Here is a 57,671-nt window from a genome sequence, read left to right on the forward strand (position 1 = left end):
TGATACAACAGCACCGGCGTTCACCGGCAGCTATGCAACCGTTCCACTTGGATGTAACCCAACTTCAGCTGCTATCCTGGTAGCTCTTGATGGAGCGACAGCTACAGATGCCTGTGGCACACCAACGATCACCCAATCCGATGGAACAATCGTAATTGATGGTTGTTTGCGTTCCCAAACAAGAACTTTCACTGCAACAGATGCCTGTGGCAATAGTGCTACTACAACACGTACAGTGACTTGGACAGTTGATACAACAGCACCAACTCTTACTTGTCCAGCGGGTCAAACACTTGCATGTGGCACTATACCTGTTTTTGGTATTCCAACAATAAGTGATAGTTGCGATCCAAACCCAACTTTGAATGATTTGGGTATTACTACAACAAATAACGCGGACGGCTCAGTGACCTATACAAAAACCTGGACTGCTACTGACGCTTGTGGTAATACATCAATTTCATGCAGCCAAATTATTATAGTTACTGCATGTGAGGGATGTACCTTAGGATATTGGAAAAACCATACTGACAGATGGTGTTCCTCTTATTCTCCTTCAATGTTGTTTGGTGATGTGTTTGTAAATGCACCGTCTAATCTTGCTAATTTAACTTTATTGCAAGCTCTAAATTTAGGAGGCGGCGGTATTTATAATTTAGCTCGTCAAGGTGTAGCCGCTTTGTTGAATGTTTGTAGTGATGAAGTTGATTTTCCAGCACCTTATGGTAGCAATACTCAATCAGTAATTAATGCTGTTAATGCAGCGTATTTAGCTGGAGGAACTGAACCTGGAAAATTAGCAACTCAATTGGATATTCTTAATAATACGGGATGTCCATTGGGAGGAACTAGTGCCACTCATAAAGAAGTTGGTTTGAGCAATACGGCTGGTTTTACTGCTTATCCGGTTCCTTTTAAAGATAAGCTGACCATTAGATACGATTTTGATTACGTGTCTGATGTGGTTATTGATGTATATGATGCACAAGGGATTTCAGTACTTTCAAAAACAGATACCAATAGTTATTTGAACAAAGAAGTTTCGTTACACCTTCATTCATATAAAGGTCAGGAACAAGTTTATATTGTGAAAGTAACTACTGATCGAGGAAGCAGTGTGAAAAAAGTAATGACTTCTAAGTAGTTTTTTAGTAATCGTCTAGTCCAAAAATGGAACGGACTAGAATATAAAATAAAACCTCGAAAATGAAAATTTTCGAGGTTTTATTATTATTTGTTTATTTATGCAGGAATAAAATTAAAAATTAATACAATTTTAATTTAAAATACTGTTGTTTAGTTTTTTAAATGATTTATTTGTTGATTATGAGTGCTTTTTTTTAAATAGTTATTTTCTTAGTTTTACGATTTTTAATCGGATAAATTTGGTTTTTTATCTGATTTATTGTTTCTTCTTATTTAATGTTTTGACTCATTTATTAAACTTTGATTTAACAAAATTAGAATCAAATTCCAAGCTATTTTTTATAAAACGGCTTACAGGTTGATAAAAAGATTTTAACTATTGCTCCCCACAATACAATATCCTTTTGATGATGGTGTGCTTCATAAGATTGTTTATGAAGGTGTATTGCTATAGCAAGTTTTGACTCTCAAAATCGAAGCTTTCTGTTTTTCTTATTTTAACTTTTTAATTTAAAAATTAGGTTTTTAAGTTTTTTTAAAGCCCCTTTTTGGTTAATGAAGGTTTGTTTATTCCCTCAAAAAAAATATTCTTTTGATGATGGATTTCTTCATATTTTTTTATGAAGTTGTATTTTTTTATAATTTTTTTCATCCCCAGTCTGCTAGTTTCCTGCTTTTAACAAGTATGGTATTAAAACTTTATTATCATGAAAAAAAATTCACTTCTGACGTTTTTCGAAGTTTTATCAGGCAAAATTAGTTCTTGCTATTTATCGAAAAACATAATTTCTGCATTAAGTTTTTTTATATCTAATTTCTCTTATTTTAGTCCTAAGTCACAAAATAAGAACCTTGCAAGCGGGTATTCCCAAAACAACGTTTCACAATCAGGATATAAGGGAATGTTTCTTTATTTAAGAAACATAGTTATTTTTTTATCAGTAAGTTTCTTTGGTTTTACAACTGTAACTGCACAAACTTTTCCAGGTTTAAGTTCTTGTACATCAAAAGATTTGGAACTAATTAGTGTCACATTGCCAGCTCCTGTTACTGATCCATGCAATTGTACAGGTACCAGAAAACTGATTTTAGGCATTAGAAATAAAACGGGCTCAACTAGAACCTCTTTTGCCTTCTGGGGTACTTTGATTAGACGAAATGCTAATGGTGATCCCGTTGATGCTAGTGGTAATGTGATTGCTCCAGAACAACCGATAGGGGTGAAAATTTTTGCTTGTGCCTCTAATATCAAAAAATCAAGCGATAATTTTTTGCCAGCTACATACGGAACCACAGATATAGCGATTGCTTGCAATCAATCATTGGAAATTGTTGATCTATATTTAGCATGGACTTCGGCTTCTCCTGGAGAAACCTGCGATGTTCTGTTTAACAACCCGTCAACTATTAATCCTAAATGCGGAACATTACCTTTTATTCCAATTGGTGTTGGTGTAGATGCAACCTTCGCAATTACTAGTGCAACCTGTACTGCAGGAGGTTCAATTACTGTATCTCCGTCCGGAGGTAAGGCTCCCTATGTGATCTCTATAGATGGCTCTGGTTTTACGAGTGCAACAACATATTCAAATTTAGTAGCAGGTAGCCACAGTTTTATCATCAAAGATGCGAATCAATGCTCTACAACTAAAACCAGAACAGTGGGGTCATCTTCAGCCCCAACAGTAAGTGCAGGAAGTCCTTTTATTAAGACCTGTATTTCGAATCCGAATGGAATAGCAATCGGTGAAACAAATGATCCAACAGCAACCTATTCATGGAGTCCAACAAGCGGCTTGAGTTCTTCAACAGTGAGTAATCCAACAGCAAATCCGACGTCAACAACAACCTATACTGTTACAAAAACCATTATGGCTAATGGCTGTTCAGCACAGGCAAGCGTAATAGTAACTGTAGACAAAGACGCTCCAACGGCAAGTGCAGGAGGTGATGTAACAATAAACTGTACTACTCCAACTACAACCTTACATGCGACAGGAGGAGTTTCTTACTCATGGTCACCGGCAGCGGGATTGAGTGCGACAGATATTGCTAATCCAACAGCTACACCAACAAGTACAACAACCTATACTGTAACGGTAACAGGAGCAAATGGGTGTACAGCCACAGATAGTGTAGTTGTAACTGTAGACAAAGACGTTCCAACGGCAGGGGCAGGAGGTGATGTAACAATAAACTGTACTACTCCAACTACAACCTTACATGCGACAGGAGGAGTTTCTTATTCATGGTCACCGTCAGCAGGATTGAGTGCAACAAATATTGCTAATCCAACAGCTACACCAACAAGTACAACAACCTATACTGTAACGGTAACAGGAATAAATGGATGTACAGCTACAGATAGTGTAGTTGTAACTGTAGACAAAGATGTTCCAACGGCAGGTGCAGGAGGTGATGTAACAATAAACTGTACTACTCCAACTACAACCTTACATGCGACAGGAGGAGTTTCTTATTCATGGTCACCGGCAGCGGGATTGAGTGCAACAAATATTGCTGATCCAACAGCTAAACCAACAAGTACAACAACCTATACTGTAACGGTAACAGGAGCGAATGGATGTACAGCTACAGATAGTGTACTTGTAACGGTAGACAAAGCAGCTCCAACAGCAGGAGCAGGAGGCGATGTAACAATAAACTGTAACACTCCAAATACAACCTTACATGCGACGGGAGGCATTTCTTATTCATGGACGCCGGTAGCGGGATTGAGTGCAACAAATATTGCTAATCCGACAGCTACACCAACAAGTACAACAACCTATACTGTAACGGTAACAGGAGCGAATGGATGTACAGCTACAGATGATGTAGTTGTAACGGTAGACAAAGCAGCTCCGACGGCAGCCGCAGGAGGCGATGTAACAATAAACTGTATCACCCCAAGTACAACATTAAATGCGACATTAAATGCGACAGGAGGGGTTTCTTATTCATGGTCACCGGTAGCGGGATTGAGTGCAACAAATATTGCTAATCCAACAGCCACGCCAACAGCTACAACAACCTACACTGTAACGGTAACAGGAGTAAATGGATGTACAGCCACAGATAGTGTAGTTGTAACAGTTGATAAAGCATCACAACCAGCTCCAACTGTTTGCGTAGTGCAACCGTCTCTTTGTGGACCAACAACAGGATCGGTTACCATTCTTAGTCCACTAGGTACTGATTATGAATATAGTATTGATAATGGTGTAAATTGGAAGGCAGGTACTTTATTTTCTCCTTTAGCTCCGGGCTCAGTAACGGGTATAAAAGTTAAAAAACTAAGTTCTGGCTGTATCTCAGATGCTGCAAATTGCGATAACTCAAATTGTGCAGCACCATCTCCAGCTAAAATTACCAATCCAGATACTAAAACTACAGAAACAATTGTTCCCGTAGAAACAACTCTAACCGCTAAAACCACCAACGTAGGTTTTGACGCGTATCCTGTTCCTTTCAAAGACCAACTCACCATCAAATATAAATTTGATTATGTGTCTGATGTGAAAATTGAGGTGTTTAATGCACAGGGTATTTCGGTACTTTCTAAAATGGATACCAATAGTTATTTGAACAAAGAAATTGCGCTAGACCTCAAATTAAATAGAGGAAAAGAGCAGGTGTATATTGTAAAAGTGACTACTGATCGTGGAAGCAGTGTGAAAAAAGTAATGTCTTCCAGATAATTTTAAAAACTAATTTTAACTGAAAAGCATCCTTAATCGGATGCTTTTTTTTGTTTACTGATTCTAACCTACAAAAATTAAAAAGTGATTTTATTTAATTTTAAATAGCCAATATGCAATTTATCTTCTTTTAAATCAGTTTCAGATTTTGTGATTTTCAATGTATATTGTTCTTTAAATTGCTTGTCTACTATATCAGATACATTATAAAAATCATCCACATCGATTCCGTATTTCTCATCAATATGGGAAGTGGCTCCTTTGAAACCACAATGTTTATAAAAAGTGGTTTTTTTGGCATTTTTGGATGCTAATCCTAAACTTTTGGCAACAGAAAGCATTTTATAATGGTATTCTTCAAATTCATTTTCTTTGTAACCACCCAGATTAATAAAAAATAATTTTTCGGAAGCGGTATTTTCGACTAGATCTTTGGGAATGATTTCAATCGAATAATTATTGACTACAGCAACTTCTCTCCAGGCATCAATATGAAGTTTTCCTTTGGCTTCAGGCCAAAAAAATTTCATCTGTGGAATCAAATTTTTCAAGGAATTTCCAATTCCGAAAAAAATATCGTGTTGTTCTGTAAACCTTCCTATCGGCTTACAGCCCAGCATTAGCATGTAAAGTTTTAGTTGTTTTTCCATTTTAAAAGCTATATTTTTTTTCGAAAATAAAGTTTGGCACAATTCATGAATATAGAAAATAAAATTAACCATTTAAATTTTAAAAACATGAAAAAGATATTTACCCTTTTAGCCATTGTAGGATTATTTAGTTTACAAAGTTGTACCGTAAACGATGGACCTATTGTAGATAACACGACTAGTGAAGTATTTGAAGTTAATGCTTCGTTTACTTCAACGAATGATTACAGTAAATTAATCACGTTTAATTATCCGATTTATTCTTCGGATGTAGTATTAGTATACCGATTATCCGGTACTTCACAAGGTAATGACGTATGGAAATTATTGCCTGAAACTCATTATTTTAGTGACGGAACATTAGATTTTGGCTATGATCAAGATTATACTACAAGAGATGTAAATGTATTTATGATTGGTAATAATTTGCAAACGGTTTCTACAGACTTTAGATTGAATCAGGTCTTAAGAATTGTGATTGTACCAGCAGGTTATGCCACTTCAATCAATAAAAATAGTTTTGAAGCGGTTATGTCGACTTTAAAATTAAATGAAAGTCAAATTCAAAAAATTCAAATGTAATTTTAGAGTTATAAGTAAAAAAGGAAATCGTAAGATTTCCTTTTTTTATGCTTTTATTTTTACGATTGCAGATTAACTATTTTCTTCAGCAACTTCTTCTTTTCCCAGTTTTATAGATACAATAATTCCGGTCAATAGCGAAATGGCTATAAAAGCTAATGATACCCATTCTGGGATTTCGATAAAATCGTGAAGTAACATTTTGAGTCCCACAAAAGTTAAAATAGCAATAAGGCTATATTCTAAATGGGCAAATTTTTCTAACATATTGGCCAAAAAGAAATACATGGAACGCAAGCCTAATATGGCAAAAATATTCGAGCTAAAAACTAAGAAAGGATCGTTTGTAATAGCCAAAATTGCAGGAACGCTATCAAGTGCAAAGATAACATCCATAACTTCAATAATTACCAATGCAACAAAAAGTGGTGTTGCGGCAGTAATATGTCGTCTTTTTACAAAGAAATGTTCTTCATCGATATGACTAGTGATCGGCATAATTTTTCGTAACGTTTTGTATACAAAAGATTTTTTGGGTTCAAATTTCTCATCTTCACGGGTAAACAGCATTCGCATTGCAGTATAAATCAGGAATATACCAAAAATATAGGTTGTCCACGAAAATTTATTGATAAGTAAAACTCCAAAATAAATCATTAGACCTCTAAAAACAATAGCACCAAGAATTCCCCAAAACAAAACGCGATGCTGGTATTTTCGCGGTATTTTAAAAGAAGAAAAAATAATAGCAATTACAAATATATTGTCTACGCTTAAAGATAATTCTATTAAATATCCGGTAATGAATTTTATTGATGCTGCGGCTGGTTTCAATCCATCCGGATTCGAAATATAATTATTGCCATATAACCAATAGATAACTCCGGAAAATAAAAAAGATAAAGTTACCCATATAGCAGTCCATTTACCAGCTTCTTTGGAACTAATAATATGTGGTGTTTTATTAAAAACACCTAAATCGAGTGCAAGAAATAGTAAGATGGCAGCTAAAAATAAAATCCAGACAATCATATATAAAGTTGTTAATTATACGTTTGGTAAAGATACTTTTTGATTTTTTAAATTTGAACCTTATTTAAAATAAAGTTGTGGTTGGGAATATATATTCCTGTCTAATCCTAAAAAAAAAAGTGCCTTCACAAATGAAGGCACTTTTTTTTATAAACAAATCAAGTTTAGAAAATAGATTCTTATACTAAAACAGAATCTTCAATTAAAACAGATTTTACAGTTTTTACAATTCTAGCAGCAATTTTGTATGGATCACCGTTAGATGCTGGTCTTCTGTCTTCCAACCATCCTTTCCATCCTTTTTGAACAGTAATTAATGGGATTCTGATTGAAGCTCCTCTATCAGAAACTCCATAAGAGAAATCATGGATAGAAGCAGTTTCGTGCTTACCTGTTAAACGTTGGTCATTATAAGCTCCGTAAACAGCAATGTGTTCTGCAGTTACAGGTCTGAATGCCTCACATATTTTTTCGTAAACTTCTTGAGAACCACATGTTCTTAATATTTCATTAGAGAAATTAGCATGCATTCCAGATCCATTCCAATCGGTATCTCCTAATGGTTTTGGGTGGTAATCAATATAGTAACCGTATTTCTCAGTTAAACGATCTAGTAAATATCTGGCAATCCATATTTCGTCACCTGCTTTTTTAGCGCCTTGAGCGAATAATTGAAATTCCCATTGACCACAAGCAACTTCTTGATTGATACCTTCAAAGTTAATTCCGGCAGCGATACATAAATCAGCGTGCTCTTCTACTAAACCTCTTCCGTGTGTGTTTTTACCACCTACTGAACAGTAGTACATCCCTTGTGGTGCAGGGTATCCTCCAATTGGAAATCCTAAAGGCAATAAAGTTTTAGTATCCATAATAAAATATTCTTGTTCGAAACCAAACCAGAAATCACCATCATCATCAATAGTAGCTCTACCGTTAGAAGAGTGAGCAGTACCATCAGCATTCATAACTTCTGTCATTACCAAGTATCCATTGATACGTGTAGGATCTGGATAAATAGCAACAGGTACTAATAAACAATCAGATGAACCACCTTCTGCTTGTTTTGTAGATGAACCATCAAAAGACCAGTTTCCTATTTCTTCTAATGTTCCTTTAAAATTTTCGTGTTCTTCAACTTTAGTTTTACTTCTTAAGTTTTGAGTTGGTTCGTATCCATCTAACCAAATGTATTCTAACTTTATTTTAGCCATAATAATATAAATTTATTTTCTTTTTGATAATTTTCTTTTGCAAATATAAATTAATTTGTCGATGTCGTAAAATCAGGGGGTAATTTTTATCTAACGAGGTATAATTTTTAGCATTACTTCATTTTTTTAGGGGTATATTTAAAAAAACGCAATTTTAATTAGCTATAAAAATTAAATTCACAATGCTAGTTTTTTAGTCATTAATAAATAGTTAAGATTTTTATTACTTCAAAAGTGAAATGGCTAATTTTTTTAATTTTAATTCTATGTTAAAAAAGAAAGTTAAGATATGTTAATGAGAGGATTAAAATATTACAGGAATGAATTATATTTGTATGTATTTTAAATCACGATTAATATTTAAATTTATAAATTATGTCAACACTACGTTTTCAAGCTTTGAGAGAAGCTTCAACCAGAAAGCCAGTTCAATTTGAAGAGACTGATAGAAAATCAACTATTTTTGGTGCAAATGTGTTTAATGAAAGGGCAATGAAGCAATATTTGACTTCGGATGCTTTCAAAGGAGTGCAAGGTGCCGTTCAACACGGAACTAAAATAGACAGGAAATTAGCTGATTATATAGCAATGGGAATGAAAGAGTGGGCTTTGTCAAAAGGGGTTACTCATTATACTCATTGGTTTCAACCTCTTACAGGAACAACTGCTGAAAAACATGATGCTTTTTTTGAAACATCTTATGACGGTAGCGATCCGGTAGAAAAATTTGGTGGAGCACAATTAGTACAACAAGAACCAGACGCTTCCAGTTTCCCAAATGGTGGAATCAGAAACACATTTGAAGCAAGAGGATATACAGCTTGGGATCCAACTTCTCCAGCATTTATTTATGGAACTACTTTATGTATTCCTACGGTTTTCATTTCTTACACAGGAGAAGCATTAGATAATAAAATTCCATTATTGAGAGCTTTATCTGCAATGGATGAGGCGGCTACAGAAGTATGTAAGTATTTTGATAAAAATGTAAAGAAAGTTACTGCAACTCTGGGATGGGAACAAGAATATTTCTTGATTGATAAATCGTTAGCAGATTCTCGTCCTGATCTTTTGATGACAGGAAGAACTTTGCTTGGACATACCTCTGCAAAAGGGCAACAATTAGACGATCATTATTTTGGTTCAATTCCAACACGTGCGTTAACATACATGAGGGATTTAGAGCAAGAATGTATGTTGTTAGGAATTCCGGTTAAAACACGTCATAATGAAGTGGCTCCAAATCAATTTGAATTGGCACCTATTTTTGAAGAGACTAACTTAGCAGTTGACCACAACTGTTTATTAATGGATGTAATGCAAAAAGTGGCTGAACGTCATGATTTGAAAGTATTATTCCATGAAAAACCGTTCAAAGGAGTTAATGGTTCCGGAAAACACAACAACTGGTCATTAGCAACTGATACTGGAGTAAACTTGTTGAGTCCAAGTAAAACGCCTATGAGCAATTTACAGTTCTTGACTTTCTTTATTAATACTATAAAAGCGGTAAATGATTATGAATCATTATTAAGAGGTGCAATTGCAACGGCAAGTAATGACCATAGATTAGGTGCAAATGAAGCACCACCGGCAATTATTTCTGTATTTATTGGAGAGCAATTAACCAAAGTTTTAGCTGAATTAGAAGGGGTAACTACCGGGAAATTATCTCCAGAAGAGAAAACAGATTTAAAATTAAATGTAGTAGGTAAAATTCCAGATGTGCTTTTGGATAATACGGATAGAAATAGAACCTCACCATTTGCGTTCACAGGAAATAAATTTGAGTTTAGAGCAGTAGGATCTTCAGCAAACTGTGCTAATGCAATGACGACTTTGAATACTATTGTTGCTAAACAATTGAAAGATTTTAAAATTGAAGTTGATGCTTTGATTGAATCTAAAGACATGAAGAAAGACGATGCCATCTTCAATGTTTTGAGAGAGTATATTAAAGTTTCCAAAAAAATTCTTTTTGAAGGAGATGGTTACAGTGATGAATGGGAAATCGAAGCAGGGAAAAGAGGTTTGAGTAACTTTAAAACTACTCCTGAAGCATTGAAAGCGAGAGCTTCTAAACAAGCTTTAGATTTGTTTTCTGAAATGGGTATCATGAACCACATTGAAGTGGAAGCGCGTTACGAAATTGAATTGGAAGAATACACTAAGAAAATTCAAATTGAAGGAAGAGTTTTAGGTGATATTTCTACAAATCACGTTATTCCAACTGCAATCCGTTACCAAAATACGTTGATTGAAAATGTTAAAGGGTTGAAAGATATTTTTGGAGCTGAGTTTGAAACAATTGCCAAAGAGCAAATTATATTAATCAAAGATATTTCAAGACATATTGAAGGAATCAATTCTAAAGTAGTTGAAATGACTAACGAAAGAAAGAAAGCAAATGTAATGACTGATGCTCAAGAAATGGCTGAGGCCTATTGTAATAACGTAAAGCCTTATTTTGAAGTTATCCGTGAACATTGTGATAAACTGGAGTTGTTGGTAGACAATGAACTTTGGACATTGACTAAATATAGAGAATTGTTGTTTACAAAATAATGACAAACACTAATTCATAAAAATGCCTATCCGTTTTGGATAGGCATTTTTTAAAAAAAAGTTGAATTTTACTAAACTGTTTGTTCTGCAGTTGTTGGGTCAATGGTAGCGAATACTTGACTTATGGAATTTGCTGGAAATCCACCTGCCTTTGCATGTTCCCGAATCATATCCTCGTTGGGAGCGATATAGGTACAATAGATTTTGTCGGCGGTGACTTGGCTGTTGACCCATTGGATTTGTGGTCCCATTTTACCCAGTACTCCACAAGAAGTTTGTGAAATGGTTCTTAACTGATCGGCAGTGAGTTTACCTGCACCGGGAATTTCTCTTTCAATTACATATTTAGGCATAATGTTGTGTTTTTTAGTTTCCTACTCTTATGGCTTTTCGGTAAGGGCCCCGTTTTTTTATGTGGTCGCTGGTTTCCACTTTTTTGAGTTTAATTTTAGGTTAAAGTTTCTTAAACTTTTAAATGGGTTTAGCTATAAATTTTAATTAAAATCAATCCAAATTTAGTAGCATGCTCATTGTGATAAACAGGATTTGTTTACAGATTATTTTTTGTATTTGTTTTATAAAGTACTAGTAAACAAAATAGTATGACAAATTTAATGAAATAAATCCACATTCGATTTATAGATTATAGATTTAACGAAACACTTGAAAACCCAATAGGCAAAACCCAAAAAAATAATTATCTTTGCCGCAAAACACATCTGCCCAAAAGCAGGTTACACAACTAGACTACATGAGTTCAGATACTTCAAAAAGATATGCGCTTCGCGGTGTTTCGGCATCCAAAGAGGATGTGCATAACGCCATAAAAAACATCGATAAAGGATTGTTTCCTCAAGCATTTTGTAAAATTGTCCCTGATTATTTAACCCAAGACGAAGACTATTGCCTGATTATGCATGCGGACGGAGCGGGAACTAAATCTTCTCTGGCATATATGTATTGGAAGGAAACAGGAGATATTTCTGTTTGGAAAGGTATTGCCCAAGATGCATTGATTATGAATATCGATGATTTATTGTGTGTAGGAGCAACGGATAATATTTTACTTTCATCCACCATTGGAAGAAATAAAAATCTTATTCCTGCCGAAGTAATTTCAGCAATCATCAATGGAACCGAAGAATTAATCAAAGAACTGGATTCTTTTGGCGTGACCATTCATTCCACAGGAGGTGAAACGGCTGACGTAGGGGATATCGTTCGAACTATTATCGTAGATTCTACCGTAACGGCTCGTATGAAACGTTCTAAAGTAATTGACAATGCTAATATTAAAGCGGGTGATGTAATTGTAGGTATGGCTTCTTTTGGTCAGGCTACTTACGAAAAAAGCTATAATGGCGGAATGGGAAGCAACGGATTAACATCGGCGCGTCATGATGTTTTCGGGAAATATTTGGCAACCAAATATCCGGAGAGTTTTGATGCTGCAGTTCCTGAAGAATTAATCTATTCCGGACAAGTAAAATTGACCGATGCTGTTGAAAATTCGCCAATCGATGCAGGTCAATTAGTGCTTTCGCCAACCAGAACCTATGCGCCTATTATCAAGAAAATTTTAGACAAATATACTGCTGATGAAATTCACGGAATGGTGCATTGCAGTGGAGGAGCGCAAACCAAAATTTTACATTTTGTACAAAATCTACACATTATAAAAGACAATTTATTTCCAGTTCCTCCATTATTTCAGTTGATACAAGAACAATCCAAAACCGATTGGAAAGAAATGTACCAAGTATTCAATTGTGGACACCGCATGGAAGTATATGTTCCCGAAGCTATTGCCCAAGACATTATCGCGATTTCAAAATCGTTTAATGTTGATGCACAAATCGTAGGTAGAGTAGAAGCAGCCGAGACTAAAAAACTGACTATTACCAGCGAGTACGGAACTTTTGAATATTAAAAAATAAAGCAACACGACATGTACGAATTACTTTTTTGGAGATATCAGGATGGCATTTATCTAAACCATCACTTGGTTTACGAAGCCATTATTGAGGAACAAGAAGTAATAGGTCTCGAAGAGCTTCCTGTAACAGTCATCCTCAATAGGATCAATAAACTGTTCTCTCAATGGGAAAAAGTAGATGACAACAGTTGGAAAAATAACAAAGGGAAAGGTGCTTTTCAAATAAAAACTACTCCTCAAAGCATTCAAATCGATTGCTACGGCACCGAAGGGAAAATTATGAATCAATTGGTAGATGCCTTGGCAGAGTTCAATTGTCCACTGTACGATCCCCAAGTTCCAGAGCGTTACGATGAAATGAGTGAGTAGCATTTTTAGAAGCTATCCCGAAGGCTCGGGACAGCTAACTGTTTCAAGTCCGCGCATAAAATACTATTTTTCTAAGTCATAAAAGGAGCTTCCGTTGGTTGCTCTTTTATAACAAGAAAAATTAGTGTTTTATACTGTGGGCTTTTCTCTTTTATCTGGGCTAAGACATCAGCGATTATCTATGAAAAGGGGGATATTATTCCATTTATGAATTCAAAAGGGTCTCTCTTAAATGAATTTATATTCCTTATATGTTTAAAAAATCGTACTAGATGTATACCAATTGGTATTGTCTTTTTTTTATAAATTAGCAAAAAAAAGAATCATGTCTATTTCTCAATTCCCTCAAAATACAATCCTCGAAGACGAATCAATTTTACTGCGTCCTTTACAGGAAACGGATGTTGAAAATTTATTGGAAATATCCCTCAACGAACCCGAAACCTGGGAATATTCCTTAGTGCGGGCAAACGGTAAAGAAAATCTGGAAAACTACATCAAAATAGCCTTAAAAGCGAAAGAAAATAAAACCGAATTCCCCTTTATAGTTTTCGATAAAAAGTCTGGAAAATATGCTGGAAGTACTCGTTTTTACGATATTAATTTGGAGTTCAAAACCTTGCAATTGGGCTACACTTGGTACGGAAAAGATTTCCGGGGCACCGGACTAAACAAACGCTGTAAATTTTTGCTGTTGCAATTTGCTTTCGAAACCCTTGAAATGGAACGCGTAGAATTTCGCGCAGACAATAACAACCAGCGAAGTATTGCTGCCATGAAAAGTATAGGATGTACAGTAGAAGGCGTTATGCGAAATCACATGCCCACTTTAGGGAGTGACGTACGCAGAGACAGTATTATTTTGAGTATTCTCAGCAATGAATGGTTCGATAGCGTGAAAGAAAACTTGAAGAATAAATTATAATAAAATCTAAATTTCAGGTTTTAAATACTGGGACTTTTATTATGATCATCGCAATAGTATCTGGAATAGTATTTGGAATGTTTTTTACTGGGGTTTTTAATTTCATCCATAACGATTAGTACAGATATACTAATAATTGAAGAAAAGAAACACCAAACCGAAACGATATAATCTACATACAAAATGGTTGTGATGATATAGGAAATTATGATGGTAATGCTTAAAATCCACATTTTTTTGATTTCTGAGAATAGTGGTGGAGCAACAGTTGCAATGATATAAAGTAGGTCTCCATAAGAGCTAAAGACTATTGGATAACCTTGTAGGTAGGAGATATGGCGTCCAATAATTTTGGCTTCAACTGGATAATTGATCAAACAATACCCAAGATATAAAGCTACTGATAAGCCTATCACTACCAGTACCCACTGAAAAAGAACGTTCTCCTCTTCTTTTTTGAGTTTCAACGAGGCAAAAGGAATCCATAAAGGCCATACCACTTGAGCAAAAAACAAAAAGGTATAGGTTGAGACTTGTTGCAATGGGGCGAAATAAGGTTTGGTCAATGCTAACCATAAAAAGCCCTCAGAAATCTGTTGCACACAAAAAATAATCGGGATACAGGCAAAATAAATTTGGGAAGGTTTTTTCACTTTTTTTAGTACCGCAACACTTATCGCTGCAAGAACAATACCCGCTGTAAAACTGGTAGTAGCTGAAAAATACATAGGATTTAGTTTATAAATGAATTATGACTTTTGATGTGCCGTTACGCACGGAATATTGGTAGAAAACAATAACCAATATGTATTTCGCGTACCTATGATTATAGTACGTTGACAAATTTTGAACCCAATTAATACTACCAATATTCAGTATCTAACGGCACAAAAAAAACAGACTTTCAACCCTTGATTTGTATTGTTAATTTTAAGTTCATTTTATTAATTACCACACCCACCATGGCGCTTGCAGGACTTCGGCATAAACAACCAAATCGAAAATTGCATGCGTTATAATAACAGGCACGATGCTTTTTGAATAATGCTTTAAAAACCCCAGTACGATATAAGCCGCAAAAGACCATTTAAAAAAAGCTACAATATTTTGTTGATGTATTGCAACAGGCGAAAGGAATAGACAAGCTTTGTAAGATGCATGCACAAATGCGGCAAATACAACGGCAAAATCCGTATTTAACTTGCTTATTTGACCTTGTATGAAACCACGAAAAACTAATTCTTCGATGGCAGCAACACTTACTGCCACTAACACGAATGGTCTGATTTCTACAGGTAGAATAGGCATTCCTAAATGGTCTCTGTAATAAATTGCTGCTATAATACCAAGTTCAAGACCAATAACAATTTGTATAAGCATTTTTAGAGAGAAAAGATTCTTAAATAAAAGCCTAAATGTTACTGAAGGAGAATTGATATCACGGCTTATGATAAAAGCGACCATTACCAAAGGAATAAAAGCTACTGCTTTAAATGGAAAAGGGTAGGTGATTAAATAGGCAAACACCATAATTTCAGCACTGCTAATTACTGCATCTAGGACTCCTTTTTTGGTTCGTCTAGGTATCGCTTTTATTTGTTCAGGATGGTTCATTTTTTCTCCTTTTTAAATGATTTTTTTAATAATTTCCTTGGAAAAACTAAACTGAATAAAAATACTGCGGGTACTAGCAAAAGCAACCAGCCTGACCCCATACACGCACCTTTTTGAGTAATTAGAACTTCATGATTTTTTTCATTGGAAGGAAATTGAACATAACTGTAATTTTCTGAAAAGTTTATGACGTGGCCTTTACCAAAAAAATTTACGAAAGTAAAACGTTGCTCTCCTTTAAATTGATACGTAACCCAAAACAATAGCGCAAATAGTAATGCCACGAGTACAATGGATATCCAGCTAATCGGTTTTGGTTTATTACTTACACTGTCTTGAAAGGTTTCCATAACGTAGTGGTTTTGGTTAGAAACATAGAAAACGAATCCTATACGCTTATTGTCTTTATGTCATTACTGTAAACGGATTAAAATGAAACAGGGGTATTGAAAATGGAAATGCTTAAAATGATTCCTAAAATGCAATGAGGAGTTACACCCATCATTTTTTAAACAATTGATTTAACCTGTAAGTTAGTTTTGAATTGATATTCCTGTCTAACTTGTAAAAAATAATAAGATTTTGGGGATAGTAGGATTCTAAAATAGGAATTCCTTCATAAGAGCTAAATTAAAAATAAATTTTGATTCTAGCAACTGAAAATCAGTATATTATAAAAATAAAATTTATAAAGTGCGTTTTTTAATAAACCTCATTTAAAATTACTTAAACGAGCTTGATTTAAATGCTATTTAATTTCCTGTAAATAAAGGAATTTTGCACGTTCTAAATCTATGGTTTTGCCCAAAGGGATTTCCAAGAAATAATCCAATTGCCATTTTTGGGTTTTCTGTGCCTGTTTGTTCGTTGTGATGTCCCAAGGAGGATACACTCGAATGGCGCGTTTCCCTTCTTTCAAATTAGTTGTAAGGATTCCTTGTTGATTAAGCACTGATTTAGGAAATACGAATTGACCAAAATAATCCCCGCTTTGAGTATTGATAATAAATAAATCGATGTTATCTGAAACGTGAAAAGGTTGTATAGGTCCTTTTGCCAGTCTTTTCCATAACGTAACAAATTGACCCACTTTTGTCGGAGTGGTTTTGGCCACGCGAAATAGTATTTTTAGTGCATTCAGTTCAAATTGATACGCGCCATAATCCTCACTTTCTTTTTCCGGCACCGAGTTGGTAGGTTGAAAACCACAGGGATCAAACACAAGGATTTTGGTTTTTAGAAGGATATTAGGTATTGGGAGCATTAATTTATTTTATGAGTGTAGTACTTTGTCAACTGCTTTGTTTATTTTTTTACGATTTTTCGGAATTCTTTTTTATATGGATTAATACTCTATCGTGAATTTTATGAATTATTAAATCGCTCCATTTTTGCCAATAAAAGGCAGGTTTTATATTGTGATAATACCAAGTTGTTCCTTCAAGTAAAGTCTTTCCGTTCTTTAATTCGGTTAATTTAAATTGACCTTTTTTAGATACAAAATAATCGTGTAAATGTGGTGCGTCGATATTCCAAAAACTCAATTCTTTCATTGGTGCAGGTTGTTCAAGAACATCAAATTTCAATAATATTCCTTCGTCCCAAACGGTTACTGGTTCAACGAAACTTCCAGTCGTAAAATTGCAATGTCTTACAGAACCAATCCCGCTTCCAACAATTTTAGCGTTCATTGGATAGGCAATTCCAGTTTTAAATATAAATTCGGTTGGTTCGTCTAACTGTGGAAATTCAATTACGTTTTTCCAAACTTCCATAGGTTTAGCATGTATTATAATCGATGTTGTTACCGAAGTCAATTCTGGTTTGATTTTATTTTCTACAAATGAAGTTAACGGAATAATTCCAATTAGAATTAATAAAATTGATGGAGTAGAAGCTGATAGTTTTTGCAATAAACTATATCCTGTCAAACTTCCAATCCAAGTTAATAAAATACCTAATGGTGCTACCATTGCAATACAAATTAATCCTTCAATTGCAAATACAATCAAAGCAAGCGTACAAATTGCAAGTGCTGTATATCCAATCCAAATCGCTTCACTTCTTGTTATTTTGTTTTTGTAACCATAAAGTAATGTCGAACAAAATCCAATTAAAAACGGTGTTAGTATAAAAAGTGCAATTCCATATTCACCAATTCCATAAATTCCCCAAAGCGATAAAATTCCAGAAATTAGGACTGTAATTATTATTGAAACCCATTTGCGTTTGGGTTCATTTAAATGAACTAGTTTATTAAAAATTTTCATATGCTCTTAACTTAATGACATTGCGTTCGCGCTGGCTGGGAAATATTCTCGACTGTTATAATTCTCGAATCTTTGCAATCATCTATGGTTGAATTATAATCCATAATAAATTCATTCCTTGCTACTAACGTTTTAGGGCTTGGCGTACTAGCGGTATTATAACACTACCTTTGATACGAAGCTCTTCACCCGCCATTACGTCAAACCCTTGTTACCGGCAGTGTTTATTGTATGTCGTCAGTTTCTTTCGTAGTAAAGAATTAAAATGCCACTGTCGCAAGTAATTGAGTTTTTAAGTTTCAACGGTTGCCAATTTTCTAACTGTTCAAATGCCGAAACACCTTTCCCGATTGCGATTGGGTTTACAAAAAAATGAAACTCATCAATAAGTCCGTCTTTAATCAACGATGAAACAAAGGAACTACCGCCATATACAATAATGTCTTTGCCATCTTGGTTTTTCAATCTGTTGATTTCATCTTTTAGGTTGCCTTTTGCAAGTTCGGTTTTGTCCCAAATGGATTTGTCAAGCGTTTTTGTAAACACAACCTTTTTTGTATTTACAATTCGTGTTGCGAAATCATACATTGGGTCGTCTGGTTTTGTAAAAGTGTCTTGCCAAAACGGAATATAGTCAACCGCCAATTTTCTGCCAATAAGTATTGTGTCTGATGTGTCAAGCAAGTCAACAACATATTGCTTAATTCCGTCCAAGTCCCAAGTCACCCATTGCTGTTCGTCATTTGGTCCTGCGGAGTTAAACCCGTCAAGCGTAACTTGCATTTGTAGTTTCAGTTTTCTCATTTGCTCTTTTACTAGCGTTTGTTAATAGTTATAGTTGTGATAGATGATTGCCCGTCTGTGATGATTTTTTCTAAAAGTCTGCGAAGGACTTTTCGCCCGCCAAATGTTGATAGAAGCACTTCCGTTGCAATTTATGTCAAAGTTTAATAAAAGTCCGTCAGTGGACAGTTCTCCGATGACTTTACAAACTGTCGTTATTTTGCTGCCGTCTAAGATTGCCTGCAACTTGTGTATATCAGCCACAAAGTGGCTACAATACACCCAAATTAGGTTGGCTTTGTGCCATAAAATGGCTTTTTGTTGTTTTGTAAATTTATAAAAAAAACATTGCAAATTATCGAAAGCACTTTTTATTTGCTGAATGCTTTTTTGAATTTACATAGAACTGTTTTAGTTGTTTTTACCGCTGTTTTGCGTGAGGGATAGCAGTGAAAATCCTTTTATGAAGCACAGCGGAATAAAAGATTGCAACGGATAGCCCGACCCGTTTTTTCAGCGGGTCACGCCCAAATTGTTACTTTTGGAATGTTGATTTGAGTTTTTGTACGACTAATTTTTAAATAAAAAAGGTAGTGGACTTTGCGAAAAACTTTGCGAACTTTGCGGTCAAACAAAAAACCATGAAAATAAATCCAAAAAACGGAATTGACAAGCTCATTTTCGGAATGAAGCAAAGTGACGTAACCGCTATTTACGGTAAACCAGACAGGAATTACAAGGACGAAGATGATAATGTGATTTTTGCTTACAATAAACTTAAAATGCGTTTGACTTTCTATGTGGAGGAAGATTTCAAATTAGGTTATATTGTGGCTTCGAGCCCGGAACTGGATTTGTTTGGAAATAAAGTGATCAATAGAAAAATTAGTGACGTCAAAAAAGATTTGGCTGCCAAAGGAATCACTAAATTCACTCAGGAAGAATTCGACACGTTCGAAAACTATTTCAATGAGGAAAACTGGATTATTTTTCAAACGGAATTTGATGAGGTGGTAAAATTTGAGATTGGTGCGATTATCAATCAAAAAGATGAATTTGACTGGAAATTTGGAAAGAAATAATAGTATAAGATTTATAACCTATAGATGTTCTGCGATTAAAAACTTAAATGAACTTAAATGACTTATATGTTTTAAAATCTAATCCTATAAGGAATTTAAGTTCATGTAAGACTTGAGTGAAATTTAAAATAGTAGCCCATAAAAAACCCGACAGGTTATTAAACTTGTCGGGTTTGTTTATTATATGCTTTTGAGAATTACTGTTTTGGAGCCGGTTGTTTTTCAAATACTTCCAATTCGAAAACAAGATTTGCATTTGGCGGAATCACACCTCCAGCACCTCTTTCACCATAGGCTAAATTTGATGGGATGAATACCACCGCTTTGTCTCCAAAAGACAATAGGTTCAATCCTTCTAAAAATCCAGGAATCATTCCGTCTTTTTTACCTGCTTCAAAAGGGAAGGCTTGGTATCCGTTTTGAGCGGCTCTGTTCGCATCGTATTTTCCGTAAGCTTTGCTTACGTCTTCATAACTGCTGTCAAATAAGGTTCCGTCCTCAAAATAACCGGCATAATGAAAATAGAAAGTCGTTCCGTCTGCAGGTTTTACACCGCTTCCTTTTTGGATTATTTTATAGGCTAAACCTGAAGCTGTAGTAGTTGCAGTAGTTTTATTCGCTTTTAAATCAGCTACTTTAGCAATGATAACGCTACCGTATTTTTCAAAATACGCTTTTTTCTCTTCAGCTTGAATTGCGGCTTGCTTTTTTTGGTTTTCAGTATCAATTAAAGCTTGTTTCTTAGCGTCATCTGCTTTATTGCCATAATAGTCTGCGAATACTTTTGGTGCATTAAACTGTTTTGCTAAAGCTCCTTTTCTTACAATGGTAATTTTCTTAATGATATCATCTTGAGCAATCAAGTTGACAACGTTCATCCCTTGCGTTACATGACCAAAAATAGTGTGTTTCCCGTTTAACCAAGGCGTGTCTTTGTGCGTGATAAAGAATTGGCTTCCATTAGTAGTTGGACCTGAATTGGCCATAGCCAAAATTCCGCCTTTGTCAAATTTCAAATCGGTAAACTCATCTTTGAACGCAAAACCTGGGCCACCAGAACCGTTTCCGGATGGATCACCACCTTGAATCATGAAATCTTTAATAACACGGTGGAATTTTAACCCATCAAAAAATGGTTTTCCTTTTAGTTTTTCATCGGCTATAAAATCATTTTTTCCTTCGGAAAGTGCTATAAAGTTAGCTACGGTAACCGGTGTTTTTTTGTATTCTAACTGAACGGTAATGTCTCCTTTGCTAGTGGCAATAGTGGCGAAAATCCCTTCGACAGCTACGGGAGTTTTTTTTACAGCAGCTTTCACTGCTGTTACCGGTTTTTTGGCAGGAACTGGTTTCTTAGTTTGAGAATGTACAGTTAACATTCCTAAGAATAGTAAAATTAGAATTTTAAATTTCATTTGATAATAATTTAAGGTCTGACTTTTTTAGTTATTGTTGCATTAATTCAATTTCAAAAATAATATTGGCATTTGGCGGAATAACTCCACCTGCTCCAGCTTCTCCATAAGCTAATTTCGACGGTATGAAGAGGATGGCTTTGTCACCAAAAGATAATTTATCTAGTCCTTCAATGAATCCAGGAATCATGCCATCTTTTTTTCCTGCTTGAAAAGGAATGGGTTGGTAGCCGTTTTGGGCTGCTCTGTTTTCATCGTATTTTCCAAAAGTTTGAGCAACACTTTCTATACTTGCGTCAAAAAGTTCACCGTCTTCCAGGAAACCAGCGTAATGAATGAAAAGATTAGCGCCATTAGCTGGTTTTTTTCCACCACTTTTCTTCGTTATTACGTATTCTAGTCCAGTTGGTGTTTTTGTTGCTTTGGCTTTTAATGCAGCAAAATAGGCTACTTTTTGGTCACGGACTGCTTTGTATTTTTGGTCGTAAACTTTTTTATTTTCGGCTTCAATTGCCAATTTTTTCTTTTGGTTTTGAGATTCTACAGAGAAATAATCGCTAAATGTTTTTACTGCATCAAACTTTTTCGCCGCTTCACCATTTCTGATGATGGTGACTTTGTTAATGAAGTCATTTTGCTCAATCTTGTTCACTACATCCATTCCTTTTTCTACTACATGACCAAAAATGGTGTGTTTACCATCTAGCCAAGGTGTAGCAAGATGCGTAATGAAAAACTGGCTGCTGTTCGTTGCCGGACCGTTATTGGCCATAGCCAAAACACCGCCTTTGTCAAATCTTAAATCAGTAAACTCGTCTTTAAATTTATACCCGGTATCTCCAGATCCTGTTCCTAATGGATCTCCAGTTTGTATCATGAATTCTTTAATTACTCTGTGGAATTTCAAACCATCAAAAAAGGGTCTGTTTTTAAGATTTTCATTGGTGACAAATTCATTTTTCCCTTCCGCCAAAGTCACATAGTTGGCCACTGTGATAGGTGCTTTTTCGAAATCTAATTTTACAATAATTTCTCCTTTATTGGTTTCAATTTTGGCATATAAACCATCAGGAAGATTGTTATGCTCTTCTTTACAAGAATAAAATGAGGCAATTACCAGGAATACGAGTAGGAAACTTTTTTTCATTTCTAAATTAATTTTTTATTGTGTTATAGTATCTTGTGATTTGATTTCAGTGGTAACTTCCGGTTTCACAACTGGTGAAGGAGCTGTAGGTTTTACTGCATTTTTCTTTCTATACGCAGCTTCCGACATGAAATCGTGTAAAGTTACGGTGCAAAGTAAAGGCTGGTTTGTACCAATTTTTTTATTGTCGCCATGATAACCATAACCCATATGTGAGGTAAAAAGAAAATTAACTTTCTCTTTTTTATGCATCAATTTTATACCGTCCCTCAATCCCATCATGATATTTTGTTTGTCAACATAATATACTTGTGGTCTTAATTCTAATTCGGAATAAATAATATTGCCTTTCAAATCTTTGAGTTCATAATCAAAAAATGCGACATCACCTTTTTTAGGTGTGAGCGTATCCAGGGTGTTTTTTATCGAATACGAATACCAATATCCTTTGGTTGAAGCGATAAATTTAGCTTTGGGATTTCTTTTGATTACAGCATTAATTTGTCCTTCCTCCCCGGCAATTAATTTTTTATTCCGCACTATCGATTTCTTCATGAAAGTTCCGGAAGCTTGAGAAATAGGTTTGCGAGCTTCTTGATGTTGTTTACAACTGGAAACTAATACGAACAAAAAGAATACAACTGCGATTAATTTGCTGTTTTTCATGTGTTATATGGTTAGTTTTGTTACTAAATCCTCAAATTTATTTATGGTTTCCTGCATCGATACTTCTGATTTACCTCCAGCGGCATTGCGATGTCCGCCACCGTTAAAATAATCTCTTGCAAATTGATTGACATCAAAATCACCTTGGGAACGGAATGAAATCTTAATTATTTTTTCTTCTTTATTTTCGATGAAAATTGCCGTAAAAAGAATTCCTTTAATGCTTAATCCGTAATTTACTATGCCTTCGGTATCCCCTTTTACGTAATCAAAAGAGTTTAATTCGTCTTGTGTAAGGGTGGTATACGCGGTTTTGTACTGTGTTAACACTTTCATGTTTTGAAGTGCTCTTCCCAGTAATTGCAAGCGTCCAAAAGAACTGTTGTCAAATAATAAATTCGGAATCTCCGTATTTTCGACCCCTAAATCAATTAATTCTGCCACAATTCTATGGGTGTCTCCAGTTGTTTTTGGAAAACGAAAAGAACCTGAATCGGTTAGAATTCCGGTGTAAATGCAAGTGCCGATAGTTTTGTCGATAGCTTCTTTTTTTCCAAGGAAACAAATGAAGTTGTATAACATTTCGCAAGTGGAACCAAATGAAGTATCTGAATAGGTATAGGTAGCGTAATCATCCGGTTTTTGATGGTGATCAATCATTATAAATGGTGCTTTGAGCGTAGCTAAAATAGTTTCCATTTCGCCTGTGCGGTGCAAAGCATTAAAATCTAATGTGAAAATTAGTTCCGCTTCTTCAAGAATTTTGGTGCAGTTGGCTTTGTCTTTCTCGTATATTTTAACCGTTTCTGATCCGGGTATCCAAGCTAAAAAATCAGGAAATTCATTTGGAGAAACCACAACAGGATGATGGTTATTTTTTAATAAAAAATGATATAATCCTAACGTAGAACCCATAGCATCGCCATCAGGGCCTCGGTGTGGAATTATGGCAATTTTTTTTGGAGTTGATAATAACAACTGTATCGCTTGAATGTCTTGTATTTTCATAGTTTGCGAAATTACATTTTTTTAATGTAATGTTGAAATCATTTGTAGAATTAACAAACTTTTACAATGTTACAAAAGTTCCATGGCTGTACTTTTTACTTTTTGGTACAAACGGTATTTTGCGCCTTTTACAATTTGCGCTTTGTAAATTCCAACAGAACCGGAACTAAAGTAAGCGATTATGCAAGCAATACCAATGAAAATACCACTTTCTATCCCAAAAAGTTCCATTCCCATAACTGTACAAGCAATAGGAGTGTGGGTTGCTCCCGAGAAAACGGCAACGAATCCCATTCCTGCCAAAAGTGCAATAGGTAAAGGAACTAGTAGTGATAAAGCACTTCCTAAGGTGGCACCAACAAAAAATAACGGTGTTACTTCGCCACCTTTGAATCCTGCGCCTAGCGTAAATCCTGTAAATAGTATTTTTAGAAGAAAATCGTAGGAAGTATTTGGATTCGAAAATGCATCAACAATCATGGGAATTCCTAAACCGATGTATTTTGTAGTTCCAATAAAATAAATTGCTAAAGCAAGAATTATTCCTCCTATAAAAGGACGAAGCGGAGGAAAGGATATTGTTTTCGAAAATAAACCGCCCCAAAGGTGTGTGCTTCGGGAGAATAACATGGCGGCTAAACCAAAAAAGATACTCGCAAGAATCACCCAAAGTAAGTTGGTTAAATTTATTTCGGGAATGATTGGAATATTATAATGGGTGTGTTTTACTTGCCAGAATTCAACGGTGAAATAAGCAACGTAAGCGGTTATAAAAGACAACGGAATACTTTTGAAACTGATTTTACTGAAATATAAGACTTCCAAAGCAAAAAGTGATCCAGCTAAAGGTGTTCCAAAAACCGATGCAAAACCGGCACTGATTCCCAGAATGATTGTTGTTTTTCTACCAGCATTATCAAGTTTGAAAAGTTTAGTGAATTGATCTGAAATTGCACCTCCCATTTGTACAGCCGTGCCTTCACGGCCTGCGGAACCTCCAAAAAGATGCGTTATTAAGGTGCCAATAAGAACCAACGGCGCCATTTTTAAAGGAATTATTTTCTGTGGATTTTCGTATTCTTCCAGTAATAAATTATTGCCTTTTACAACATCATTTCCCCAATAATGATAGCTCAACCCTATGATGAGACCGCCTATTGGCAAAAGCCAAATGAGCCAGTTATTGTGTTCTCTATAGTGTGTAACCCATTCCAGTGCCACTAAAAAAAACGCTGAAGCTGATCCAGAAAAAATGCCTGTCAAAGCACAAATAAAAATCCATTTGACTGTGACAAGCATTATTTTTTTAGCGTTTTCTAAATTCATTATTAAACGATCAGATTTTTTTGCTAAAGTATTACAATCCTTCCTGAACTAAAGGTTTTTCAGGAGCAATGGCTGTAAATTCGATTTCAACCAAATATTCCGGTGCAACTAATTGGTTAATTCCGTAAAAACCAGTCGTAGGTTTTATGTCTTTAAAGAATTTGGCATGAGCCGTAGCCACTGCTTCAAATGTAGCTACATCAGTAGTAAATATACGGGTGCGAATCACATCTTTCATACCTACATTCAGGTCTTCAAGTACTTTTTCTACTCGCTCTAAAATATTAAGAGTTTGTGCGTGCGCATCGTCTGCTTTTACTTTTTCACCATCAATTATAGCTACTGTTCCTGATACTTCAATGATATTTCCAATACGTACTGCGCGACAATATCCCATTTTATCTTCCCATGGTGAGCCTGTCAATATGTTTTCTCTTTTCATTTTGTTTGTTTTTTAACTGATTTTTAAAATATTAGAACCTAATTTAATTTTTGGTATATTTTTTGCAATTTAGAAAAAAATGAGAAATAAAAAAACACTAATTTTTATTAAAAAGTTCAATTTCGAGAAATCAATTTTGGAAATCTTATGATTTAAAATGTAATAAAATTAGAAATTGAATGTTATTAAAGAAAGTGAAATCACGTCATTTTGCGTTTACTCAAGATTGATTTTTATTTTTAAAATTATATAAGAACTGATAAGTTAATTTAAAAAGTTATGAAAAGAATTCTATTTTTAATTATTGTTATAGGTATGTCATTAAGCGGATATGCACAGAATGAATTTGACTCAAAATTTAAAGCAATACCCCCTAAAAATATAAAACCGAAAATTAAAAAAGCAATTCCGCCAAAGGCAGAATTACCAAAAATTACTGCTCCAAAAGGGATAAAAAAACAAGATATCCCCCTTGATGTGCCAAAAGTTAATTTTATAAATCCTGAAAAAGTTACTAAAAAAGCAGAAAATTTAGAGGCGGTTACTTATAAGAAAAATCAAAATTTAGGAAATTTCAAAACGGGGTCTCTTACAGCTAAAGTAAGATATCGTGATGCCGCTTATGTTGATGGGGATAAGATTAGAGTATATTTAAATGATAAGGTTATAGAATACGAGGTCGTTTTGGATGGCGATTTTAAAGGTTTCGAGATAAAATTAGAAAAAGGGATTAATAAGATTGATTTTGAGGCGTTGAACGAAGGTTTTGCACCTCCTAATACAGCAGAATTTGAAGTGTATGATGATAAAGGAAAAATTATTTCTGCTAGTCAATGGAATCTTGGGATAGATTATAAAGCAACCTTAATTTTAATGAAAGAATAGGAATGTTCTTTTTTTAATTCGATAAATAAATAAAATTAATTTGTACTATTTTTGTTGTTTTGCACTATGTTTTTTAGTTTTAAATTTTTAATAAATATTGATTTATCAGTATTCACCTTGATATGAAACAAATTCTTTTTTTTATAATAATCAGTATTGGTATTTCTTCAAAAAGCTATAGTCAGATTGAATTTGGTAAAAAGTTTAAAGCAATTCCCCCTATAAATAAAAGTCCAAAGTTTAAAAAAGAAGTTCCGCCTGAAACGAATATACCGCCAACGTACACTCCAAATGTTTTTAAAAGTCCTGCAATTAAAACTCCTAGTTCCGTATTAAAAATTGGAGAAACAACTAGCGGCATAAACATGACTCCAAAAAATGATTTTGCTAATCCAGGAGATGTTTACAGGGATAAAATGGAAAAGGATTTAGGAAAAACATTAGTGAGAGAAGGTTTGAAAGAAGATTCAAGACTATTGGTTAAAATTGACGTCAGTTTTGGTGAGATTAGAACGAAATCTGATTTTTTTGCGATTAAATACCGAGATTTTGGACAAATTGACGGGGATTTAGCCAAAGCGACTATGAATGGAGGTATTGTCCAAGAACGATTATTAATGAAAGGAAATTATCAAGAATTTAAAATATACCTTAAAGCAGGAATAAATACATTTGAGATAGAAGCGTTAAATAGAGGCGCGTTAGGCGGGAATACCGCTGAATTTCAAATTTATGATGACAAAGGAATACTTATAAAGTCGGATTATTGGGAAAATTGGGATGCAGGAGTAAAAGGGAAGCTTGTGATTGTTAAAGAATAAAAAATGAAAACTGCTGATTTGTTAAAACGGATCAGCAGTAACTTTAAATTTCATATCGGATTTTACAGTAATGTCTCTGGTTATGGATTCTTTAATAACTGCTTTAGCTCTTATTTTATACGAGGAAGCTTTGATGTATTTGTCTAATTTTTGAGCCGTACAAGTTAGATTTAAAGTGTTTGCAGTGGAATTAATATCATCTAAATACGCTAATTCTATTTCGTCATTAGCATCTGTTGAAATATAGAGATGAATCGATTTTAAAAAACTGAATGTTTTGTCAACAGGATCAGTTATCGTCAATTTTAATTCACTCAATTTTACATCTTTTACTAAATCAGCTTTCGTATTGTTGTTTTGAAATTCAGCACTTGAATTTGTAGTAACATCTGGAGTGATTATTTCAGTTGCTAGGTTGAGAGGAAATCCACTGGCTATTTTAAAAGAGGTTTGGGTAGCTACATTAAAAGTGAATAAGTTATCGACAACACTACAGGAAACGATAAAAAGGGCAAAAAAGGTACTTGCTGCGTATATTTTAATTTTCATTGTTTTTAATTTTTATGTATTCATTATATAAAGATAACTCAAAATAGCAACGTATATTTCATGCGTACTTAAATTAGTATTCGTTTTTATTTTAGAAATCATTCATTTTGTCAAAAAAAGACAGTTTTTGAAGTGTAAATAAATAGGATAAATAGCCTATTGAAAAAAAAACAGATATTTTTCAAAATTCAATTTTTCAATTCAAAATATAAAAAGTATTTTTGCGCATGCAACACAACGTACTTATTTTAGATTTCGGATCGCAATATACTCAACTTATTGCGCGTAGAGTTCGCGAATTAAATATATTCTGCGAAATCTTCCCTTACAATCATTTTCCGAGTGATTTATCATCTTATAAAGCAGTAATTCTTGGAGGTAGCCCTTTCTCTGTTAGAGGAGAGGATGCACCACATCCTGATTTATCTCAAATTAGAGGAAAACTTCCTATGCTAGCCGTTTGCTACGGAGCACAATATTTATCCCATTTTAGCGGGGGTGAAGTAGCGGCTTCAAACACTAGAGAATATGGTAGAGCTAATTTGTCTTTTATAAAAGAGAATGAAGTTTTCTTTGAAGGTGTTTCTGAAAACAGTCAGGTTTGGATGAGTCATAGCGATAGTATTAAAGCTTTACCAACAAACGGAGTAAAATTGGCAAGTACACATGATGTCGAATTTGCGGCTTATAAAATTGAAGGCGAAACAACCTATGCAATTCAGTACCATCCAGAGGTTTTTCACTCTACGGATGGATCAAAAATGCTGGAAAATTTTTTAGTAAAAATTGCTGAAGTTCCTCAAAATTTCACGCCAAACGCTTTTGTTAGCGAAATGGTAGCGGAATTAAAAGAGAAATTACAAGACGATAAAGTAGTTCTTGGTCTTTCGGGTGGAGTAGATTCTACTGTAGCGGCAGTTTTATTGCACCAGGCTATTGGTAAAAACCTATACTGTATTTTTGTAAATAACGGGTTGCTTCGTAAAAACGAATTCCAAAATGTATTAGACCAATACAAAGGAATGGGTTTAAACGTAAAAGGAGTAGATTCAGGAGATCGTTTCTTATCTGAATTAGCAGGTGTGAGTGATCCGGAAACCAAACGTAAAATTATTGGACGTGTATTTATCGAAGTTTTTGATGATGAATCACACCTTATAGAAGATGTAAAATGGTTGGCGCAAGGAACCATTTATCCTGATGTTATTGAATCAGTTTCAGTAAAAGGACCTTCAGCTACTATTAAATCACACCATAATGTAGGAGGTTTACCTGATTACATGAAATTAAAAATTGTAGAACCACTTCGCATGCTTTTCAAAGATGAAGTGCGTAGAGTAGGAGCTTCATTAGGAATTGATCCAGAATTATTAGGCAGACATCCTTTCCCTGGACCTGGATTGTCAATCAGAATTTTAGGAGATATCACGCCAGAGAAAGTTAGAATTTTGCAAGAAGTAGATTTTGTTTTTATCGAAGGATTGAAATCTTGGGGATTATACGACAAAGTTTGGCAAGCCGGAGCTATTTTACTTCCTGTAAATAGTGTAGGTGTAATGGGTGATGAACGTACGTATGAAAAAGTAATAGCACTTCGTGCTGTTGAATCTACTGATGGTATGACGGCTGACTGGGTACATTTACCGTATGAATTCCTGATGAAAATATCTAATGATATTATCAATAAAGTAAAAGGAGTGAATAGAGTGGTTTATGATATTAGTTCAAAACCGCCAGCAACTATTGAGTGGGAATAAGATTAAATTTTTGTTAATGCCTTCTCGGAATATCATTATTTTTAATGTTCTTTATATAAACGGTATCAAGTTTTGCAATAAAATTTGATACCGTTCCGTTATTAATGATTTGAATAATTTTATAAATAAAATGATGAAATATTTTTTTGCGATTTGTATTACTGCTTTGTTGTTTAATTTGAATGTTTTTTCACAAGAAAAAAATAGTACCCATAAAGTAGAAAAAGGAGAAACGATAAGTCAAATTGCAATAAAGTACAACGTTACTCCTTATGATATTTATCAATTAAATCCAGATGCGCAAAGTGGATTAAAACCAAATAGTATTTTGTTGATTCCCAAAAGTGGAGCAAAACAAAAGACTACAGTCCCAGCTAAATCAATGGTGAAAACTACAACTCATGAAGTAGCACCGAAAGAAACGTTGTACGGTATTGAAAAAAAATACGGCATTTCAGATGAAGATTTAAAGAAAGCCAATCCAAGTTTAGAAAAAGAAGGATTGAAAATTGGACAAATCCTGACTATTCCAAAAAGTAGCCCGAAGATAGCTGTTGCTGCTGTAATTCAGGAAAAAGTAGTTTATCACGAGGTACTTCCAAAGGAGACTAAATATTCCATTGCCAAAAAATATGGAATTACTATTCAAGAATTAGAGAAAAAAAATCCTGAAATTGTTTCTAATTTACCTGTTGGTTATAAATTAATCATCAAGGGAAATGCTCCAAAAGTAGAGAAAACAATCCCAGTTGTCGAAACCAAGAAAGAAATTGCAAAACCAAATCCTGTAAAGGCTGTAAAAGCTGTCAGTTATTTAAATTATGAAGTGAAACCAAAAGAGACACTTTATAGTTTGTCAAAAATGTTTGGGATGACTCAGGAAGAATTAATCACTCTAAATCCTGCTTTGTCTCAAGGTGTTGTAGAAGGAATGATTTTGAAAGTTCCGGGAACAATTGCGATTCCAGTTGTTGAATCCAAAAAAGAATACGCAGTTTTGTCAAAGAAAATGGGAGGTATCGACAGAAAGAAACTGGTGTTGCTTTTGCCATTTAACATGCCAAAAATTGAAGGAGATACTGTTAATTCAACGGCTATGCGTTTGAAAAAAGACAAGTTTCTGAATATGACTTTAGATTTTTATGCGGGAGCTTTGATGGCTATAGATTCGGCAAAACAAATAGGGCTTTCTTTGGATGTGAAAATCTATGATTCGCAGGAAACTAAAAATACTTCGAATGTTGCTTCCTTAATTCAAGAAAATAATCTTCAAGAGGCAGATGCAATAATTGGACCGTTCTATCAAAGTAATGTTGAAAAAACTGCTGAATTATTGAATGCGAACCAAGTTCCTGTTATTTCTCCTTTGTCAAAAGATTTAGGAAATTCGTTTAGTAATATTTATCAAACAATCCCAACTGCTGTAGCGGTTAAAAATGCCATGTTCGATTATATGAGAGCAAAAGGCGGAAATATGATTGCTGTAGTAGATAAGAAAAAGGAATCAATGATTCAGTTTATTAAGGAAAATCATAAAGATGTAAAATTTTCTGTTCTTACTGAAAATGGAGGTTTATCCCCTGAGAATTTAAAAAGTTTATTTGTGAAAGACAAAATGAACTATGTGGTGATGGAAACAGGGAATACGGGGATGATAAAATCAACAATGGCAACCATGATGGGTGCTTTGGCAGCTTATAAAGTGCAGCTTGTTATATTAGAACCTAACGAAACATTAGATACCGATGAAATTAATTTTGTGAATCTGACCAAATTGAAATTGATGTATCCTTCTGTTACTCGTGAAAATGAATCTCCGGAAGCCTTAATTTTCGAAAAAGAGTTTAAAAAGAAAAATAAAATTTCCCCCAGTGCTTTTGCAACCCGTGGTTTTGACATTACATTTGACACCATGATGCGATTAACACAAGGTAAAACGTATCAGGAAACTACTGATGCGATGGCGACTGAGCAGGTTGATAATAAATTTGAATATTATAAAAAAGAAGGCGGTGGATTTACCAATAAAGGTGTTTATATCTTATACTATGACACCGATTTAATCATAAAAGAAGCAAACTAATGACATCAAAAGTAACCTATTTAGGCGATTTAAGAACTTCATCGATACATGTGCAATCCGGAACTGAAATCGTATCAGATGCTCCGGTAGATAATAATGGAAAAGGCGAAGCTTTTTCACCAACTGATACCGTTGCGAATGCTTTGGCAAGTTGTATGATGACGGTTATGGGAATAAAAGCCCGCGATATTGAAGTGGATTTGAAAGGATCTACTGCAGAAGTAACTAAAGTTATGAATGCCGAGCCAAGACGAATTGGTACAATAGAAATAACTTTTGAGATGGTAGGAACAGCCGATCAAAAGAATAAAACAATCCTGGAGAGAACTGCGATGACGTGCCCTGTTTTTCTAAGTTTAAATACCGAAATCGAGAAACGAATTACTTTCAACTGGAAGTAATCTGGTAGCAGATTCAGGCAATAGTTTTTAGTTTATAGATGGAACTTTAAACATAAACTTTAAACTAGGAACTTACTTTGGAACAAAACCAAAAACAACTTGTCAAACTCGCTCATACTAAAATGCCTTTTGGCAAATATGAAGGCAGATATCTTATTGATTTACCGGAATATTATGTGGTTTGGTATAGCAATAAAGGGTTTCCAAAAGGAGAATTAGGACAGCAATTGCAATTGATTTATGAATTAAAACTCAATGGATTGGAAGAGTTAATTCGGAATATTAAAAAGCGATATCCAAAACCGCTTTAATTTGTGAATTAGGAAAAAGCTAATTTGAAAATAGGAGTATTATTGAATTGTCAAATTTTCAAATTATCTCATTTTCAAATTAGCTTTTTCTCGATTTATAATTGTATTTTTGCCACGTTTTTTACACAACTACATTACAAACAACAACAGAATGAATCAAACGAAATATATTTTTGTTACAGGCGGTGTGACTTCTTCTTTAGGAAAAGGAATTATAGCGGCATCTTTGGCAAAATTATTACAAGCAAGAGGATACAGAACTACTATCCAAAAATTCGACCCGTATATCAATGTTGATCCAGGTACTTTAAATCCATATGAACATGGGGAATGTTATGTTACCGATGATGGTGCAGAAACAGATTTGGATTTAGGTCATTACGAGCGTTTTTTGAATGTTCCTACTTCTCAGGCGAATAATGTTACTACAGGAAGGATTTATCTTTCGGTTATTGAAAAAGAAAGAAGAGGAGAGTTTCTTGGTAAAACAGTTCAGGTTGTTCCTCATATCACCAATGAAATTAAAGATAGAATGCAATTACTTGGTAAATCAGGTGATTATGATATTGTTATTACCGAAATTGGTGGTACAGTAGGAGATATCGAATCTTTACCATATATCGAATCGGTTCGTCAATTAGTATGGGAATTAGGGGAACACAACGGTTTAGTAATTCATTTGACATTAGTTCCTTATTTGGCTGCTGCCGGGGAATTGAAAACAAAACCAACGCAGCACTCTGTTAAAACGTTGATGGAAAGCGGTATAAAAGCGGATATTTTAGTTTGTAGAACAGAGCATGAAATTTCGGAAGAATTACGAAATAAACTGGCTTTATTTTGTAATGTAAAACGAGAAGCCGTTATCCAGTCTATTGATGCTGCAACTATTTATGAAGTGCCCAATTTAATGTTGGAAGAAGGACTTGATATTGTGGCTTTAAAGAAATTGGATTTGCCTAAAAAAGCGGCTCCGGATTTAAAGAACTGGAATACTTTTTTACGCAGATTAAAAAATCCTAAGCATACTATAAACATTGGTTTGATTGGAAAATATGTAGAAATGCAGGATTGTTACAAATCTATTTTGGAAGCTTTCATTCATGCAGGCGCTACTAATGAAACCAAAGTAAATGTTATTTCAATCCATTCCGAATATATCGATGCAGATAATGTAGACGTGAAATTAGCTGGATTAGACGGAATTCTTGTCGCACCAGGTTTTGGAGAAAGAGGAATTGAAGGAAAAATTGAAACTGTTCGTTATGCCCGTGAAAATAAAGTTCCATTTTTCGGAATTTGTTTGGGTATGCAAATGGCTATTATTGAATATTCAAGAAACATTCTTGGACTTTCAGAAGCTAATTCTACTGAAATGAATGACAAAACGCTTCATCCGGTAGTGAATTTGATGGAAGAGCAAAAAACAATTACTGACAAAGGGGGAACCATGCGTCTAGGTGCTTGGAAATGCGATTTGAAACCAGATACTTTGGCGTATAAAATATACGGTAAATCAACTATTTCTGAACGTCATCGTCATCGTTACGAATACAATAGTGAGTATGTGGATCAATTGGAAAAAGCAGGATTAGTAGCTTCGGGGATTAACCCGGATACTGGTTTGGTTGAGGTTATAGAAATAGAGGACCATCCATTTTTTATTGGGGTTCAATATCATCCTGAATATAAAAGTACGGTAGCAAACCCACATCCTATTTTTGTGAATTTTGTTGCAGCGGCTGTTCAGGCAAAGAAAAAATAGTATTTAGTTTTTAGAATTCGTGTTTCATCACGGTATTCGTAAAGCGTACTTTAAACATTAAACTTTTTTTAAATATAATAATGGAAGAAAAAAAATTTGACCTCAATTCGATTATAGGTTTTGTATTGATTTTTGGTATTTTGATTTGGATAATGTATCAAAATCAACCTTCTGAGAAAGAACTTGCAGCTGAAAAAGCCAAGAAAGAATTGGTGATCAAAGAAGCTAAAACTAAAGAAGCAAGCACCAAAACGATTGCACCGGCAACTGTTGGTGGCGTTGTGGCAGGAGATTCTACACAATTGGCACAATTGGAAAAAATATTAGGAAACTTTGCTTATTCCGCTACACTTCCTACAGCCAAAGAAGGTTTTACAACAATCGAAAACGAATTTGTAAAATTGAGAGTTGCTAATAAAGGGGGGTATATTGTTGAAGCTACTTTGAAAAATTTCGAAAAATTTAAAAAAGGTTCTGGACAATTAGTAGAATTGATTAAAGACAATAATGCCGATTTGAATCTGCAATTGCTTACCAGTGATAACCGTACTTTAAATACAAAAGACTTGTTTTTTGAACCAACACTAACAAAAGTAGGATCGGATCAGATGCTGTCTATGAAACTGAAAGCGGGTGCAAATGAGTTTTTAGAATACAAGTATATATTGAAACCAAACGATTTTATGGTTGGTTTTGATATTCGTTCACAAGGATTGAATAAAGTTTTGAATACTGCTAAACCTTTGGATTTAGAATGGAATTTAAAAACCTACAGAACAGAAAAAAGCATTGCTTACGAAGATCGTTATACACTGCTTAACTATGAGTATGGAGATGAGAAATTCAACAATGTAGGAGACGGAAATGATAAAGAAGAAACACCGGAGAATGTCAAATTTATTGCTTTCAAACAGCATTTTTTCAGTACTATATTATTGACTGATACTCCGTTTGCTAAATCTTCATTGAAATCTAATAAATTAGTTGTGGATGAAAAGGTTGATACCACCTATATTAAGCAGTTTAAAGCAAACGTGCCTTTAGCATTTACAAATGGTGAAGTAGATTATAAAATGAGCTGGTATTTTGGACCATCGGATTATAAAACATTAAAAGGATACGATAAAAATTTAGAAAAAATTATCCCTTTAGGTTGGGGGATTTTTGGATGGATTAACAAATTTATTTTTATTCCATTATTCGGATTTTTAAGTTCTTACATCGCTTATGGAATTGCGATAATTATTTTTACCATTATTGTTAAAATTGCGATGTCGCCTATTACTTATAAATCATTTTTGTCACAAGCCAAAATGAAAGTGTTGCGACCTGAGATTACTGAATTGGGAGAAAAATTCAAAAAAGATCCAATGAAGAAGCAGCAGGAAACGATGAAATTATACAATAAAGCTGGGGTGAACCCAATGGCAGGATGTATTCCAGCCTTAATTCAGCTTCCTTTTATGTACGCTTCGTTTCAATTTTTTCCATCCGCTTTCGAGCTAAGACAAAAAGGCTTCCTTTGGGCTGATGATTTGTCTTCATTTGACTCTATTTATAAATTGCCTTTCCATATCCCATTGTATGGGGACCATATTAGTTTGTTTCCAATATTGGCTGCAATAGCGATTTTCTTTTATATGAAAATGACTTCTGGAGATCAACAAATGGCGGCTCCGCAACAAGAAGGAATGCCTGATATGGCAAAAATGATGAAATATATGATTTATATTTCGCCAATTATGATGTTGATTTTCTTCAATAGTTATGGTGCCGGATTGAGTTTGTATAACTTTATTTCCAACTTGATTACGATAGGAATTATGTTTGTGATTAAAAACTACATTGTGGACAGTGATAAAATTCACGCTCAAATACAAGAGAATAAATTGAAAGAGCCTAAAAAACAAGGTAAATTCCAGAAAAAACTTCAAGAAGTTATGGAACAGGCCGAAGCTCAAAAAGCAAAAGACAAAAAGAAATAAAAAATTAAAAAATCTCGATATATTTCGAGATTTTTTTTGTTTAGAAAATACTTTAAGCCATCTGAATTCGTTACTATTAAAAGGTATTTAATATGAAAGCATTTTATAAAAAAGGGATATTTGTTTTGATTTTTTTGAATGTGTTTTGTCTTCAGGCGCAAACAGATTTTAATAAATTAGATCAAAACGGTAAGAAGCATGGTGTATGGAAAGGGTTGTATGAAGAATCTAAACGGCCGCGATACGAAGGAACTTTCGCGCATGGGAAAGAAACGGGAGTTTTTAATTTTTATGATGATACCAAAGCAAAATCAATAATAGCCACAAGAGAATTCAATCCTAATGACAATTCTGCCCACACTATTTTTTACGACCAGGCTAAGAATAAAGTTAGCGAGGGTAAAGTAGTCAACAAATTATTTGAAGGACAATGGAAGTATTATCATCAAGCTTCAAAAATTGTAATGACTATTGAAAATTATGCAAATGGAAAGTTAGAAGGTTTGCGAACTGTTTTTTATCCGAGTGGTAAAATTGCTGAAGAAATCAGTTATAAAAATAACTTGAAAAACGGCATTTATAAAAAATATACCGAAAAAGGGATTGTGCTTGAAGAATCCATTTTCAAGAATAACGAATACAATGGTTTGGCAATTTTCAAAGATACTGACGGAAATGTAGTTTCAAAAGGAGCATTTGTAAATGGCAAAAAAACAGGGATTTGGCAATTTTTCGAAAAAGGGAAAAAAGTAAAAGACGTAAATATGAACTTTCCTGAAAACGTTACTAAATCAAAAAAATAAATAAAAAAAATAAAATAAAAGAGCTTGTAAAACCGTTATTAAGAATTAAATTTAAGGCAAAAAAATAAATGCCTTGTTTTGCAAAATGAAAACATCACTTATGGTAAACATCTACCCGTTTTTTGGTAGTTTTAGGAAACGGTGTTGTGTTATAAATTGTTTCGCGACACTCTAAGAATAAAAATAGAACCAATATTTAAGAACAATAAAATGAGAAACGTAATTTTCGTTTTAACATTGATTGGAATGTTATTTTTCAGCAATAAAATTTCACCAAAAAACACTAAAAATAATCCTTCTGTTATTGCCGCATCAGGAGATTCAATTGAAGAAAAACTCTTGAGTCGAGCTGCTATCATTAAGAAATTCATTGCCAATAATCCAAACTATAATAAGGAAATAGTTTTTCTGATTGATATGAAAATCAGCTCTGGAAAAAACAGATTCTTTGTTTATGACTTAAAAAATAATGTAATAATGGACCAAGGTTTGGTGGCGCACGGGATTGGTTCTGAAACGCAAACGGAAGGCCAAATGCTGTTTAGCAATGAGGCTAATTCCCTTTGCACTTCATTAGGCAAATACTATATCGGATCCAGCTATAATGGAAAATTTGGCAAATCCTATAAATTGTTCGGATTGGATCAAACTAATAACAATGCTCTTTCGAGAAATATCGTTATCCATAAATATGCTAAAGTGCCTCGTGAAGAGCAGGAAACACCAATTTGTAAAAGTTTTGGCTGTCCTATGATAAATGGGGAATTTTATGCAAGAATTGAAAAACTGATTGATGATTCGAAAAGTAAAATCCTTTTAGATATTTATTATTAAAACTGGCAAGCATCAATTATCATTATATCTTCTTTCTTTAACTACATTTTATTGGATTAAGTTGTCTAAATTTTGATGGCTCTCCTTTTCTATCAATTTTGTTGAATTCGGGTTTTTTCTCTGATATGGGCATGATTATTTTGTAGTCATTATAGTTTCGTTGATTTTAGCGCCTAAACACATTATTCTATTTCTTTATCTTATTGTAAATATTTGTAACTTTGCACCCTTGTGAAATTATAATTATTTGAAAATGAAGCGTGTTGTTGTAGGACTTTCTGGAGGTGTAGATTCGAGTGTTGCTGCTTATTTATTGCAAGAACAAGGCTATGAAGTCATAGGTCTTTTTATGAAAAATTGGCATGATGATTCGGTTACTATTTCTAATGAATGTCCCTGGCTGGAAGACAGTAACGATGCATTGCTTGTTGCCGAGAAGTTAGGGATTCCTTTTCAAACCGTAGATTTAAGCGAAGAATACAAAGAGAAAATCGTTGATTATATGTTCAACGAATATGAAAAAGGACGAACTCCAAATCCTGATGTACTTTGTAATCGCGAAATAAAATTTGATGTTTTTATGAAAATTGCTTTAAGTCTTGGAGCCGATTATGTGGCAACAGGACATTACTGTCAAAAAAGTGAAATTGAAGTCAATGGTGAAACCGTTTATCAATTGAAAGCTGGTGCCGATACCAACAAAGATCAATCCTATTTTCTTTGTCAGTTGTCACAAGAGCAATTGGCAAAATCTTTATTCCCAATTGGAGAATTGACCAAACCGGAAGTTCGGGAAATTGCTGCCCAAATGGATTTGATTACTGCCGAAAAGAAAGATTCTCAAGGGTTGTGTTTTATTGGGAAAGTACGTTTGCCAGAGTTTTTACAACAAAAATTGCAGCCTAAAGATGGCCTTATTATTCAAATTGATAAAAATGATTCGGTTTACAATTCTGAAAAACAAGAAGGTCTAACTCTGGAAGAGGATTTAGCTTTCGATGCAAGAAAACTTCCATATACTCCAGAAATGGGAAAAAAAGTGGGGAAACATCAAGGGGCTCATTATTTTACCATTGGACAAAGAAAAGGATTGAATGTAGGCGGAACAACGGATCCATTATTTATCATCGCTACAAATGTGGCAACCAATACAATTTATACCGGATTAACCAGTCAACATCCGGGATTATTCAAGAAAGCATTGCAAATAGAAAAATCTGAAGTGCATTGGATTCGTAAAGATTTGGCTTTGGCCAATGGCGAAACCATGGACGTTATGGCCAGAATCCGTTATAGACAGCCTTTGCAAAAAGCCACCTTACATCAATTTGAAAACGGCATGTTTGTAGCTTTTCAAGAACCACAATCCGCAATTACCGAAGGACAGTTTGTTGCTTGGTATTTAGAAGAAGAATTAGTTGGTTCGGGAGTAATTTCTTAGTTTAGTACTTTAATTTATAAAAAGACTGAAAAATGGTGCTTTATCGGAACTTTAAATGCCGTGAAATAATTCTTTTGGAACTTAAGTCATAGATTTTATTGGGGTTTTTATGACTTAAAGAAATAATATTATTATGATAAAAATATATTTACTTCTTTTTTTATTCATTTCTTCCGTTGGCTTTTCTCAAGAAGATGCTTGGGTATATTTCAATGCCAAACCCAATTCTCAATCCTATTTAAGTTCGCCTTTAAAAATGCTTTCCCAAAGAGCTTTGGACAGAAGAATCAATCAGAATTTAGTTTTAGATTTTAAAGATGTTCCTGTTGAATCAACATACATCAGTCAAGTAAAAGCCGTTGCAGGAATTACTGTTATGGCAAAATCCAAATGGTTGAATGCGATTCATGTTCGGGGTGCACAAGGAATTATAAATTCTTTAAAGACCTTTCCTTTTGTTAGTAAAGTTGATTTTGCGGATAAATCACTGAATCTAACTGGAAAAATCGCAAAGTTGTCCAAAATAAAAAAGGTAGCTAAAAACAAGAAAACCAAAATTGATTATGCTTACGGAACCTCAGCAAATCAAATCCAGATGCTTAACGGACAAGTACTGCATCAACAGAATTATACTGGCTCCGGAAAAATAATAGCCGTTCTAGATGCTGGTTTTCTGGGTGTAAATACAGCCCAACCTTTTCAACGATTAAGAGATAATAACCGAATTTTAGGAGGGTATAATTTTGTTTTAAGAAGTCCGGATTTTTACACTGGAGCTTCGCACGGAACATCAGTACTTTCGGCAATGGGCGGTTACAAAGAAAATTCGTTAGTGGGAACAGCACCAGATGCTTCCTATTATTTATTTATTACAGAAGATGATACCTCCGAAAACCCTGTTGAAGAATCTCTTTGGGTGGAAGCAGCGGAAAAAGTAGATAGTTTGGGAGTTGATATTATAAACACTTCTCTAGGATATTTTGAATACGATAAGAGTACTTACAGTCATACTTACAGTGAAATGAATGGTGTTACAACTTTTATATCGCGTGGTGCTGAAATTGCGTTTAGTAGAGGTATGATTGTGGTGGCTTCAGCCGGAAATTCAGGAGGAACAGCTGACCCCCATGTTGGAGTTCCTGCAGATGCTGTTTCGGTTATTGCTGTAGGTGCAGTAAATTCTACCGAAGTTTTGACTTCGTTCAGTTCAGTAGGTCCTTCGTCTGACGGTAGAATAAAACCGGATGTGATGGCACAAGGACAATCTGATGTTTTGTCTGATGCATTTGGAAATATCATAGCCGCAAATGGAACCTCCTTTTCCAGTCCTATTATGGCAGGAATGATTGCTTGTTTATGGCAAGCAAATCCTAATAAAACCAATTCCGAAATAAGACAGTTGGTATTAAAATCAGCGGATCGATTTGCGACACCCAATAATCAATATGGTTATGGTATTCCAGATTTTAATTTAGCGGTGAGCAACGGGTTATCATTAAACACTTTTTCGAAAGATGATTTTATAATCTATCCAAATCCGGCAATTGATTTTATTACAATTTCATTACCAGTTGGATTAGATAGAGCAATGGTTAGTATTTATTCTATTTCAGGTCAAAAAGTACTTGATAAAGAAATCACAATTGAATCGGCCAGTATTTCATTGAAAGCATTGAGTAAAGGGATTTACATATACAAAGTAGAATCAAAATCTTTTTATAAAAGCGGAAAAATAATAAAACAATAACAGCATCAAATAGCGCATGAATAAAATCACGGAGCTTTTCAAAATTAAATATCCAATTATTCAAGGAGGAATGATTTGGAATAGCGGTTATAAATTAGCGAGTGCGGTTAGTAATGCCGGAGGTTTAGGATTAATAGGAGCGGGTTCCATGTATCCTGAAGTCTTGCGGGAACACATTCAAAAATGTAAAAAAGCCACTTCAAAACCTTTTGGAGTAAATGTCCCGATGTTGTATCCCAACATGGAAGAAATCATGAAAATTATTGTTGATGAAGGAGTGAAAATCGTTTTTACATCAGCTGGAAATCCGAAAATATGGACTTCTCATTTGAAAGAAAATGGCATAACGGTAGTGCATGTGGTCAGTAGTTCTGTTTTTGCATTGAAAGCTCAGGATGCAGGTGTTGACGCCATAGTTGCCGAAGGATTTGAAGCCGGAGGACACAACGGAAGAGAGGAAACCACTACGTTTACTTTAATTCCAATGGTTAAAGAAAAAATTAATATTCCGTTGATCGCTGCCGGAGGTATTGCTACTGGTCGTGGGATGCTTGCCGCTATGGTATTAGGAGCAGACGGAGTTCAGGTAGGAAGCAGATTTGCTGCTTCGGAGGAATCGTCAGCACATGAAAATTTTAAGGAAACAATTGTAAATGTTAAAGAAGGCGATACGCAATTGACTTTGAAAGAACTCGCTCCTGTTCGATTGATTAAAAATAAATTTTATCAGGATGTTCAGCATTTATATGAAAAGTGCGCAACAAAAGAAGATTTAATCAGTTTGTTAGGAAGAGCGAGAGCAAAACTCGGAATGTTTGAGGGAGATTTAATCGAAGGAGAATTAGAAATAGGTCAAGTCGCAGGATTAATTCACGAGATAAAACCAGCGGGAGCAATCGTTGAAGAAATGATAGCTGATTTTGAAAAGGCTATAAGAGAAGTAATGAATTTTGATTTTTAAATAATGACAAAGAAAAAAATATTTATAATGTTGCTTTTTATGGTCTTAGGACTGCAATATTCCTATAGCCAAAACTATAAGTTTAAAACTTCAGGTTTAAGTGTTTTAGAAAAAAAGGAAAATGGGAAATGGGGAAAATGGTCTGATTTGGATTTGGTCAATATTTTAGTCACATTGGACACTAATAAAGACAGAATTGTAATTTATTCCCAAGTTATTCAATTGTTTGAAATTATAGATTATCAAGCCACTGAAGAGAATGAGACCGATATAGTTTATTCTTTCACTTGTAAAGACAATAATGGAGATGACTGTACACTTTCAATCATTACCCGAAAAAAACAAGACAATAGAAAACAATTGTACATCAATTATGATGACAGAATTGTAGTTTATAATATTTTCAATATGTAAATAAAAAATCTGCTTTATAGAGTGCCCCAAAAAATTAGACACTATTTGGGGCACTCTATAAAGCAGATTTTTTTATGCCGTTATGTTACATGAGGGATGGTAGTGAAAAGCCCACAGCCTGACAAAGGAAGAGCGAGGACTTGTAACGTATAGCCCGACCCATTTTTTCAATTGGTCACGCCCTAAATTTTCTCAATATCTTTTATAAATTCATCATACTCCCTATAGAATAATTCCAGAGCATTCATTTTCTCCTGATAGAAATCAAAAATTTCATCCCAATAATTGCGATTGCTAACGCCGACCCCTAGTTTTTCAACCCAAATGCGACTGATGGTTTTGCCATTTTCCAGAGTATAGTCTTTTTCGAAAACTAAATTTTTAATGAATTCGTCTTCCAGAATGTTTTTTAATGCTTCTATTTTTTCAAAATAGGCAATTCGTTTTTCATCATTGCGATGCTCAATATCTATTAAAACTTGTGCTTTTTTATTATCTACATAAAACTTGAAAGAGAAATCTTTGATTTTGGTATCATATAGAACCCATTTTCGGGGGTGTTTTTCTGCGAATGCGACCCAGAATTCTCGTTTTAATTTTTGAGTTTCTTCTTTGCTGTACATTTTTATTTATTTGAATTTGATTTTAGAAAATTTGCTAAACGTTATTTTCTAAACTATATTTATAAGATCTTTTGGTAGGCAAAAATAGACTTTGATTATGGATTTTCAAGATTTTTTAAAATATGTTCCCAATTTTGCTCAAGCAAAGCTTCCAGCAATTGAAGCGCACATTAAAATGGCGCCCCTAAAGCGAATAGATGCTTTGAAGAATGGAATGTTTGATGATAAAAAATCAAGAAAAGCCGCAGTGATGATGTTGTTTTATCCTAAAAATGGAAGAACACATTTGGTGTTAATTGTGAGAAGCTCTTATGATGGGACCCATTCTTCCCAAATCGCATTTCCTGGAGGAAAATTTGAGCCGGAAGATACCGTTTTTGCAAATACGGCTTTACGGGAAACCCATGAGGAAATAGGAATTCCTCCGAGAGACATAGAAATCATCAAGCCTTTTACAGCATTGTATATCCCGCCCAGTAATTTTATGGTGCATCCTTTTTTAGGAATTAGCAGAGCCGAAATCAGTTTTATTCCTGATTCTAATGAAGTGGCAAATATAATTGAATTGCCTTTGTCAGTTTTTTTGAGTGATGAAATAATTATTAGTGCTGAAATGGTAACTTCCTATGCCGGTAAAATTACAGTTCCGGCTTTCAAAATAGAGGAACACATTGTTTGGGGTGCAACAGCTATGATGTTGAGCGAATTGAAAGAAGTTTTGAAAGAGGTTTTAGGTTGAAAGATTCGCCTTCCCAGGATTGAAAAAATGAATTTATTCAATGATTTTTAAAAGGTTTACTGAGAGGCAGTAAAAGGAACTATAAAAATAATTTTCGTACGTTTGTAATCCAGATTAACAAAAAAAAGACACAGTTTTATGGTATTGTTTAAGAGAAATCCTTTTGGGCACATATTATTTATAAAAAAATGGTTGATCCGAATCTTCGGAGCCATCACGCACAGACGTTACAGAGGATTTAATGAATTACAAATTGAAGGTTCTGAAATTATCAGAAATTTACCGGATACCAACGTATTATTTATTTCCAATCACCAAACCTATTTTGCCGATGTTGTGGCTATGTTTCATGTCTTTAATGCCAGTTTAAGCGGTCGGGAAGATACGATTAAAAACGTATGTTACCTCTGGCAGCCCAAAATGAATATTTATTATGTCGCTGCCAAAGAAACCATGCAAGCAGGTTTATTACCAAGAATTATGGCGTATGCAGGAGCAATTTCGGTAGAGAGAACCTGGAGGGCTAAGGGAGTTGATGTTCAAGATAAGAAAAATATAAATCCAGATGATACTGAAAATATCAAAATAGCGCTAAAAGATGGCTGGGTCATCACTTTTCCGCAGGGAACTACAAAATCGTTCAAACCAGTTCGAAAAGGAACGGCTCATATTATCAAACAACACAGACCCATTGTTATTCCTATTGTTATTGATGGTTTCCGGCGTTCGTTTGATAAAAAAGGATTACGCATGAAAAAGAAAGGAATCCTGCAGTCCTTTATCATCAAAGAACCTTTGGATATTGATTACGATACCGATACAATTGATGAAATCGTTGAAAAAGTAGAATATGCTATTGAACAACATCCTTCGTTTTTAAAAGTTATTCCAGCCGAAATAATTAAAGAACAGGAAGAGTTGAACAAAACCCGTCGTTGGGAATATTAATAAAATAAAAAAGAGTTCATTGCGGACTCTTTTTTAGAATTACAAATCTATTTTTTTTAATTCTTTATAATTAGCGTACAATTTTCTTAATAAGATTCCATACAATAACCTGTAAAACAACCAGAATATCCCAAAAAACACAGCGATAGTCAAAATTAGAATGCCTATCGTGAGAGCCATAATTTTTCCGTCGTTGGCAATTTTATCCTTCAAAATACTTACATCAGGATTGTAAGAAAAGGCAATCACAAAACCAATAATTAGGCTAAAAACAATCATCGCAAGATTATACCAAACATAATATTGGACTGTTTTTCGGGTTTTTAGAATGTCTTTCATCAACTGTTTTGTGGAAGCAGTCGTCGAAATCAAGATGTAGTTTTTATAAAATAAATAAATAAAAACCAATATCACGCCATAGTTAAAAATGGTCAACACCTCAAAATATTGGATTAATTCATCGTGCTTGATCTTTTTTAAATAATCATCCGAATTAAAAACAACACTAATTGAGGTCCACAATAAAACTTCCAAAATACTGATAATCAAAATCCATCTCACTATCGAAGATGATTTTTTATGAATCATTTTATAAATCTCGATTTCCGAAACTTGTTCAAAAGAATTATCCTTCTGCCAATCTTTTTTTAATAAATCCAGCTCTTTCATACTCCTAATGGATTTAATATTTTTTTTAATTTCCCCTTTATTCTATTCATTTTCACTCGGGCATTCACTTCACTAATTCCTAATGTCTCGGCTATTTCAGTATAATCTTTATCTTCAAGATACATAAAAACCAACGCCTTTTCAATATCATTCAGCTGATAAACCGCTTTATACAGGAGCTTTATCTGTTCTTCTTCCTCATAATTATACTCTACATCTTTCAAAAAATGTTGCCGCCCTTCAAACTCAATGGTACTTATGGATCGCTTGGTTTTTCGGTATAAAGTGATGGCAGTATTCAAAGCCACCCGATACGCCCAAGTCGAAAATTTGCTGTCACCCCTAAATTTTGGAAACGCTTTCCAGAGCTGAATCGTGATTTCCTGAAACAAATCCTTGTGTGCATCATCGCCATTAGTATACAACCTACAAATTTTGTGGATTATATTCTGATTTTCCTGCAACTGCTTTACAAAAGAATGTTCTAAATTATCACTCATACATACGTTAGTAATCCAAAGATAGATTTTGTTACAAAGTAGCCTTTTTTTTCTGGAAGCACAAATTTTAGAATCCATGATAATGAGTCGTCCCGATGGCAATGGAAATCCTTTCCAGTCCTGAAAAAAAATCAGGACTGGAAAGGATTTCCATTGCCATCGGGGCTAATTGACATGTTTAGATTTCTAAAGAACTTTTTCCAAAAACAAAAATTTTGATAATAATTCATAGAATTCAAGGTTGAAAAACGTTGTATCTTTGAGTACCAACAATTCAGAACTTTTTTAAATATGAATATCCCTAATTCAGCTTTACCCAGAATAGTCATCATAGGTGGAGGTTTTGCAGGACTTGCGCTGGCCAGAAAACTAAAAAATAAAGACGTCCAAGTGGTTCTTTTAGACAAACACAACTACCATACTTTTCAACCCCTATTGTATCAAGTGGCTACTGGCGGACTGGAAGCGGGTTCCATTGCGTATCCTATCCGGAAAGTGATTCAGGAATACGATGATTTCTATTTTAGACTGACAAATGTAGAAGAAATAGATACTGAAAATCAAAAAATTAAAGCAGAAATAGGGGAGTTATCCTATGATTACCTAGTCATAGCAACAGGTTCCAAAACCAATTATTTTGGCAATAAAGAAATAGAGCGCAACAGTATGTCCATGAAAACCATACCGCAATCGCTTAATATCCGCAGTCTTATTCTTGAAAATTTCGAACAAGCCGTTTTAACCACCGATAATGCCGAACAAAATAGCCTTATTAATTTTGTACTCGTGGGTGGCGGACCAACAGGAGTAGAACTGGCTGGCGCTTTGGCCGAAATGAAAAAAGCCATTTTACAAAAAGATTATCCTGATCTTGATATTGCAAAAATGGAAATCAATCTCATTCAAAGTGGCGACCGAATTCTCAATACCATGAGCGAGGATTCCTCACAAGCCGCCGAAAAATTCCTCACAAGTTTGGGTGTGAAAATCTGGAAAAACGTCCGCGTTACTAATTATGACGGACGAACGATTCTCACCAATTCAGATTTGACATTTGAAACCGCCACGGTGATATGGACTGCGGGCGTGCAAGGTGCTACAGTTGCCGGATTGGATGCTGAATCTTTGGTCGAAAAAGTAGAGCGTATTCGAGTAAACGAATACAATCAAGTAGTAGGTTACGACAATATTTTTGCCGTGGGCGATATTGCATCTATGGAAACCGAAGCATATCCGCAAGGACATCCCATGATGGCGCAACCCGCCATGCAACAAGGGAAACTGTTAGGAGAAAACATAATTAAATTAATTAGGAAACAACCCATGGAAGCTTTTGAATACAATGACAAAGGCGCTATGGCAACCATAGGAAGAAATAAAGCGGTAGTCGATTTGCCAAAATACCATTTCAGTGGCGTTTTTGCCTGGTTTGTCTGGATGTTTGTGCATTTATTCTCCTTAATTGGATTCAAAAACAAAGCGGTAGTTTTCTTGAATTGGGTGTACAACTACATTCGTTTTGACCGAGAAGGAAGATTGATTATTCGACCATACAAAAAGAAAAGTTTCACGACTTTTACGAGTGATGAAGTGTAAAAAAATCGATTTTGGAGGTAATTCTAAATTCTTATATATCAAATTAAAAATGGTTAAAATTATTGCAACTTTCTTCTTTATATTATTTGTTAGCTTTAATTGCTATTCGCAAAATAGTTATGTATTTGTAGGTTCTTATAATTCGGATAAAAATAAAGAGGGAATATATGTATTTCAATTGGATACTTTAACTGGTAATTTAAAGAAAATTACAACTGTCAAAAATATACTAAACCCTTCCTATTTAACAGTATCTCCAAATGGAAAATATGTTTTTGCGTGCACAGAAACAAGAACACCAAATGCAGGAAGTGTCAGTAGTTTTGAATTCAAACCTAAAAACAAGATGCTAACATTTATTAACAGTCAAAAAAGCGGTGGTGAAAACCCCGTATATCTATCGGTTCATAAAAATGGAAAATGGCTTGTAAATGCTAACTATACTCAAGGAAGTGTTTCTGTTTACCCAATAACTGCAGCTGGTAAAATAAATCCAATTGTTCAAAATTTTTCCTATTCAGAAGGCAGTATTAACAAAGAAAGGCAAGAGCGCTCCCACGTTCATTCGGCGGTCTTTTCCCCGAATTATGATTTTATATTTTTGCCCGATTTAGGTGCCGATAAAATTAGAAGTTATCGATTTGATTCTGCTAAAGAGCAACCACTTTCAGAAAATCAATATCCTTTTACGCAAGCCACATTAGGAAGCGGACCAAGACATTTTACATTCCATCCTGACGGTAAATTTGCTTATTGCGTTGAAGAAATCAGTGGGACCATAAGTGTTTATGCCTATGGGAATGGAAAATTAGATCCAATTCAAAGAATTAATACCCATACTGATGCATTAAAAGAAGGGTTTAGTAGTGGAGATATTCACATTTCACCTGATGGACGTTTTCTATATGCTTCTAATCGTGGGGAAGAAAATAATATTGCAATATTTTCTATAGAAAGCAATGGTACTTTAAAAACAGTAGGGTATCAATCTACTTTTGGTAAAACTCCACGGATATTTACTATTGATTCTACAGGAAAGTTCTTGATAGCAGCGAATCAAACAAGTGGTAATGTAGTCGTTTTTAAACGAAATTTAGTTACGGGTCTGTTGAAAAAATCGGGAACTGAAATAAACGTAGAAAATGCTTCTTGTGTGCAAATTAAACACTATCGTAATTAGCGATTAAAACTTTAAAATTAAACAATAAAAAGTTGTGCTAGCATTCTTACAGGCATGATAATCAGTACTTTTTTTCAATGTAAAATCATTCTTACAATGTGCTGATTTTTAGTATTTTAACAAAAATATAGCTTTTATAAGTAATTGATAATCAGGTATTTGTGTTTTTTATATTTTAACATATTATTGACATTGTTTTTCGAATAAAATTTAAATTAATTTTATAAAAATAAACAAAGTTATAATTAATGAAAAATGTAATCCTTTCCAATTTTCATCCCATTTTGGTGGGAAAATTAATAGATCAAACAAAGCTCAATCAGTACACAAAATTTCTCTATTACTATTTTCAAAATCACCCACAATCGGGCATTTCAGGAAATAATAGTGTAGAGCCAGTAAGTTTTGAGTCTATATCTGAGCATGTAGATAAGTATTCGGTTTCTTCAGAAAGTATCAATAGCAGACAAATTTTGATTTTTGAAAACGTGGAGAATTTTATTGAAAATGAAATGGATATTACTTTGCCTTCTGAATACCATTTACCTGTTGGTTTTGAAGTTAAACCCGGAAATATTTCTGGACCTAAAATAGAGGTTCGGATGGAATGGTTTAAAAGAAAAATGGGATATGTTTTTGATGAATTTTATTCAAATACAATTTCAAGCCCTGAAAATTTAATTCATGTTACTTGTTCCGGTTATTCCTCTCCCAGTGTTGCTCAGGAAGCCGTTATTGAAAGAGATTGGGAAACGGTTCAAGTTACTCATTCCTATCATATGGGATGTTACGGTGCTTTTCCAGCAATTCGTACCGGAAGAAGTTTGCTGTGCTCTAGCGAAACTAAAGGTAGAGTAGATATAGTTCACACGGAATTATTATCAGCCCATTTAAATCTAGTTGAATTTTCCAATTCAAATACCATGATTTGCTCTCTTTTTGCAGATGGTTTCATTGGGTATTCCTTATTTGATGAAGAATCGTTTATGCAAGATGATTCCTTTCCTGAGAAAAAAGGATTACGAATTGTAGCGGCTCATGAGGTAATTATTCCAGATTCATTAGAGGATATGTCTTGGGATTTAGGTGAATATAATTTTTTAATGACGCTATCTAAACGGGTTCCCGTTTTTATTCGTAAAAATATCAAACCTTTTTTGACTGCACTTTGCAAAAAAGGGGGTGTAGATCTTGAAGAACAGAAAGCCAATATGCATTTTGCAATACATCCTGGCGGACCAAAAATCATTGATTATGTCATAGATGCCGTTGGATTGTCTAAAGATCAGGCGATTTGGTCTTATGAAATATTACGCCGTCTGGGAAATATGTCTTCGGCAACGATTCCACATATTTTTAATGAAATTGTAAATGATCCCAACATAAAATCAGGAACAAAAGTTGTTGCAATGGCATTTGGACCAGGACTTACAGCTACAGGATTATTGCTTGAAAAAATATAATTCAGATAAAAACTTATAAAAGAAATAGGCTATAAGCGGTTCACGTTTATAGTCGATTGTCTTTTTTGTAATAATTTACCATCAAATTCACAAATTTACTATATCCTTCCATGCCATCTTTTTGCTGATTTAATTTAAGAAAATTGTCATAAAAAGCATGAAAACCAGTTTCTATTGGGGTTTCATATTGCTTCCAGAAATGGTCACTTTCTTTATAGTTTTTCAAAATTCCCGGATGAACAGTTTTTAGCAATTGTTTAAATACTTTTTCATTTCGAACTTGCCAGTTACTTAAGCAATAGCGCAAAGCCATGCTGTATCCAGAATATTGAAAGTATAAATTGTTGTTTTTTACTGAGGCTAAAAATCCAATAAAATTACATTCGCTTTCACTGGCATAGCCCATTTGATGCGCCATTTCGTGATTGGTTGTCATTGGAAAACTATACATCGGTCCAAGATAATTTACTTGTGCTTCATTAGTAAATGGATTCAAATAGCCGCCAAAACCCATGTAAGCCAAAGGTAAACTGAGAATCGATTTCTTTGTGCTTAAATAATTGTAAGTAAAATAGGAATATTGATTGGATAAGTTTTTATAACCATTCATGTTCATTTCAAAAACCTGTTCTTGTGAATAAGGGAAGACCACTTTTAAACTATCGTTTTTTGTAATCTGACCTTGAACAGCATTTGTTTTAGTGATTAATTTTTTGGTGAAAGCCAATAAGTCTGCATCTGAATATTCTTTTTGGAGTGCCATTTTCTCAAAAAGTGGCTGGCGGTGATAATTGAAAGCCCAAAGAATATGAAACAAAAAATAAAAAACGGAAACAAAACTTAAAATAGACAGAATGTTGTTTTTCCATACTTGTTTCCAGGATTTTCGTTTCTTCCAAAACCAGATTACAATAAGTGAAATTACAATGAAATAAATGAAATCACCCACAGAAAAAGGAATTGTGCCAAAAACAATTCTCGAAAATGTAGAAATAATAGGATATAAGCCATTGCTGTAAAATTGCTCGACATATTCTGGAAAAAAAGGAATAATCTGCAAAAACAGTATTTGTACTAAAAGAAAGAAGGAAAGAAAATATTTTGGTTTCACTGGATGAACTTTGAATATGTAAAGATAATTACAATATCAATTAGTATCGAAAAGAATTTAAACTTTGTAACTTTGTGGCTTGTAAATGTTAAACCTCAAACAAAAATAAATGAGTCAAGAAATAAGAAATCTGGAACCTAAAGTACTTTGGAACAAGTTTGCTGATTTAAACGCGGTACCTCGTCCTTCTAAAAAAGAAGAGCGTGTGATTGAGTTTATGAAAAATTTCGGAAACAGTCTGGGATTGGAAACTTTTGAAGATGAAATCAGGAATGTAATTATTCGCAAACCGGCTACTCCAGGAATGGAAAACCTTAAAGCGATTGTGCTTCAAGGCCATTTGGATATGGTGCATCAAAAAAATGCCGATACTGTTTTTGATTTTGATACACAAGGGATAGACATGTATGTGGATGGAGACTGGGTTCGCGCGCGAGGAACAACTCTAGGTGCTGATAACGGTCTTGGAGTTGCCGCAATTATGGCAATCTTGGAAAGTAAAGATATCCCACATCCTGCTATTGAAGCCTTGTTTACCATTGATGAAGAAACTGGAATGACTGGCGCTTTAAATCTAAAGGGAGGTATTCTTCAAGGTCAAATACTTTTGAATATGGACACAGAAGAGGATGATGAAATTGACATTGGGTGCGCTGGAGGAATTGATGTAACTGCTACAAGAAGTTATCATGAAGAAGAAGTTCCGGAAGGGTCTGTTGGACATATTATCACTGTAAAAGGATTGAAGGGCGGGCATTCAGGTATGGATATCCATAAAGGTTTGGGTAATGCCAATAAAATAATGAACCGTTTGTTATTTGATGCTTTTGAAAACTTCGGTTTGCAAGTAGTGGAAATCAATGGAGGAAGTTTACGTAACGCTATTCCAAGAGAAAGTGTTGCTACAGTAATTATTTCCGAAATGTTTGACGAAGCTTATATTTTTGATATGCAAGAAATCATTAATGATATCAAAAATGAATTTAAAACTACGGAACCAAACTTAACTATCGAAATCGTGAAATGCGATTTGCCGAAAAAAGTAATGGATTTAGGTGTTCAGGAAGGAATTATCAGAGCGATTTATGCAGCGCATAATGGAGTGTATCGCATGAGTGCTGATATGGAAAATCTGGTGGAGACTTCTAATAATATTGCCAGAGTAATCATCAAAGAAGGTGAAATTTCAATAGGATGTTTGACTCGTTCTTCTGTAGAAACGTCTAAATATGATTTGGCTAATTCTTTGCGTTCCGCTTTCGAATTGGTAGGCTGTGAAGTAGAACTTTCAGGTTCTTATCCGGGCTGGACTCCAAATGTAAATTCGGAGATTCTAGATCTTTTGGTTGCCATTTACGAAAAACAAAATAACGAGAAACCAAAAGTTGTTGCTTGTCACGCAGGATTAGAATGCGGAATTTTGGGAACTAATTATCCTGACATGGATATGATTTCTTTTGGACCGACGATTCACGGAGCGCATTCGCCAGATGAAAGAGCGAGTATTTCTTCTTCTCAGAAATTTTGGAAATTTGTTTTGGAAATTTTAGCCAATATTCCGGTTAAATAATATTGAATTTCAATAAAATACAAAACCCTCGTTTAGTAATACACGAGGGTTTGTTTTTATAAAAGAATTAGTCTCTTTTAGGACTGTTTTTCTTATCTCTTTTTTCTTCTTTCTTTTCTTTTGCCGTTTTTAAAGGTTCTTTTTTCAAAGTTTTCTTTGCGTCTTGACTTTTTGCCATGATGTAGGTATTTAAATTTTGTTTTTAATTTTGATGTAAGTAAATGTATATAATATTTTGATTTGTTTTAAATATTATTTCAAAAAATCCCCGTCGATGATTAGTAATTCCACTCCATTAGTGGCAATAGAGCGATGAGAGCTTAAATCATCAGAAACCACATAAGTCATTCCTTTATACAGATTTGTCTGTTCACCATTCTCCATTTCGCTAATAAAATTTCCTTCGATGCAATGTACAATATGTCCTTTTTGGCACCAATGATCTGCTAAATAACCTTCAGAATAAATAACTTTCCGAATTCGGAGTCCTCCCAATTGGAAAGTTTGCCAATAAGCGGTTCCTGTTTCCCCTCTATGTTCTGTTCTTTCTATTTTGTCCCAATTAATGCATTGGAAAGGTATGTCGGACATTGATTTTGTTGTATTAATTAAATTGTGGCTAAAACTCAAATTTAAGTATTTTAGAAGTAAAAATCCCCAACTGCTTTCGTAATTGAGGATTGGAATTGTCTTTAGATTAAACCTGTAGACGTTATGTTATTTTTTCTTCAGAATTTTATATTCTTCATAACAGCCACTTATGGCATCCATAATTTGTAAATCATTTGCCGTTTGTATAAATGCTTCCGAGTAATTACAGCGTTGCAAAATTTCGGCTAATTCATTTTTATCCACACCAAGAAGTACAGATATGGTTTCTCTGTCGAATTTAGATTCGAGTAGATTTCGAACCGTATCATCCTTTTTCATTTCTTTTAGCTTTTTGAGTTCCTTTGGGTTTTTACCAAAGAAATTATAAAGCATATCCGCTGGGTTAAAGATAGAGCCAAGTACTCTTCCAAAGGCATTTGGAGAATATTCACCTGCTTCGTACCCTTGTGTTAATCCTGAAATGCTATAACGGTAGTTTTCTTTTGTAGGAATTAATTTTGAATCAACTTCCAGATAACCCGTTAAATTGAAAGGTCTGATGACTACTTCCTCTAATGCGATTGCTTTTTCGGTAAGTTGAATTTTCGTGCTTTTATTTTTTATCCAGTCATTTGTAACCCGAACTCTTAAAGATTGGAAGCCTAAGATAGTAAAATGTAAAGTATCGTTTGGTTGTACATCAATTTCGAAATACCCTCTAGAATCGGTAGTTGCGCCTCTTACTTTGTTGATGTTGATGATATTTACATTAGACAAAGGCAGCTTAGAATTGTTGTTGATAATAATACCATTAACTCTTTGGGAATGTTCTATAACTTGCGCAAAAGCGGTTGCAGATAGTACTAAAAAAAAGAAAACTACAAAATATTTCATAAACTCATTTAAAACTTTAAAAGTAATAAAAGAGGATTAAATATTTTGTAGTTTCTCTATATAATTATAAGAAAATTAACTAAATGTTAGTCTCTTCTTGGTCTTCTTGGTCTTGGTGAATCACCAAAGCTTTCAGAACGTCTAGGCGCTCTATCAGATGCACCTTCAGTTCTAGGTCTGTCAGATGAAAAACCATCTTCTCTTCTTGGAGCAGCACTTCTAGAATCGCTTCTTCCGCCAAATCCACCTTCTCTAGGAGCTGAATTTCTGTCGCTTCTAAATCCGCCACCGCCAGAACCTTCTCTTCTTGGAGCAAAACTACCTTCTCTTCTTGGAGCTGAACTTCTTCCGCCTCCAAAACTTCCACCAGAACTTCTTCCGTTATGATCACGTCTTCCGCCACCATCATTTTTAGAAATTTCAACATTGATTCTACGTCCTTCTAATTGTACGTTGTTCAATACTTCCATTACTTTATCAGTATGTTCCGGATCAGTGTTAAAGAAAGAGAAACCTTCTTTTACGTCTACTTTGAAAACGTCATCACGACCTAAGTCTAATGTTTCTTTCAAGTAATCTTTCAATGACATCCAATCAAAGTTATCTCTAGAACCGATGTTCACAAAATATCTCGTTGCACCACCATTGTTATTTTCTCTTGGAGCACCATCTCTATCATCACGCTCACGTCTTTCAGAACCTGAAGCTTGATTAGAAATATCTCTGGTTTTCTTGTAATAATTGATAAAACGGTTAAATTCAACCGATACCATTTTCTTGATTAATTCCTCTTTCGATAAACCTTCAAGAACGCTGTTAATTGCAGGAAGATAGTTGTCAATTTCGTGATCAACTTCTGTATCTTTAATTTTATTAGCTAAGTGTAACAATTGGATTTCGCAGATTTCAATTCCAGAAGGGATTGTTTTCTCTTCGAATTTTTGTTTGATGATTCTTTCAATTGAAGAAATCTTACGCAACTCACTTTTAGTTACGATTACAATAGAAGTTCCTAATTTACCAGCACGACCAGTACGACCTGAACGGTGGTTATAAGTTTCAATTTCATCAGGTAATTGATAATTCACTACGTGAGTAATGCTATCAACGTCAATTCCACGTGCAGCAACATCAGTAGCTACAAGCATTTGGATTTGTCTTCCTCTAAAAGATTTCATTACACCATCACGTTGCGCTTGAGATAAATCTCCGTGCAATGCGGCAGCGCTGTATCCGTCTTCAACAAGTTTTTCAGCAACAGCTTGCGTATCTCTTTTGGTACGACAAAAAACTACTGAGAAAATGTCTGGATTAGCATCTGCTAAACGTTTCAAAGCTTCGTAACGATCACGTGCATTTACAAGGTAAAATTCGTGAGAAACGGTAGCCGAACCTGAATTTTTAGCTCCAACTGTAATTTCAATAGGATCTTTCATGAATTGTTTTCCAATTCTAGCCACTTCTGCAGGCATTGTAGCCGAGAATAACCATGTGCTTTTTTCGTCTGGCGTAGTAGAAAGGATGTTTACGATATCTTCGTAGAAACCCATGTTCAACATTTCGTCAGCTTCGTCAAGTATACAATAGTTGATTTGAGATATATTTACCAAACCTCTATTAATCATGTCTTGCATTCTTCCTGGAGTTGCCACAATAATTTGTGCGCCTCTCTTTATGTCTCTCGCCTGATCTGTTATGCTAGCTCCACCGTAAACTGCTACCACATTGATACCTTTTTCGTATTTAGAGTAGTTTTTAATTTCGTTGGTAATCTGCAAACAAAGTTCGCGTGTTGGAGATAAAATTAATGCTTGTGTATTCCTGTTGTTGGCATCAATTTTCTGAATAACTGGAAAACCAAAAGCTGCCGTTTTCCCTGTCCCTGTCTGAGCCAACGCAACCATATCTGTGTCTTTTTCCAATAATAGGGGAATCGCTTTCTCCTGTACTTCGGTCGGATTTTCAAATCCTAGATCTAAAATCGCCTTCAGTAACGATTCACTCAATCCTAATTGTTCAAATTTATTCATATGTATTTTTAAAATAGGGTGCAAAATTACTGTTTATAATTCATATAAACTAATGCTATTTTAAGATTTAATGATTTATTGTAATTTGATTATCAGAAAGTTATCTTTTTTATTTGTGAAACGTGGGTTTTGATTTGAAAAATCAGTGTGAGATTACGATCCAAATTCGAATATATTGTTATAAAAATGTTGTATTAAAAACATTTATTTATTTCCCTTCAAGAAATCAATTAGTTGTAGTGTTGCTTTTCCTCTGTGACTGATTTTATTTTTTATGTCCAATGATAATTGTGCAAAAGTTTTCTGATATTCTTCAGGTTTAAAAATAGGGTCGTACCCAAATCCTTGATTACCTGTCTTTTCTAAAGTAATTTCGCCCCGGGCGATTCCTGTAAAAAGATGTTGTTTTCCGTTTAAATTCAAAGCAATCACTGTTCTGAATTGTGCCTTTCTATTATTTTTATCTGATAAAGCCTCTAATAATTTATCCATATTATCATCGGCATTGCGCTGTTCTCCTGCATATCGTGCTGAAAAAACTCCAGGTTCTCCGTTCAAAGAATCCACTTCAAGTCCGGTGTCATCAGCAAAGCAGTCGTAACCATAGTTGCGGGTAACATAATTTGCTTTTAAGATAGCATTACCTTCAATGATTTCTGCTGTTTCAGGAATTTCTTCATGACAACCAATACTTTCTAAACTTAGAATTTTGATTGAATCGGGAAGCATACTTTGTATTTCCAGAATTTTATTTTTGTTATTGGAAGCGAAAACGAGTTGCATTTTATTGGTTTTAATTTAATCCTCCAAAGATACATTTTTTATATTTTTCATTATGATAATGTCAATAACGGCACGAACTGCTCATAGATAATAGGAATTCACATGTTGTTTTAATGTATTTAAAATCAATAAGTTAAATAATGGTTAAAGTGTCTTTTTTTAATAATTTAAACTGATAATAATTATATCTTTGAGTGTGGTTTTGATTAATCACTTGTGTAAAACCATCTGAAAAGAGAAGCTTATTCAAATAGTCATTTCATGCCTAACGGTATGACCTGATAAATGGTAAATCAAAATCTACAATCGGAGGCCCTTTAAAAGGCCTCCTTTTTTTGTGAAGT

53 protein-coding genes are annotated in these 57,671 nt (G+C 34.3%); 28 read left to right on the top strand and 25 right to left on the bottom strand.

Annotated features, from left to right (window positions below):
- A partial coding sequence (locus ACM55M_RS11465) for a T9SS type A sorting domain-containing protein (protein ID WP_416857786.1) occupies positions 1–1,144 on the top strand: 1,144 nt, incomplete at its 5' end.
- A 709-nt stretch (positions 1,145–1,853) separates the two neighbouring features.
- Positions 1,854–4,847, top strand: coding sequence for a T9SS type A sorting domain-containing protein (locus ACM55M_RS11470; RefSeq protein WP_416857788.1), 2,994 nt, complete (start codon positions 1,854–1,856; stop codon positions 4,845–4,847).
- 77 nt (positions 4,848–4,924) lie between these two features.
- Here the strand turns inward: ACM55M_RS11470 and ACM55M_RS11475 are convergent, their stop codons facing one another.
- On the bottom strand, positions 4,925–5,497 hold the full coding sequence (locus ACM55M_RS11475; RefSeq protein WP_416857790.1) for a DUF1543 domain-containing protein: 573 nt from the start codon (positions 5,495–5,497) through the stop codon (positions 4,925–4,927).
- 87 nt (positions 5,498–5,584) lie between these two features.
- Here ACM55M_RS11475 and ACM55M_RS11480 point away from each other — a divergent pair, with 87 nt between their 5' ends.
- Entirely contained in the window at positions 5,585–6,079 is a 495-nt protein-coding gene (locus ACM55M_RS11480; protein ID WP_416857791.1) for a hypothetical protein, read from the top strand.
- 72 nt (positions 6,080–6,151) lie between these two features.
- Here ACM55M_RS11480 and ACM55M_RS11485 read toward each other — a convergent pair whose 3' ends face one another.
- Together ACM55M_RS11485 and ACM55M_RS11490 are read right to left on the bottom strand one after the other, a co-directional pair.
- Positions 6,152–7,111 carry a TerC family protein gene (locus ACM55M_RS11485; protein WP_416857792.1) on the bottom strand — a complete coding sequence of 320 codons (960 nt, stop codon included), beginning with the start codon at positions 7,109–7,111 and terminating at the stop codon, positions 6,152–6,154.
- Positions 7,112–7,290: 179 nt separating this feature from the next.
- Positions 7,291–8,325 (bottom strand): glutamine synthetase beta-grasp domain-containing protein, encoded by a 1,035-nt coding sequence (locus tag ACM55M_RS11490; RefSeq protein WP_416857793.1) that lies wholly within the window; start codon positions 8,323–8,325, stop codon positions 7,291–7,293.
- Between the two features lie 375 nt (positions 8,326–8,700).
- Between ACM55M_RS11490 and ACM55M_RS11495 the strand changes: the two genes are divergently transcribed.
- Positions 8,701–10,890 (top strand): glutamine synthetase III family protein, encoded by a 2,190-nt coding sequence (locus ACM55M_RS11495; RefSeq protein WP_416857795.1) that lies wholly within the window; start codon positions 8,701–8,703, stop codon positions 10,888–10,890.
- A gap of 71 nt (positions 10,891–10,961) precedes the next feature.
- Here ACM55M_RS11495 and ACM55M_RS11500 read toward each other — a convergent pair whose 3' ends face one another.
- Positions 10,962–11,243: a DUF4242 domain-containing protein gene (locus ACM55M_RS11500; protein WP_416857796.1), complete on the bottom strand. Its 282-nt coding sequence runs from the start codon at positions 11,241–11,243 to the stop codon at positions 10,962–10,964.
- Between the two features lie 398 nt (positions 11,244–11,641).
- Here ACM55M_RS11500 and ACM55M_RS11505 point away from each other — a divergent pair, with 398 nt between their 5' ends.
- From ACM55M_RS11505 to ACM55M_RS11515, 3 genes are all read left to right on the top strand, one after another.
- On the top strand, positions 11,642–12,820 hold the full coding sequence (locus tag ACM55M_RS11505) for an AIR synthase related protein (RefSeq protein WP_416858128.1): 1,179 nt from the start codon (positions 11,642–11,644) through the stop codon (positions 12,818–12,820).
- Positions 12,821–12,838: 18 nt separating this feature from the next.
- Entirely contained in the window at positions 12,839–13,195 is a 357-nt protein-coding gene (locus ACM55M_RS11510) for a hypothetical protein (RefSeq protein WP_416835831.1), read from the top strand.
- Between the two features lie 325 nt (positions 13,196–13,520).
- Positions 13,521–14,120: a GNAT family N-acetyltransferase gene (locus tag ACM55M_RS11515; protein ID WP_416857798.1), complete on the top strand. Its 600-nt coding sequence runs from the start codon at positions 13,521–13,523 to the stop codon at positions 14,118–14,120.
- A gap of 20 nt (positions 14,121–14,140) precedes the next feature.
- Here the strand turns inward: ACM55M_RS11515 and ACM55M_RS11520 are convergent, their stop codons facing one another.
- From ACM55M_RS11520 to ACM55M_RS11545, 6 genes are all read right to left on the bottom strand, one after another.
- Positions 14,141–14,848, bottom strand: coding sequence for a DUF6629 family protein (locus tag ACM55M_RS11520; RefSeq protein WP_416857799.1), 708 nt, complete (start codon positions 14,846–14,848; stop codon positions 14,141–14,143).
- A 220-nt stretch (positions 14,849–15,068) separates the two neighbouring features.
- Positions 15,069–15,734, bottom strand: coding sequence for a CPBP family intramembrane glutamic endopeptidase (locus ACM55M_RS11525; protein WP_416857801.1), 666 nt, complete (start codon positions 15,732–15,734; stop codon positions 15,069–15,071).
- Entirely contained in the window at positions 15,731–16,084 is a 354-nt protein-coding gene (locus ACM55M_RS11530; RefSeq protein ID WP_416857802.1) for a hypothetical protein, read from the bottom strand. The genes ACM55M_RS11525 and ACM55M_RS11530 overlap by 4 nt, the downstream gene beginning before the upstream one ends.
- Before the next feature lie 398 nt (positions 16,085–16,482).
- Positions 16,483–16,998 carry a MepB family protein gene (locus ACM55M_RS11535; protein WP_416857803.1) on the bottom strand — a complete coding sequence of 172 codons (516 nt, stop codon included), beginning with the start codon at positions 16,996–16,998 and terminating at the stop codon, positions 16,483–16,485.
- A gap of 49 nt (positions 16,999–17,047) precedes the next feature.
- Entirely contained in the window at positions 17,048–18,004 is a 957-nt protein-coding gene (locus ACM55M_RS11540; protein ID WP_416857805.1) for an SRPBCC family protein, read from the bottom strand.
- Positions 18,005–18,241: 237 nt separating this feature from the next.
- Complete coding sequence (locus tag ACM55M_RS11545) at positions 18,242–18,808, bottom strand: dihydrofolate reductase family protein (protein ID WP_416857806.1); 567 nt, start codon at positions 18,806–18,808, stop codon at positions 18,242–18,244.
- Between the two features lie 620 nt (positions 18,809–19,428).
- Between ACM55M_RS11545 and ACM55M_RS11550 the strand changes: the two genes are divergently transcribed.
- Positions 19,429–19,869, top strand: a complete 441-nt coding sequence (locus tag ACM55M_RS11550) for a hypothetical protein (RefSeq protein ID WP_416857807.1) — start codon at positions 19,429–19,431, stop codon at positions 19,867–19,869.
- A gap of 197 nt (positions 19,870–20,066) precedes the next feature.
- Here ACM55M_RS11550 and ACM55M_RS11555 read toward each other — a convergent pair whose 3' ends face one another.
- The 6 genes from ACM55M_RS11555 to ACM55M_RS11580 all read right to left on the bottom strand — a co-directional run bounded on the left by ACM55M_RS11555 (position 20,067) and on the right by ACM55M_RS11580 (position 25,873).
- Complete coding sequence (locus ACM55M_RS11555; RefSeq protein ID WP_416857809.1) at positions 20,067–21,284, bottom strand: peptidylprolyl isomerase; 1,218 nt, start codon at positions 21,282–21,284, stop codon at positions 20,067–20,069.
- Between the two features lie 31 nt (positions 21,285–21,315).
- Positions 21,316–22,431, bottom strand: coding sequence for a peptidylprolyl isomerase (locus tag ACM55M_RS11560; protein ID WP_416857810.1), 1,116 nt, complete (start codon positions 22,429–22,431; stop codon positions 21,316–21,318).
- A 15-nt stretch (positions 22,432–22,446) separates the two neighbouring features.
- Positions 22,447–23,097: a gliding motility-associated peptidyl-prolyl isomerase GldI gene (gene gldI, locus ACM55M_RS11565; protein WP_416857812.1), complete on the bottom strand. Its 651-nt coding sequence runs from the start codon at positions 23,095–23,097 to the stop codon at positions 22,447–22,449.
- 3 nt (positions 23,098–23,100) lie between these two features.
- Positions 23,101–24,105 (bottom strand): DHH family phosphoesterase, encoded by a 1,005-nt coding sequence (locus ACM55M_RS11570; protein WP_416857813.1) that lies wholly within the window; start codon positions 24,103–24,105, stop codon positions 23,101–23,103.
- A gap of 69 nt (positions 24,106–24,174) precedes the next feature.
- Positions 24,175–25,431 (bottom strand): voltage-gated chloride channel family protein, encoded by a 1,257-nt coding sequence (locus ACM55M_RS11575; RefSeq protein WP_416857815.1) that lies wholly within the window; start codon positions 25,429–25,431, stop codon positions 24,175–24,177.
- A 31-nt stretch (positions 25,432–25,462) separates the two neighbouring features.
- Positions 25,463–25,873 carry a RidA family protein gene (locus tag ACM55M_RS11580; RefSeq protein WP_291249087.1) on the bottom strand — a complete coding sequence of 137 codons (411 nt, stop codon included), beginning with the start codon at positions 25,871–25,873 and terminating at the stop codon, positions 25,463–25,465.
- A gap of 279 nt (positions 25,874–26,152) precedes the next feature.
- On the opposite strand from ACM55M_RS11580, the gene ACM55M_RS11585 reads away from it, so the two are divergent.
- Both ACM55M_RS11585 and ACM55M_RS11590 read left to right on the top strand, forming a co-directional pair.
- Positions 26,153–26,758 carry a hypothetical protein gene (locus tag ACM55M_RS11585; RefSeq protein WP_416857816.1) on the top strand — a complete coding sequence of 202 codons (606 nt, stop codon included), beginning with the start codon at positions 26,153–26,155 and terminating at the stop codon, positions 26,756–26,758.
- 122 nt (positions 26,759–26,880) lie between these two features.
- A complete protein-coding gene (locus tag ACM55M_RS11590; RefSeq protein WP_416857818.1) occupies positions 26,881–27,579 on the top strand; it encodes a hypothetical protein in 699 nt (232 codons plus the stop codon).
- A gap of 21 nt (positions 27,580–27,600) precedes the next feature.
- Here ACM55M_RS11590 and ACM55M_RS11595 read toward each other — a convergent pair whose 3' ends face one another.
- Positions 27,601–28,128 carry a hypothetical protein gene (locus tag ACM55M_RS11595; RefSeq protein ID WP_416857819.1) on the bottom strand — a complete coding sequence of 176 codons (528 nt, stop codon included), beginning with the start codon at positions 28,126–28,128 and terminating at the stop codon, positions 27,601–27,603.
- A gap of 227 nt (positions 28,129–28,355) precedes the next feature.
- On the opposite strand from ACM55M_RS11595, the gene guaA reads away from it, so the two are divergent.
- From guaA to ACM55M_RS11655, 12 genes are all read left to right on the top strand, one after another.
- Complete coding sequence (gene guaA, locus ACM55M_RS11600; protein ID WP_416850311.1) at positions 28,356–29,885, top strand: glutamine-hydrolyzing GMP synthase; 1,530 nt, start codon at positions 28,356–28,358, stop codon at positions 29,883–29,885.
- Between the two features lie 130 nt (positions 29,886–30,015).
- Complete coding sequence (locus ACM55M_RS11605) at positions 30,016–31,968, top strand: LysM peptidoglycan-binding domain-containing protein (RefSeq protein ID WP_416857820.1); 1,953 nt, start codon at positions 30,016–30,018, stop codon at positions 31,966–31,968.
- Positions 31,968–32,369 carry an OsmC family protein gene (locus tag ACM55M_RS11610; protein ID WP_416857822.1) on the top strand — a complete coding sequence of 134 codons (402 nt, stop codon included), beginning with the start codon at positions 31,968–31,970 and terminating at the stop codon, positions 32,367–32,369. The genes ACM55M_RS11605 and ACM55M_RS11610 overlap by 1 nt, the downstream gene beginning before the upstream one ends.
- Before the next feature lie 77 nt (positions 32,370–32,446).
- Entirely contained in the window at positions 32,447–32,680 is a 234-nt protein-coding gene (locus ACM55M_RS11615; RefSeq protein ID WP_416850314.1) for a DUF3820 family protein, read from the top strand.
- A 151-nt stretch (positions 32,681–32,831) separates the two neighbouring features.
- Positions 32,832–34,445: a CTP synthase gene (locus ACM55M_RS11620; protein ID WP_416857823.1), complete on the top strand. Its 1,614-nt coding sequence runs from the start codon at positions 32,832–32,834 to the stop codon at positions 34,443–34,445.
- 80 nt (positions 34,446–34,525) lie between these two features.
- Positions 34,526–36,430, top strand: coding sequence for a membrane protein insertase YidC (gene yidC / locus ACM55M_RS11625; protein WP_416857824.1), 1,905 nt, complete (start codon positions 34,526–34,528; stop codon positions 36,428–36,430).
- A 92-nt stretch (positions 36,431–36,522) separates the two neighbouring features.
- The gene (locus ACM55M_RS11630) at positions 36,523–37,233 is read left to right on the top strand and encodes a toxin-antitoxin system YwqK family antitoxin (protein ID WP_416857825.1); all 711 of its coding nucleotides are present in this window, start codon (positions 36,523–36,525) and stop codon (positions 37,231–37,233) included.
- Between the two features lie 210 nt (positions 37,234–37,443).
- On the top strand, positions 37,444–38,067 hold the full coding sequence (locus tag ACM55M_RS11635; protein WP_416857827.1) for a murein L,D-transpeptidase catalytic domain-containing protein: 624 nt from the start codon (positions 37,444–37,446) through the stop codon (positions 38,065–38,067).
- Between the two features lie 253 nt (positions 38,068–38,320).
- Positions 38,321–39,508, top strand: coding sequence for a tRNA 2-thiouridine(34) synthase MnmA (mnmA, locus tag ACM55M_RS11640; protein ID WP_416857828.1), 1,188 nt, complete (start codon positions 38,321–38,323; stop codon positions 39,506–39,508).
- Between the two features lie 133 nt (positions 39,509–39,641).
- Positions 39,642–41,255 (top strand): S8 family peptidase, encoded by a 1,614-nt coding sequence (locus ACM55M_RS11645; RefSeq protein WP_416857829.1) that lies wholly within the window; start codon positions 39,642–39,644, stop codon positions 41,253–41,255.
- Positions 41,256–41,271: 16 nt separating this feature from the next.
- Positions 41,272–42,216 carry an NAD(P)H-dependent flavin oxidoreductase gene (locus tag ACM55M_RS11650; protein WP_416857830.1) on the top strand — a complete coding sequence of 315 codons (945 nt, stop codon included), beginning with the start codon at positions 41,272–41,274 and terminating at the stop codon, positions 42,214–42,216.
- Between the two features lie 3 nt (positions 42,217–42,219).
- The gene (locus ACM55M_RS11655; protein ID WP_416857831.1) at positions 42,220–42,630 is read left to right on the top strand and encodes a hypothetical protein; all 411 of its coding nucleotides are present in this window, start codon (positions 42,220–42,222) and stop codon (positions 42,628–42,630) included.
- 182 nt (positions 42,631–42,812) lie between these two features.
- On the opposite strand, the gene ACM55M_RS11660 is transcribed toward ACM55M_RS11655, so the two are convergent.
- Complete coding sequence (locus ACM55M_RS11660) at positions 42,813–43,253, bottom strand: DUF4268 domain-containing protein (protein WP_416857832.1); 441 nt, start codon at positions 43,251–43,253, stop codon at positions 42,813–42,815.
- A 97-nt stretch (positions 43,254–43,350) separates the two neighbouring features.
- Between ACM55M_RS11660 and ACM55M_RS11665 the strand changes: the two genes are divergently transcribed.
- Both ACM55M_RS11665 and ACM55M_RS11670 read left to right on the top strand, forming a co-directional pair.
- Entirely contained in the window at positions 43,351–43,992 is a 642-nt protein-coding gene (locus ACM55M_RS11665; protein ID WP_416857833.1) for an NUDIX hydrolase, read from the top strand.
- 138 nt (positions 43,993–44,130) lie between these two features.
- The gene (locus ACM55M_RS11670; RefSeq protein ID WP_416857834.1) at positions 44,131–44,940 is read left to right on the top strand and encodes a lysophospholipid acyltransferase family protein; all 810 of its coding nucleotides are present in this window, start codon (positions 44,131–44,133) and stop codon (positions 44,938–44,940) included.
- 39 nt (positions 44,941–44,979) lie between these two features.
- On the opposite strand, the gene ACM55M_RS11675 is transcribed toward ACM55M_RS11670, so the two are convergent.
- The gene (locus ACM55M_RS11675; protein ID WP_416857835.1) at positions 44,980–45,609 is read right to left on the bottom strand and encodes a hypothetical protein; all 630 of its coding nucleotides are present in this window, start codon (positions 45,607–45,609) and stop codon (positions 44,980–44,982) included.
- Positions 45,606–46,109, bottom strand: a complete 504-nt coding sequence (locus tag ACM55M_RS11680) for an RNA polymerase sigma factor (RefSeq protein WP_416857836.1) — start codon at positions 46,107–46,109, stop codon at positions 45,606–45,608. The genes ACM55M_RS11675 and ACM55M_RS11680 overlap by 4 nt, the downstream gene beginning before the upstream one ends.
- Positions 46,110–46,400: 291 nt before the next feature.
- Here ACM55M_RS11680 and ACM55M_RS11685 point away from each other — a divergent pair, with 291 nt between their 5' ends.
- From ACM55M_RS11685 to ACM55M_RS11695, 3 genes are all read left to right on the top strand, one after another.
- The gene (locus ACM55M_RS11685; protein WP_416857837.1) at positions 46,401–47,705 is read left to right on the top strand and encodes an NAD(P)/FAD-dependent oxidoreductase; all 1,305 of its coding nucleotides are present in this window, start codon (positions 46,401–46,403) and stop codon (positions 47,703–47,705) included.
- Positions 47,706–47,754: 49 nt separating this feature from the next.
- Complete coding sequence (locus tag ACM55M_RS11690; protein ID WP_416857838.1) at positions 47,755–48,885, top strand: lactonase family protein; 1,131 nt, start codon at positions 47,755–47,757, stop codon at positions 48,883–48,885.
- A gap of 248 nt (positions 48,886–49,133) precedes the next feature.
- Positions 49,134–50,348, top strand: a complete 1,215-nt coding sequence (locus ACM55M_RS11695; protein WP_416857839.1) for a 3-oxoacyl-[acyl-carrier-protein] synthase III C-terminal domain-containing protein — start codon at positions 49,134–49,136, stop codon at positions 50,346–50,348.
- Between the two features lie 46 nt (positions 50,349–50,394).
- On the opposite strand, the gene ACM55M_RS11700 is transcribed toward ACM55M_RS11695, so the two are convergent.
- Positions 50,395–51,459, bottom strand: a complete 1,065-nt coding sequence (locus ACM55M_RS11700) for a DUF3810 domain-containing protein (RefSeq protein ID WP_416857840.1) — start codon at positions 51,457–51,459, stop codon at positions 50,395–50,397.
- A gap of 109 nt (positions 51,460–51,568) precedes the next feature.
- Here ACM55M_RS11700 and ACM55M_RS11705 point away from each other — a divergent pair, with 109 nt between their 5' ends.
- Positions 51,569–53,029: an aminoacyl-histidine dipeptidase gene (locus ACM55M_RS11705; protein ID WP_416857841.1), complete on the top strand. Its 1,461-nt coding sequence runs from the start codon at positions 51,569–51,571 to the stop codon at positions 53,027–53,029.
- A gap of 252 nt (positions 53,030–53,281) precedes the next feature.
- On the opposite strand, the gene ACM55M_RS11710 is transcribed toward ACM55M_RS11705, so the two are convergent.
- The 4 genes from ACM55M_RS11710 to ACM55M_RS11725 all read right to left on the bottom strand — a co-directional run bounded on the left by ACM55M_RS11710 (position 53,282) and on the right by ACM55M_RS11725 (position 57,327).
- Entirely contained in the window at positions 53,282–53,620 is a 339-nt protein-coding gene (locus tag ACM55M_RS11710) for a DHCW motif cupin fold protein (RefSeq protein WP_416857842.1), read from the bottom strand.
- Positions 53,621–53,746: 126 nt separating this feature from the next.
- Positions 53,747–54,514 (bottom strand): carboxypeptidase-like regulatory domain-containing protein, encoded by a 768-nt coding sequence (locus tag ACM55M_RS11715; RefSeq protein WP_416857843.1) that lies wholly within the window; start codon positions 54,512–54,514, stop codon positions 53,747–53,749.
- Between the two features lie 86 nt (positions 54,515–54,600).
- On the bottom strand, positions 54,601–56,544 hold the full coding sequence (locus ACM55M_RS11720) for a DEAD/DEAH box helicase (RefSeq protein ID WP_416857844.1): 1,944 nt from the start codon (positions 56,542–56,544) through the stop codon (positions 54,601–54,603).
- Between the two features lie 204 nt (positions 56,545–56,748).
- Entirely contained in the window at positions 56,749–57,327 is a 579-nt protein-coding gene (locus ACM55M_RS11725; RefSeq protein WP_416857845.1) for a non-canonical purine NTP diphosphatase, read from the bottom strand.
- Positions 57,328–57,671 lie beyond the last annotated feature (344 nt).

Source organism: Flavobacterium galactosi, from assembly GCF_048158585.1.
GTDB classification, from domain to species: Bacteria; Bacteroidota; Bacteroidia; order Flavobacteriales; family Flavobacteriaceae; genus Flavobacterium; species Flavobacterium galactosi.

Excerpts from the sequence above, each read along its gene's own strand:
- ACM55M_RS11470 (WP_416857788.1), top strand. The coding sequence starts at position 1,854 with ATGAAAAAAAATTCACTTCTGACGTTTTTCGAAGTTTTATCAGGCAAA.
- ACM55M_RS11475 (WP_416857790.1), bottom strand. The coding sequence starts at position 5,497 with ATGGAAAAACAACTAAAACTTTACATGCTAATGCTGGGCTGTAAGCCG.
- ACM55M_RS11480 (WP_416857791.1), top strand. The coding sequence starts at position 5,585 with ATGAAAAAGATATTTACCCTTTTAGCCATTGTAGGATTATTTAGTTTA.
- ACM55M_RS11485 (WP_416857792.1), bottom strand. The coding sequence starts at position 7,111 with ATGATTGTCTGGATTTTATTTTTAGCTGCCATCTTACTATTTCTTGCA.
- ACM55M_RS11490 (WP_416857793.1), bottom strand. The coding sequence starts at position 8,325 with ATGGCTAAAATAAAGTTAGAATACATTTGGTTAGATGGATACGAACCA.
- ACM55M_RS11495 (WP_416857795.1), top strand. The coding sequence starts at position 8,701 with ATGTCAACACTACGTTTTCAAGCTTTGAGAGAAGCTTCAACCAGAAAG.
- ACM55M_RS11500 (WP_416857796.1), bottom strand. The coding sequence starts at position 11,243 with ATGCCTAAATATGTAATTGAAAGAGAAATTCCCGGTGCAGGTAAACTC.
- ACM55M_RS11505 (WP_416858128.1), top strand. The coding sequence starts at position 11,642 with ATGAGTTCAGATACTTCAAAAAGATATGCGCTTCGCGGTGTTTCGGCA.
- ACM55M_RS11510 (WP_416835831.1), top strand. The coding sequence starts at position 12,839 with ATGTACGAATTACTTTTTTGGAGATATCAGGATGGCATTTATCTAAAC.
- ACM55M_RS11515 (WP_416857798.1), top strand. The coding sequence starts at position 13,521 with ATGTCTATTTCTCAATTCCCTCAAAATACAATCCTCGAAGACGAATCA.
- ACM55M_RS11520 (WP_416857799.1), bottom strand. The coding sequence starts at position 14,848 with ATGTATTTTTCAGCTACTACCAGTTTTACAGCGGGTATTGTTCTTGCA.
- ACM55M_RS11525 (WP_416857801.1), bottom strand. The coding sequence starts at position 15,734 with ATGAACCATCCTGAACAAATAAAAGCGATACCTAGACGAACCAAAAAA.
- ACM55M_RS11530 (WP_416857802.1), bottom strand. The coding sequence starts at position 16,084 with ATGGAAACCTTTCAAGACAGTGTAAGTAATAAACCAAAACCGATTAGC.
- ACM55M_RS11535 (WP_416857803.1), bottom strand. The coding sequence starts at position 16,998 with ATGCTCCCAATACCTAATATCCTTCTAAAAACCAAAATCCTTGTGTTT.
- ACM55M_RS11540 (WP_416857805.1), bottom strand. The coding sequence starts at position 18,004 with ATGAAAATTTTTAATAAACTAGTTCATTTAAATGAACCCAAACGCAAA.
- ACM55M_RS11545 (WP_416857806.1), bottom strand. The coding sequence starts at position 18,808 with ATGAGAAAACTGAAACTACAAATGCAAGTTACGCTTGACGGGTTTAAC.
- ACM55M_RS11550 (WP_416857807.1), top strand. The coding sequence starts at position 19,429 with ATGAAAATAAATCCAAAAAACGGAATTGACAAGCTCATTTTCGGAATG.
- ACM55M_RS11555 (WP_416857809.1), bottom strand. The coding sequence starts at position 21,284 with ATGAAATTTAAAATTCTAATTTTACTATTCTTAGGAATGTTAACTGTA.
- ACM55M_RS11560 (WP_416857810.1), bottom strand. The coding sequence starts at position 22,431 with ATGAAAAAAAGTTTCCTACTCGTATTCCTGGTAATTGCCTCATTTTAT.
- gldI (WP_416857812.1), bottom strand. The coding sequence starts at position 23,097 with ATGAAAAACAGCAAATTAATCGCAGTTGTATTCTTTTTGTTCGTATTA.
- ACM55M_RS11570 (WP_416857813.1), bottom strand. The coding sequence starts at position 24,105 with ATGAAAATACAAGACATTCAAGCGATACAGTTGTTATTATCAACTCCA.
- ACM55M_RS11575 (WP_416857815.1), bottom strand. The coding sequence starts at position 25,431 with ATGAATTTAGAAAACGCTAAAAAAATAATGCTTGTCACAGTCAAATGG.
- ACM55M_RS11580 (WP_291249087.1), bottom strand. The coding sequence starts at position 25,873 with ATGAAAAGAGAAAACATATTGACAGGCTCACCATGGGAAGATAAAATG.
- ACM55M_RS11585 (WP_416857816.1), top strand. The coding sequence starts at position 26,153 with ATGAAAAGAATTCTATTTTTAATTATTGTTATAGGTATGTCATTAAGC.
- ACM55M_RS11590 (WP_416857818.1), top strand. The coding sequence starts at position 26,881 with ATGAAACAAATTCTTTTTTTTATAATAATCAGTATTGGTATTTCTTCA.
- ACM55M_RS11595 (WP_416857819.1), bottom strand. The coding sequence starts at position 28,128 with ATGAAAATTAAAATATACGCAGCAAGTACCTTTTTTGCCCTTTTTATC.
- guaA (WP_416850311.1), top strand. The coding sequence starts at position 28,356 with ATGCAACACAACGTACTTATTTTAGATTTCGGATCGCAATATACTCAA.
- ACM55M_RS11605 (WP_416857820.1), top strand. The coding sequence starts at position 30,016 with ATGATGAAATATTTTTTTGCGATTTGTATTACTGCTTTGTTGTTTAAT.
- ACM55M_RS11610 (WP_416857822.1), top strand. The coding sequence starts at position 31,968 with ATGACATCAAAAGTAACCTATTTAGGCGATTTAAGAACTTCATCGATA.
- ACM55M_RS11620 (WP_416857823.1), top strand. The coding sequence starts at position 32,832 with ATGAATCAAACGAAATATATTTTTGTTACAGGCGGTGTGACTTCTTCT.
- yidC (WP_416857824.1), top strand. The coding sequence starts at position 34,526 with ATGGAAGAAAAAAAATTTGACCTCAATTCGATTATAGGTTTTGTATTG.
- ACM55M_RS11630 (WP_416857825.1), top strand. The coding sequence starts at position 36,523 with ATGAAAGCATTTTATAAAAAAGGGATATTTGTTTTGATTTTTTTGAAT.
- ACM55M_RS11635 (WP_416857827.1), top strand. The coding sequence starts at position 37,444 with ATGAGAAACGTAATTTTCGTTTTAACATTGATTGGAATGTTATTTTTC.
- mnmA (WP_416857828.1), top strand. The coding sequence starts at position 38,321 with ATGAAGCGTGTTGTTGTAGGACTTTCTGGAGGTGTAGATTCGAGTGTT.
- ACM55M_RS11645 (WP_416857829.1), top strand. The coding sequence starts at position 39,642 with ATGATAAAAATATATTTACTTCTTTTTTTATTCATTTCTTCCGTTGGC.
- ACM55M_RS11650 (WP_416857830.1), top strand. The coding sequence starts at position 41,272 with ATGAATAAAATCACGGAGCTTTTCAAAATTAAATATCCAATTATTCAA.
- ACM55M_RS11655 (WP_416857831.1), top strand. The coding sequence starts at position 42,220 with ATGACAAAGAAAAAAATATTTATAATGTTGCTTTTTATGGTCTTAGGA.
- ACM55M_RS11660 (WP_416857832.1), bottom strand. The coding sequence starts at position 43,253 with ATGTACAGCAAAGAAGAAACTCAAAAATTAAAACGAGAATTCTGGGTC.
- ACM55M_RS11665 (WP_416857833.1), top strand. The coding sequence starts at position 43,351 with ATGGATTTTCAAGATTTTTTAAAATATGTTCCCAATTTTGCTCAAGCA.
- ACM55M_RS11670 (WP_416857834.1), top strand. The coding sequence starts at position 44,131 with ATGGTATTGTTTAAGAGAAATCCTTTTGGGCACATATTATTTATAAAA.
- ACM55M_RS11675 (WP_416857835.1), bottom strand. The coding sequence starts at position 45,609 with ATGAAAGAGCTGGATTTATTAAAAAAAGATTGGCAGAAGGATAATTCT.
- ACM55M_RS11680 (WP_416857836.1), bottom strand. The coding sequence starts at position 46,109 with ATGAGTGATAATTTAGAACATTCTTTTGTAAAGCAGTTGCAGGAAAAT.
- ACM55M_RS11685 (WP_416857837.1), top strand. The coding sequence starts at position 46,401 with ATGAATATCCCTAATTCAGCTTTACCCAGAATAGTCATCATAGGTGGA.
- ACM55M_RS11690 (WP_416857838.1), top strand. The coding sequence starts at position 47,755 with ATGGTTAAAATTATTGCAACTTTCTTCTTTATATTATTTGTTAGCTTT.
- ACM55M_RS11695 (WP_416857839.1), top strand. The coding sequence starts at position 49,134 with ATGAAAAATGTAATCCTTTCCAATTTTCATCCCATTTTGGTGGGAAAA.
- ACM55M_RS11705 (WP_416857841.1), top strand. The coding sequence starts at position 51,569 with ATGAGTCAAGAAATAAGAAATCTGGAACCTAAAGTACTTTGGAACAAG.
- ACM55M_RS11710 (WP_416857842.1), bottom strand. The coding sequence starts at position 53,620 with ATGTCCGACATACCTTTCCAATGCATTAATTGGGACAAAATAGAAAGA.
- ACM55M_RS11715 (WP_416857843.1), bottom strand. The coding sequence starts at position 54,514 with ATGAAATATTTTGTAGTTTTCTTTTTTTTAGTACTATCTGCAACCGCT.
- ACM55M_RS11720 (WP_416857844.1), bottom strand. The coding sequence starts at position 56,544 with ATGAATAAATTTGAACAATTAGGATTGAGTGAATCGTTACTGAAGGCG.
- ACM55M_RS11725 (WP_416857845.1), bottom strand. The coding sequence starts at position 57,327 with ATGCAACTCGTTTTCGCTTCCAATAACAAAAATAAAATTCTGGAAATA.